General features: G+C 38.1%; 44 protein-coding genes and 1 other RNA gene. 16 read left to right on the top strand and 29 right to left on the bottom strand.

All coding sequences use genetic code 11. The features are described 5' to 3' along the window. Nucleotides 1-562: 562 nt before the first annotated feature. Complete coding sequence (gene xth / locus RM541_RS15780; RefSeq protein ID WP_311501094.1) at nt 563-1333, top strand: exodeoxyribonuclease III; 771 nt, start codon at nt 563-565, stop codon at nt 1331-1333. Between the two features lie 24 nt (nt 1334-1357). Here xth and RM541_RS15775 read toward each other — a convergent pair whose 3' ends face one another. Both RM541_RS15775 and RM541_RS15770 read right to left on the bottom strand, forming a co-directional pair. Next, the gene (locus tag RM541_RS15775; RefSeq protein ID WP_311501093.1) at nt 1358-1786 is read right to left on the bottom strand and encodes a DUF4268 domain-containing protein; all 429 of its coding nucleotides are present in this window, start codon (nt 1784-1786) and stop codon (nt 1358-1360) included. Between the two features lie 41 nt (nt 1787-1827). Then, nucleotides 1828-2496: a ZIP family metal transporter gene (locus tag RM541_RS15770; RefSeq protein ID WP_311501092.1), complete on the bottom strand. Its 669-nt coding sequence runs from the start codon at nt 2494-2496 to the stop codon at nt 1828-1830. Nucleotides 2497-2605: 109 nt separating this feature from the next. On the opposite strand from RM541_RS15770, the gene RM541_RS15765 reads away from it, so the two are divergent. After that, nucleotides 2606-3766, top strand: a complete 1161-nt coding sequence (locus RM541_RS15765) for a THUMP domain-containing class I SAM-dependent RNA methyltransferase (protein WP_311501091.1) — start codon at nt 2606-2608, stop codon at nt 3764-3766. Nucleotides 3767-3932: 166 nt separating this feature from the next. Here the strand turns inward: RM541_RS15765 and RM541_RS15760 are convergent, their stop codons facing one another. Genes RM541_RS15760 through rlmD form a run of 3 tightly spaced genes read right to left on the bottom strand, consistent with a single transcriptional unit; the run spans nt 3933 to nt 6588 of the window. After that, nucleotides 3933-4640, bottom strand: a complete 708-nt coding sequence (locus RM541_RS15760; protein ID WP_311501090.1) for a DUF6048 family protein — start codon at nt 4638-4640, stop codon at nt 3933-3935. After that, entirely contained in the window at nt 4606-5127 is a 522-nt protein-coding gene (locus RM541_RS15755; RefSeq protein ID WP_311501089.1) for a DUF6452 family protein, read from the bottom strand. Before RM541_RS15755 ends, RM541_RS15760 begins: the two co-directional genes overlap by 35 nt. Before the next feature lie 51 nt (nt 5128-5178). After that, entirely contained in the window at nt 5179-6588 is a 1410-nt protein-coding gene (gene rlmD / locus RM541_RS15750; RefSeq protein WP_311501088.1) for a 23S rRNA (uracil(1939)-C(5))-methyltransferase RlmD, read from the bottom strand. A gap of 170 nt (nt 6589-6758) precedes the next feature. Between rlmD and rocD the strand changes: the two genes are divergently transcribed. Continuing rightward, on the top strand, nt 6759-8003 hold the full coding sequence (gene rocD / locus RM541_RS15745; protein WP_311501099.1) for an ornithine--oxo-acid transaminase: 1245 nt from the start codon (nt 6759-6761) through the stop codon (nt 8001-8003). 177 nt (nt 8004-8180) lie between these two features. On the opposite strand, the gene RM541_RS15740 is transcribed toward rocD, so the two are convergent. The 5 genes from RM541_RS15740 to RM541_RS15720 form a co-directional block, all read right to left on the bottom strand. After that, complete coding sequence (locus RM541_RS15740; protein WP_311501087.1) at nt 8181-8426, bottom strand: hypothetical protein; 246 nt, start codon at nt 8424-8426, stop codon at nt 8181-8183. A gap of 328 nt (nt 8427-8754) precedes the next feature. Next, complete coding sequence (locus RM541_RS15735; RefSeq protein WP_311501086.1) at nt 8755-9201, bottom strand: hypothetical protein; 447 nt, start codon at nt 9199-9201, stop codon at nt 8755-8757. A gap of 383 nt (nt 9202-9584) precedes the next feature. Then, the gene (locus RM541_RS15730) at nt 9585-10226 is read right to left on the bottom strand and encodes a DsbA family oxidoreductase (protein ID WP_311501085.1); all 642 of its coding nucleotides are present in this window, start codon (nt 10224-10226) and stop codon (nt 9585-9587) included. A 66-nt stretch (nt 10227-10292) separates the two neighbouring features. Continuing rightward, nucleotides 10293-10685, bottom strand: coding sequence for a response regulator (locus RM541_RS15725; RefSeq protein WP_311501084.1), 393 nt, complete (start codon nt 10683-10685; stop codon nt 10293-10295). After that, entirely contained in the window at nt 10672-13794 is a 3123-nt protein-coding gene (locus RM541_RS15720) for a PAS domain-containing protein (RefSeq protein ID WP_311501083.1), read from the bottom strand. The genes RM541_RS15725 and RM541_RS15720 overlap by 14 nt, the downstream gene beginning before the upstream one ends. A gap of 168 nt (nt 13795-13962) precedes the next feature. Here RM541_RS15720 and pyrR point away from each other — a divergent pair, with 168 nt between their 5' ends. From pyrR to RM541_RS15680, 8 genes are all read left to right on the top strand, one after another. Further along, the gene (pyrR, locus tag RM541_RS15715) at nt 13963-14502 is read left to right on the top strand and encodes a bifunctional pyr operon transcriptional regulator/uracil phosphoribosyltransferase PyrR (protein WP_311501082.1); all 540 of its coding nucleotides are present in this window, start codon (nt 13963-13965) and stop codon (nt 14500-14502) included. A 6-nt stretch (nt 14503-14508) separates the two neighbouring features. Beyond that, nucleotides 14509-15441 carry an aspartate carbamoyltransferase catalytic subunit gene (locus tag RM541_RS15710; RefSeq protein ID WP_311501081.1) on the top strand — a complete coding sequence of 311 codons (933 nt, stop codon included), beginning with the start codon at nt 14509-14511 and terminating at the stop codon, nt 15439-15441. A gap of 40 nt (nt 15442-15481) precedes the next feature. Continuing rightward, nucleotides 15482-15814, top strand: a complete 333-nt coding sequence (locus RM541_RS15705) for a ribonuclease Z (RefSeq protein WP_311501080.1) — start codon at nt 15482-15484, stop codon at nt 15812-15814. Nucleotides 15815-15847: 33 nt separating this feature from the next. Next, complete coding sequence (locus RM541_RS15700; RefSeq protein ID WP_311501098.1) at nt 15848-16756, top strand: ribonuclease Z; 909 nt, start codon at nt 15848-15850, stop codon at nt 16754-16756. A gap of 602 nt (nt 16757-17358) precedes the next feature. Further along, nucleotides 17359-18003: a pyridoxamine 5'-phosphate oxidase gene (pdxH, locus tag RM541_RS15695; protein ID WP_311501079.1), complete on the top strand. Its 645-nt coding sequence runs from the start codon at nt 17359-17361 to the stop codon at nt 18001-18003. 2 nt (nt 18004-18005) lie between these two features. Next, nucleotides 18006-18491: a SixA phosphatase family protein gene (locus tag RM541_RS15690; protein WP_311501078.1), complete on the top strand. Its 486-nt coding sequence runs from the start codon at nt 18006-18008 to the stop codon at nt 18489-18491. A 3-nt stretch (nt 18492-18494) separates the two neighbouring features. Continuing rightward, nucleotides 18495-20597: a polyphosphate kinase 1 gene (ppk1, locus tag RM541_RS15685; protein ID WP_311501077.1), complete on the top strand. Its 2103-nt coding sequence runs from the start codon at nt 18495-18497 to the stop codon at nt 20595-20597. Then, entirely contained in the window at nt 20594-21487 is an 894-nt protein-coding gene (locus tag RM541_RS15680; RefSeq protein ID WP_311501076.1) for a Ppx/GppA phosphatase family protein, read from the top strand. Before ppk1 ends, RM541_RS15680 begins: the two co-directional genes overlap by 4 nt. A gap of 242 nt (nt 21488-21729) precedes the next feature. Here RM541_RS15680 and RM541_RS15675 read toward each other — a convergent pair whose 3' ends face one another. Together RM541_RS15675 and RM541_RS15670 are read right to left on the bottom strand one after the other, a co-directional pair. After that, nucleotides 21730-22311 carry a MiaE family protein gene (locus RM541_RS15675; protein WP_311501075.1) on the bottom strand — a complete coding sequence of 194 codons (582 nt, stop codon included), beginning with the start codon at nt 22309-22311 and terminating at the stop codon, nt 21730-21732. Nucleotides 22312-22313: 2 nt separating this feature from the next. Then, nucleotides 22314-24146, bottom strand: a complete 1833-nt coding sequence (locus tag RM541_RS15670; RefSeq protein ID WP_311501074.1) for a DNA polymerase III subunit gamma/tau — start codon at nt 24144-24146, stop codon at nt 22314-22316. A 126-nt stretch (nt 24147-24272) separates the two neighbouring features. On the opposite strand from RM541_RS15670, the gene rnpB reads away from it, so the two are divergent. Beyond that, nucleotides 24273-24610, top strand: an RNA gene (rnpB, locus tag RM541_RS15665) — RNase P RNA component class A. On the opposite strand, the gene RM541_RS15660 is transcribed toward rnpB, so the two are convergent. The 5 genes from RM541_RS15660 to RM541_RS15640 form a co-directional block, all read right to left on the bottom strand. Then, the gene (locus tag RM541_RS15660; RefSeq protein WP_311501073.1) at nt 24609-25406 is read right to left on the bottom strand and encodes a glycoside hydrolase family 16 protein; all 798 of its coding nucleotides are present in this window, start codon (nt 25404-25406) and stop codon (nt 24609-24611) included. The genes rnpB and RM541_RS15660 overlap by 2 nt on opposite strands. Nucleotides 25407-25485: 79 nt before the next feature. Then, on the bottom strand, nt 25486-25866 hold the full coding sequence (locus RM541_RS15655; protein WP_311501072.1) for a hypothetical protein: 381 nt from the start codon (nt 25864-25866) through the stop codon (nt 25486-25488). 4 nt (nt 25867-25870) lie between these two features. Then, entirely contained in the window at nt 25871-26410 is a 540-nt protein-coding gene (locus RM541_RS15650; protein ID WP_311501071.1) for an RsmD family RNA methyltransferase, read from the bottom strand. Continuing rightward, nucleotides 26407-27228, bottom strand: coding sequence for a DUF3822 family protein (locus tag RM541_RS15645; protein WP_311501070.1), 822 nt, complete (start codon nt 27226-27228; stop codon nt 26407-26409). The genes RM541_RS15650 and RM541_RS15645 overlap by 4 nt, the downstream gene beginning before the upstream one ends. Next, nucleotides 27215-27865 (bottom strand): hypothetical protein, encoded by a 651-nt coding sequence (locus RM541_RS15640; RefSeq protein WP_311501069.1) that lies wholly within the window; start codon nt 27863-27865, stop codon nt 27215-27217. The genes RM541_RS15645 and RM541_RS15640 overlap by 14 nt, the downstream gene beginning before the upstream one ends. A 120-nt stretch (nt 27866-27985) precedes the next feature. On the opposite strand from RM541_RS15640, the gene RM541_RS15635 reads away from it, so the two are divergent. Continuing rightward, nucleotides 27986-29425 (top strand): ATP-dependent DNA helicase, encoded by a 1440-nt coding sequence (locus RM541_RS15635; protein ID WP_311501097.1) that lies wholly within the window; start codon nt 27986-27988, stop codon nt 29423-29425. 387 nt (nt 29426-29812) lie between these two features. After that, nucleotides 29813-30529, top strand: coding sequence for a 3-deoxy-manno-octulosonate cytidylyltransferase (gene kdsB / locus RM541_RS15630; RefSeq protein ID WP_311501096.1), 717 nt, complete (start codon nt 29813-29815; stop codon nt 30527-30529). On the opposite strand, the gene RM541_RS15625 is transcribed toward kdsB, so the two are convergent. The 3 genes from RM541_RS15625 to RM541_RS15615 are packed head-to-tail and all read right to left on the bottom strand — an operon-like array spanning nt 30526 to nt 33064. Beyond that, nucleotides 30526-31833 (bottom strand): cryptochrome/photolyase family protein, encoded by a 1308-nt coding sequence (locus RM541_RS15625; protein WP_311501068.1) that lies wholly within the window; start codon nt 31831-31833, stop codon nt 30526-30528. The two genes, kdsB and RM541_RS15625, sit on opposite strands and share 4 nt — an antisense overlap. After that, nucleotides 31834-32532 carry an SDR family NAD(P)-dependent oxidoreductase gene (locus tag RM541_RS15620; RefSeq protein ID WP_311501067.1) on the bottom strand — a complete coding sequence of 233 codons (699 nt, stop codon included), beginning with the start codon at nt 32530-32532 and terminating at the stop codon, nt 31834-31836. It lies immediately after the preceding gene. A 13-nt stretch (nt 32533-32545) separates the two neighbouring features. After that, entirely contained in the window at nt 32546-33064 is a 519-nt protein-coding gene (locus tag RM541_RS15615) for an SRPBCC family protein (protein ID WP_311501066.1), read from the bottom strand. Nucleotides 33065-33226: 162 nt separating this feature from the next. On the opposite strand from RM541_RS15615, the gene RM541_RS15610 reads away from it, so the two are divergent. Then, on the top strand, nt 33227-34072 hold the full coding sequence (locus tag RM541_RS15610) for a DUF2911 domain-containing protein (RefSeq protein ID WP_311501065.1): 846 nt from the start codon (nt 33227-33229) through the stop codon (nt 34070-34072). A gap of 93 nt (nt 34073-34165) precedes the next feature. Here RM541_RS15610 and RM541_RS15605 read toward each other — a convergent pair whose 3' ends face one another. The 9 genes from RM541_RS15605 to RM541_RS15565 form a co-directional block, all read right to left on the bottom strand. Further along, complete coding sequence (locus tag RM541_RS15605; RefSeq protein WP_311501064.1) at nt 34166-35140, bottom strand: Gfo/Idh/MocA family protein; 975 nt, start codon at nt 35138-35140, stop codon at nt 34166-34168. A gap of 2 nt (nt 35141-35142) precedes the next feature. Beyond that, nucleotides 35143-36831 carry a sodium:solute symporter gene (locus RM541_RS15600; RefSeq protein WP_311501063.1) on the bottom strand — a complete coding sequence of 563 codons (1689 nt, stop codon included), beginning with the start codon at nt 36829-36831 and terminating at the stop codon, nt 35143-35145. A 106-nt stretch (nt 36832-36937) separates the two neighbouring features. Then, complete coding sequence (locus tag RM541_RS15595) at nt 36938-39430, bottom strand: PIG-L family deacetylase (protein ID WP_311501062.1); 2493 nt, start codon at nt 39428-39430, stop codon at nt 36938-36940. Nucleotides 39431-39510: 80 nt separating this feature from the next. Then, a complete protein-coding gene (locus RM541_RS15590) occupies nt 39511-40050 on the bottom strand; it encodes a mechanosensitive ion channel domain-containing protein (RefSeq protein WP_311501061.1) in 540 nt (179 codons plus the stop codon). Nucleotides 40051-40156: 106 nt separating this feature from the next. Then, nucleotides 40157-40744: a Maf-like protein gene (locus RM541_RS15585; RefSeq protein ID WP_311501060.1), complete on the bottom strand. Its 588-nt coding sequence runs from the start codon at nt 40742-40744 to the stop codon at nt 40157-40159. Between the two features lie 3 nt (nt 40745-40747). Next, entirely contained in the window at nt 40748-41659 is a 912-nt protein-coding gene (locus RM541_RS15580) for a geranylgeranylglycerol-phosphate geranylgeranyltransferase (RefSeq protein ID WP_311501059.1), read from the bottom strand. Nucleotides 41660-41667: 8 nt separating this feature from the next. Then, nucleotides 41668-41994, bottom strand: coding sequence for a DMT family transporter (locus RM541_RS15575; protein WP_311501095.1), 327 nt, complete (start codon nt 41992-41994; stop codon nt 41668-41670). Then, entirely contained in the window at nt 41991-42503 is a 513-nt protein-coding gene (locus RM541_RS15570; RefSeq protein WP_311501058.1) for a KdsC family phosphatase, read from the bottom strand. The genes RM541_RS15575 and RM541_RS15570 overlap by 4 nt, the downstream gene beginning before the upstream one ends. Beyond that, nucleotides 42487-43245 carry a Rossmann-like and DUF2520 domain-containing protein gene (locus tag RM541_RS15565; protein ID WP_311501057.1) on the bottom strand — a complete coding sequence of 253 codons (759 nt, stop codon included), beginning with the start codon at nt 43243-43245 and terminating at the stop codon, nt 42487-42489. The genes RM541_RS15570 and RM541_RS15565 overlap by 17 nt, the downstream gene beginning before the upstream one ends. 126 nt (nt 43246-43371) lie before the next feature. Between RM541_RS15565 and RM541_RS15560 the strand changes: the two genes are divergently transcribed. Continuing rightward, nucleotides 43372-46563, top strand: a complete 3192-nt coding sequence (locus RM541_RS15560) for a cytochrome c biogenesis protein CcsA (RefSeq protein WP_311501056.1) — start codon at nt 43372-43374, stop codon at nt 46561-46563. Nucleotides 46564-46733 lie beyond the last annotated feature (170 nt).

Raw genomic sequence — 46733 nt, 5'->3', positions numbered from 1 at the left:
GGAATTCTTCTTTTTTTACATGATGGAGAAGTTCAATAAAGAATAAACTCTGCAATTATCGTTCTCGAAAATACGTGGTAAGGAAATCTACTGTTGAAAATCTGCTTTTATAGAAGATCTGTGATCAGGATTGGAATATCTGCTTGTAATCATGTTTTTCACCCTTCCGTCTTTATCAGCTCTCGCTGATAAAGCCACCTTCCCTTAAAAAAGGGAAGGAACCAATTGTAGAAATCAATCCTGGCTTTGAGAGCCTCTCATAATATTCTAAGAAGTACCTCGAAAATGGCAATTATCAGCACTAGACCCTATATGTATTTAAAATCTCACAGGCGCTATGGGAAGAGGAGTTTGAAGAACGGAAATTATTTTTTTTAAAGTTGAAGTTTTCACTCTTCTGCGTGAGGGATAGGAGCGGCTACCGTGTAGCGCGGATAGCCCGGCCCGAAGGGCACGCCCAAATAAAAAATAGAATTAAATATATTATAAGTTCTTTTTAAAAAGGGAATAATAATTCCATAATCCTTATATTAATTTAAATAAATATGGGAATTATAGCTTTATGAAAATTGCAACCTATAATGTTAATGGAATTAATGCAAGACTGCCGGTCTTGTTGCGCTGGCTGGAATATTCCAAACCTGATATTGTCTGCCTTCAGGAGTTAAAAGCTCCCGATGAAAAAATCCCCAAAAAAGCTATTGAAGATGCTGGTTATAATGCGATTTGGTTTGGGCAAAAGAGGTGGAATGGAGTAGCTATTCTGGCACGTGACCTGGAAATAAACGAAGTGATGCGCGGTCTTCCTGGTGATCCTGATGATGAGCAAAGCAGGTATATTGAAGCTCTTGTTGGCGATATTCTTGTCGCCTGCCTGTATCTGCCAAACGGAAATCCTGCTCCAGGACCAAAATATGACTATAAACTACGTTGGTATGAGCGACTGAGCTCACGTGCTGCGGAACTTCTTGAGATGGAAACTCCGGTAGTTGTTGTAGGTGACTATAATGTAATGCCTACCGATTTGGATGTATATAAACCGGAACGTTGGGAGGATGATGCTTTATTTAGGCCAGAAGTTCGTCTGGCGTTCAAAAATCTTGTGGAGCAGGGATGGACTGATGCAATACGGAAGTTATATCCCGATGAAGTAATTTATACTTTTTATGACTATTTCCGAAATGCATTTGCTCGCGATGCCGGTTTGCGTATAGATCATTTTTTACTGAGTCCGCAACTGGATAAAAACCTTATGGATGGAGGGGTTGATAGAGATGTGCGTGGCTGGGAAAAAACCAGTGATCATGTACCGGTATGGATAGAGCTGAAGTGAGAGATTTACTGAAGAAATCACCTTTCAGCTTTTTATGAAATCTTCAAAGTCTGTAAAGAAGGATTCCATCTTCAGCATATTCTCAGCCAGAAAGTTTTGAACTTTTGGCCAGTCGTCTTTACTATGGACACTTACATTATCAAACTGAACATAAACCCGGGACACTGTTTTACCTTCGGGCAAAGCATAATTTTCTTCAAATTGCGCCTGGGGCAGGTATTCTTCTTTCAGGATTTTCTTCAGTGAAAGAAGTTTTTCATAATAATATTCCTGAATTACCTCGTCTGCAGAGGCAACATCCATAGCAACCTGGGCAAATTTTCTGTTAAAAGTAAATTTCAACTGAACTTCCTTGATTTTTGTGTTGTACAGAATCCATTGTTGCTCATATTTTCTTCCGAAGCTTGTCCAGAATTCTTGAGTCAGTTTTTTCGATTCTTCCCTGCTAAACATTTATAAAAAATTTTTTCCGAAGAAATTATTCACGAATTAAATCAAATAAAATATGCTAGTAATATTCCCAAGATTACAATCGCAAGTTTGGATGCATTAAAAGTGTGATTCTTGGCAGATTCAAATAAAATTGTGGTAGAAACGTGTAAAAAGATACCAATAACCATTGCATTAATATAAACTGAATACTGATTAAGAACTTCAAGGTTTTTCTGCAGCCAGCTTCCAAGTGGTGTCATTAAACCGAAAATTGTCAAAAAAAGAACAACCTTTATTTTGCTAATTTTCGACCTTATAAGAAAAACCGCAAGGATCGCCGCTACGGGAATTTTATGGATGACGACCCCGTGCAAAAGATGCCCGCTGTGATTAATAGGAAAACCTTCCAAAAGTGCGTGCAGGCTCAAACTTACCAGCAAGAGAACAGGAAAAGTACCGGTATTGTCATTGTGGTGCATGTGACCATGCTCTACTCCTTTGGAAACAAATTCCAGAATGATTTGGAGCAAAAGTCCCAACATTATAAATATTCCAATTTCTGAAGAGCCGCTGGAATAGACTTCCGGCAACAATTCAAATACTGTTACAGAAAGCAGATAAGCTCCACTAAAGGAAAGTAATAACTGAAAACCAGTAGAGGAGGAGGGTTTTAAGAATAATGAAATTATGTAACCTGCAAAAACCGAAAGTAAGGGTAATATATAAATCATTTAATTTATTCAAGGTTGGTTGAGTTCCGGGCTTATTACTTTCAGCTTTGAACAGATTATTATAATGGGCAAAATTAACGTATTTTTGCGGTTCTTTAAAAAATGTGATATGGGAAATAATTTTAAGATGATCGCCAAGACAATGTTTGGTTTTGAACCCCTGGTTGCTAAGGAATTGAGGGATCTTGGTGCGATGGATATAAAGGAAGGAACAAGAAATGTAAGTTTTACAGGCGATAACGGCTTTATGTACAAAGCAAATTTATGTCTGCGTACAGCGATCAAGGTTTTAAAGCCTTACAAAAGCTTCAAAATATATTCTGAAGAGGATCTCTATAAAAGTATTTATGCCCTGCCATGGGAAGAATTTATGGATGTAGACGATACGCTTGCCATAGATGCGACCGTACATTCTGAAACTTTTACACATTCAAAGTATATTTCCCTGAAAACCAAGGATGCAATTGTTGACAGGTTTAGAGATAAATTTGGTAAGCGACCAGATGTAGACCTGGATTTTCCAACTTTGCGTCTTAATATCCATATTGAAGGGAACTTTTGTGATGTAAGTTTCGACAGTTCCGGACAGTCTTTGCACAAGCGCGGTTACAAAACAGCGACAAACATCGCTCCTATAAATGAAGTTTTGGCTGCCGGCATGTTATTGCAGTCGGGATGGAACGGCCAAAGCGATTTTCTGGATCCTATGTGTGGTAGTGGAACTCTGCTAATAGAAGCTGCCATGATTGCGTGTAATATTCCTCCAAATCTAAACCGAAAAGAATTTGCGTTTGAAAGGTGGAAGGATTGGGATGCAGATCTTTTCGAGAAGATTGAAGAATCTGTATTAAAGAAAGTTCGGGAATTCCATTTTACTATAAAGGGTTACGATACCTCCCCTTCAGCAGTGCACAAAGCGATCGATAACGTTGAAAACGCAAACCTTTCAGAATTTATTAAGATAGAAAGACAGGATTTCTTTGAAAGTGAAAAGGAAAATGACCGACATCTGCATATGGTCTTTAATCCGCCATATGGAGAGCGTTTGGAGATCGATATGCCTGCATTTTACAAGAGAATTGGTGATACCCTGAAACAAAATTACCCCGGTACGCAGGCGTGGTTTATCACTTCTAACCTGGAAGCAATTAAGCATGTTGGTTTGCGCCCTTCACGAAAAATCAAGATGTACAACGGTGCTTTGGAATCAAAACTTCTGAAATACGAGATATATGAAGGCACAAAGAAGGTACATAAACAGCAGGATTAAAGGTTAGCTGAGTTTAAAATTGAATGCATACCTCAAAGAGAGTGCTTTTTTGAAGGATTAGTTTTTTAGAGGTCGATAATTGGCATTTTAGGGCATCGACCTTTTTCAGGTAAATTTGAGGCTATGGTGCTGCTCAAATATATATCCACAATTTGCGAACTGAATTTTACTTCTTGTAGAATGGTAGTAAGTACGAAATGGAATAACCATAGCCTACACCAAATTGGCTGTCATCATAGGTGCGGTTAAAGCCGGGAATGCTAAGGTTATCGAAACCTGAAGGCGTATTTTGGCCAATCCTGCGCTTAAGCTGCACATTGGCAGAAAGAAAAAGATTATTTAGTACTTCTACCTTTATACCTGCCATTAATTCGATCCAATTGGCTGTTAAACCTGTGGTTTCACCATTTTCCGGAGTTCTGGTATCAGGTTCAAAATAAGGAGTCGTTGTATATATAGTATATTCTTCCAATTCCTGGGAAAAAGTGGCGAAGCCATAGCGGATACCTACAAAAATGCTGTTCTGCATATCCTGCCAATTTTCGTAAGCGTTGTAGTCTGCTCCAATTTTGGCATAACTCCCAGAAGAAGTTGCTCGTATTAAACCTTCATCGAAAGTAATTTGCTCATTGCCAATTTCAGCAGCAGCATAATAATTGTCATAAACACGATAATCCCCTAGCAGCTCGAAGCCACGATAATCCTCCTGAAAGGCCGTACGCAGTAACTTGCTTATGTCCGCACCAACCCTTAAACCGTATTTTTCTTTATACTCAATGCTGTCCTGGGGTTGTTCCGTTTGAGCTGTTACGGGATTAGAATACAACAACAGGATAAGACTAATAGTAAAAAGATATGTGGGCGTTATTTTCATTTTCAACTTCTTCTTGTTCAATGACATAGTCTAAAATCCAGGCACCATCTTCACCAGGATCAATTCTGGCATTCAATCCAGAATAATTTACTTTAAAGGAGCAGGCCCTGTTAAGATAAATCTCTTCCCTGGCGTAGTAAAAATCAATAATGTCAGTATTATTTTGTTCTACCGGACTATCTGGATCTTCTTCTTCAGCATAATTAAAGGTAAACTCGTAAGAAGTAATATCCTGATCTGTTCTTAACGGAATTGCAATACTATCGCGGTTAACGTTCAGCATAAAAACTGAAGTATCTTCTACAGCTTTTATCCTCAGATTTATTGGGGCTTGCGGAGTTTCCCTGTCCTCAATATCATAAAATCTCATAACGAGCAGCGAAGTAGTTTGGGAACTGGCCGCACAAATATCATCCCGTTGGCATCCGGCAAAAACCAGAATTGAAGCCAAAGCGATAAAAATTGTTTCGGAATAAAATGATTTCATCTTTTATTATGTTGTTCATTAGAAAAGAATATAAGTTCTTTTCCGGCCGGTTTATCTCCTTTCCAAACAAACCACATTTTCCACGTGGAAGGTTTGGGGGAACATATCTACCGGCTGCACTTTTGTTACTTTATAATGTTCATCCAACATTTCCAGATCGCGGGCCTGCGTGGCAGAATTACAACTTACATACACGATCCGCTGCGGCAATATACCAATAATTTGGGCTACAACATCTTTGTGCATACCGTCCCTTGGCGGATCGGTAATTATAACGTCCGGATTACCATGTTTATTGATGAAATCTTGGGTAAAAACCTTTCTCATGTCTCCCGCGAAAAACTGTGTATTTTCGATGTTATTGCGTTCGGCATTTTCTTTGGCATCTTTAATTGCTTCAGGCACAGCTTCTACACCAATGACTTTTTTTGCTTTTGCCGCTACAAACTGAGCAATAGTCCCGGTTCCCGTATAAAGATCATATACAATTTCATCTCCCTTTAAATCAGCAAAATCTCTTGTGATTTTATATAATTCGTAAGCCTGTGCGGAATTTGTCTGGTAGAAAGATTTTGCGTTAATCTTGAATTTAAGGCCTTCCATTTCTTCAAAGATATGGTCGCGACCATGGTAACAGATCACCTCCTGATCATAAATTGTATCATTTCCTTTGGAATTTATCACGTACTGAAGGGAAGTGATTTCAGGAAACTCCGCAAGAATATTGTCCAGCAAAAACTCCCTCTTTTCTTTATCTTCTTCAAAAAGCTGAAGCAGCACCATAATTTCTCCGGTGGAAGAGGTGCGAATCATTAATGTGCGCAAAAATCCTGATTGCTCCCGGGCGTTAAAGAATTGCATGTCATTTTCTGTAGCAAAAATCTTTATAAAATTCCGGATAGCATTACTGGGATCTTCCTGAAGATGACATTTTTTGATGTCCAGGATCTTATCCCACATTCCGGGGATATGGAAACCCAATGCATTTTTACTGTCAAAATCTTTCCCGCTCTGGATTTCTTCCATAGTAAGCCATCTGCTGTCACTAAAAGAGAATTCCATTTTATTCCTGTAGAAGTAGATTTCTTTGCTGCCAAGAATAGGAGTCGTTTCCGGAAGTTCTACTTTGCCAATCCGGCGTAAGTTGTTTTCAATTTCCTGCTGTTTATACTCCAGTTGGTATTTATAGTCCATAAATTGCCATTTGCAGCCTCCGCAGGTGCCAAAATGCTGGCAAACAGGCTCGACCCTTTTACTGGAATATTCATGGAAATTAACCGCTGTACCCTGGTAATAGGATTTTCTTTTTTTTATCGTCTGGATATCTGCCACATCGCCGGGAACGGCATTATTAATAAAAATCACCTTCCCGTCTGGCGCTTTACCAATGCTTTTACCTTTTGCACCGGCGTCTATAATTTCAACTGCTTCAAAAAGCTTGTTCTTTTTCTTTCTACCCATGCCGCAAAAATAGGATAAAAGCTAAGATTTATTGGGGCTCATATTGAAAATTTCAGCAAACATTTAGTAATTTGCGAAGATTCAAAATCAGGATGATTTCTCTCCGATTTCCGATAAATTCAGCGGTACAAGAAGGAATTGAAGAAGTAAATGATATAAAAGAATTAGAAATGCCATTAAAGGAAATTAAATCTTCAGAAGAAGCGATTAAATTGGAAGACAAGCATGGAGCGCACAATTATCATCCGTTGCCGGCCGTTTTGAGCAAAGGTGAGGGAGTTCATGTTTGGGATGTTGAAGGAAATAAATATTATGATTTTCTCTCTGCATATTCTGCTGTGAATCAGGGGCATTGCCACCCAAGGATTATCGATGCGCTTTCTCAACAGGCTGCTAAACTAACGCTGACTTCAAGAGCCTTTCATAATGACGTCTTAGGACCTTTTGAAGAATATGCGACTGAGTATTTTGGTTTTGATAAGCTGCTGCCAATGAATACCGGTGCAGAGGCTGTGGAAACAGCTATTAAGCTTGCCAGGAAATGGGCATATGAAACAAAAGGCGTACAGGAAACTGAAGCGCAGATTGTTGTTTGTGAAAATAACTTCCACGGAAGAACAACTACTATTATATCCTTTTCTAATGATGAAGGAGCAAGAAAGAACTTTGGACCTTACACCCCGGGATTTCTTAAAATTCCTTATGATGATGTAGATGCACTTGAAAAGGTGCTTGAAGAAAATGAAAACATTGCCGGGTTCCTGGTTGAACCTATACAGGGTGAAGCTGGGGTATATGTGCCTTCTCAAGGTTATCTGGAAAGAACAAAGGCACTTTGCGAAAAGCATAACGTTCTTTTTATTGCAGATGAAGTACAAACAGGAATTGCCCGTACCGGAAAATTACTTGCAGTAGATCACGAAAATGTAAAACCTGATATACTTATTCTTGGGAAAGCAATTTCCGGCGGAGTGTATCCTGTTTCTGCCGTTCTCGCAGATGATAAGGTGATGAATGTAATAAAACCGGGTCAGCATGGTTCTACTTTTGGAGGAAATCCTCTGGCCTGCGCTGTCGCTCATGCGGCGCTGGAGGTAATCCATGATGAAAAACTTGCTGAAAATGCTGAGAAATTAGGTGGATTATTCAGAAGGTTGTTGGATGATTATATTCGCGATTCTAATATTGTAAACGAAGTGCGTGGTAAAGGTCTTTTAAATGCAATTTTAATTAACGATTCTCCCGAGAGTACTACTGCCTGGGATATTTGTGTTGCTTTAAAGGAAAACGGACTTTTGGCGAAGCCAACTCATGGTAATATTATTCGTTTTGCACCACCATTGGTAATGAACGAAGAGCAGCTAAGGGATTGTGTAGATATTATTACAGATACACTGAAGCAGTTTGAAAAATAATCGGTTGCGAGAATTACAATAAAATTAAGCTGTCTTATTTATTTGAGGCAGCTTTTTATTTTACGGCTGCAGCTGCTTTTTTGTAAGGATTTTGCAATTATTAAGTAGTGTAATTGAGACTTATGAGTCATAAATTCAAAGGAGTATAACCAGCAGCAAAACTGGCATTTACCACCATCATTGAAGAATTGATTCCCGGGGGATCACCCGATTAAAATCATCTGTAGAGTGATTGAACAATTCAACATTCAGCCATTGATCAAAGCTTATAGTAAAGATAGGCCATCCAGCTACTATCCAAAGATGATGTTGAAGGTGATGTTTATACTTATCTTGACAAGATCTATTCCAGCCGGAAGATAGGAAGCCATGCGTGAGATTATTAACTTCATGTGGCTCTCCAATAGGTAAGTGGCCAATCATAAAACCATTGCACATTTTAAGGAAACCGGGAGGAGCTATTTTCAGAAATAGGGGAGTAAAAACTAAAAAATGAACGGCAGATGTAGAGCCGGTATTTGCTCATATAAATACAATCGAAAGTTTTAAAGATTACCCACCGTGGACTGGAGAATTCGGATTATACGCCCTGGCATCCACTATTAGAAAGAAGAGTGCGCAGGAAACACTCATCTTTTAATTTTGTTGGGGAAATTCCTGGTTAATATTAACATGCAGAGAAAAAAATAAAAACAAAAGTCCGTTCCAGTTTGATACATGAGACGGCTTATATTTTTGGATATCTCTTTCACTACTTTACCTGCTCATAAAAAAGTCCGGGACCATCACATGCCCACCAGCTGCTAAGTAAAGTTTCACCATCGCTGCTAAAGTAGAGGTATTCTGTAGGTGCACCATGGCAATTTCCTATTAGTTCATTTTCTTCTGAATAGGACAAATTATAAACCAGTCCATCTTCATTGGTATCGGTTTCAAAACTTCCCGAAGCTTCTACTATTTTGTTATTTCGTTCCCGGTGTTTAGTAAATGTCCCATTGGCATTAAAGAGGTAGTATTCCTGCCATTCCATTTCATCTCCTATAGTTTCTGAACCTGCAAAGCTTCCGGTCATTTTTACCAGTTCCCATTTTTGAGCATCTGTGGCAAATACATCAGCTTTGTCAATTTCTTTTTGTTTTTCATCACAGGAAAATAAAATTGTAGCTGTTACTACTACAAGTAGAGAGATTTTTTTCATGATTATAGTTCTATTGGTACATTAATAAGATGCATTCTAAGAAGAAAGGTTGCGTCAGGAGAAGGATTTAATGCAATTTGGTTAACAGAAAAAAGTGCATGTCGAAATTTGCCAATTTTGGTGCTTCATTCTGAAGAAGGATTCAAAAATATTTCTGTTGAAAATATGCCAGAGTTTCTACCTTCCCGTTTATTCTCTTTAGAAAAAAGAGCACGTCAAAATTTGCCAATTTTCGTCCTTCATTTCGATTTTTGCTATGGAATATTCAGTAAAAAGAAAATTTCAGTTGGCGAGCTTCTTAAAAAGTCAATGCCGAAATTTGCCAATTTTCGGACCTTATTTTGCAGCAGGGTTAAAAAAAGATTTGTTATTCAGAAAAAATTCTATGAAGTTTCCTGCCAAACTTTCTGAAGCACCTCAAGGAAAGATTCTGATGCCTGAGCTCCTGAAACGGCATATTTACTATTGAAAACGAAGAAAGGAACCCCTCGGACTCCGATTTTTTGTGCCTGCATTTCATCTTCTTTTACTGCAGCGACAAAAACTGAAGCATTTAATGCTTCTTTTGCCTCTGTTTCTGCTATTCCGACAGATTTGGCAATTCCAATAAGCACTTCTTCATCATCAATGTTTTTTGCTTCTTTAAAATGTGCTTCAAAAAGGGCTTCTTCTAACTGGTTTGCCAGATCTTTTGTTTTTGCCAGTTGAATTAAAAGATGTGCTTTAAAAGAATTGGCTACTATAGAAGTTTTGAGGTTCATTTCCAGTCCAGTTTCCGTAGCCATTCTACGTGCACCGTCAAACATTTCCCCCGCCTGTTCTTTCGTCACATTTTTTGCTTTTACGAAATAATCGAGTGCGGAAATTTCCGGCTGCGTCTCTATATTGGGATCAAGCTGAAAACTATGCCATACGACATTTACCCGTTGCTTCTCAGGAAACTTTTCCAGAGCACCTTCGAACCGGCGCTTTCCTATATAGCAAAAAGGACACCGCACATCTGACCATATATCTACTTGTATCATAACTTTTATTTTGCTTAAAATGGCATTTTGACCCGATTTTTATCTTGTCTAAAATAGCACGGTAAATTAGCTTTCTTCAAGAATCTTCCGCAGGTCTTCAATGGAAATAGGTTTTACAAGGTAATTGCTAACCCTATTATAGGACTTCGCCCTGTTAATATCCTCAGGATTTATGGAGGAGGTAACGATATATATGGTGATCTCATTTTCAGCAGGAATCTGGGTAAATTCATCTAAAAACTGCCATCCATCCATAATGGGCATATTTAAATCGAGTAGAATAATATCGGGTAATTTTTCTTTAGCAATTATTATGGATTTTAGACCATTAATGGCTTCTTCACCATTATGGTAAACCATAAAGCTATTACAAAAGTCGGAGAACTGCATGATCTTTTTTGCTCCAAACACAAAAATAGGATCATCATCAATTATACAGGCAATATCAATTTTCTTCATATTTTAAATATAGCTTAAATATTGTTCCTTTACCAACTTCACTTTCTACTTCTATTTTTCCTCCAATAGCTTCAATCTGGTTTTTTGTGATAAAAAGCCCGATTCCGCGTGCGTCTTTATGGTGATGAAATGTATTGTACATCCCGAATAATTTACTTTCATACTTTTTAAGATCTATCCCCAGGCCATTATCTTCAATTTTTAGAATTGTAAATTGTTGATTTTTCTTTGCATGAAGTTTAATATAGCTTTTTCTGTCCGGGGATCTGTATTTGATTCCGTTAGTAAGAAAATTAAGCAGAATGCTCTCTACATATGCGGGTATTCCAAGTATTTCAAAATTGGCGTCAACATTATTAATGATTTCAAGGTTTACTTCTTTCGAAAGCGCAGAAACGTTCTTCGTTGCTCTGTTAATAGCATTCTGCAGGTTAATGGGAAGTAAATTTTCAGCTACTTTAGTATTCATTAGAACAACTTCATTAAGGTGGGCGACCGTTTCCTTCAAATTATCTGAAGCCGTACCCAGTAACTGTACTATTTCATTCTCGGCTGCCTCTGGATGGTCCTGTTTATAAAGATCCAGTAACATCCCAAAATTCCCGGAGTGGGAACGCAGGTTGTGCGATACTATATGGGCAAAATTCCGAAGGCGCTGGTTTTGGTCTTTCGTTAATTCCAGTAAAGATTTGACCTCCTGTTCTACTTTTTTTATTTCACTAATATCTGCAGCCACCCCCAGGTAACCAATAATGTCATCATTGTCGCGTATTGCTGTAAAAGTGAGCTGGACCGGAAACTGTGTGCCATCTTTCCTTACATAGGTCCACTCCCTGGTATCGTACTCGCCTCTTTTGGCCAAAGCGGCAAAAATTTCCCAACCCTTAATGTCCCGACCAAAGTGTGCGCTGAGTTCTTTGCTTATTTCCTCTATTTCTTCCGGAAGATGAATAAGGGCAGGGGATCTTTTTCCTTCCATTTCCTCTCTGGGGTAACCTAGTAAGTTTTCGGCTCCACGATTAAAATTTGTAATTATACCATTAGTGCCGGTACTTATTACACTCACCTGGCTACTTGCTTCAAAAATTCCTTTTAATTGTGCGAGTGCATGCTGTAATTTTTGCTCGGCATTTCTTCTTCTGGTAATATCGGTGATATGAGAAACGAAATAAAGTGGTTTGCTTTTTGTATTTCTTACAATTGAAACTGCAAGTATAATATTTATCTGGTATCCTTCTTTATGAATGTACCTCTTCTCCATCTGATAATTATTACCCTTCCCCGAAACCAGGTGCTGTAAATTTTCCAGATCTTTATTTAAGTCTTCTGGATGAGTAATGTCCTGAAATGTTAAATTTATAAGCTCATCCTGCGTGTAACCAACAATATCACACAGGGCTTCATTCACTTCTATCCATTCTCCTTTAAGCCCTACTATGGCCATTCCAATAGCGGCATTCTCAAAATTTCCACGAAAGGTTTGTTCGCTTATTCTTAGTTTATCCTCGGTTTCTTTTCTAGATGTGATATCGTGCATCGCCACAACGGCTCCCCGCACATTTCCGTTAGCATCTTTTAACTGCGATCCATTTACACTTACAAGCTTGGAATCACCACTACGTTTTTTAATAAGTATTTCTTCATTTTCGACCTTTCCGGTCCAGAGGGTTTTTAATAAAGGTATATCCTTTTCTTTTAACATGGTTTTACCATCTGTAGAAAAGAGTCCGTAGTATTCAGAATATTCTGAAGTAGCGATATTTTCAAGAGGGATGCCGTGCAATTTTTTTGTAGCCTTGTTGAAGGAAGTCAGCCTTCCATTTTTGTCACAGGAAATAATACCCACTTCTACATTGTCCAGGATAGTTTGCATTAAGACCTGTTTTTCCAGGTTTTCCTTTTCAGCAGATTTTAAAGGGGTAATATCATTGGTATACACAAGAATACCACCTATCTGGTTGTTATAATTATACCAAGGCCTTACTTCCCAACTCAACCATTTTTCTTTTCCGTTTGCATCTAAATACCAGTCTTCCTCACTTTTTTTTACAGCACCTTGCAGGGCCTGGCTGTGAATCTCACGCCACTCTTCCTTTATGTAAGGACATAATTCGTAATGGCATTTTCCTATTAGTTCTCCAGCTTCAATTTTATTTTCCTCCAGCCACTTTTGGGAAGCTGCGAGATAATTCATATCCTTATCAAACATGGCAATTGCACTGGGCGCCTGGTCAATAAACAATTGGTTTCGCTCAAACTCTTTTTTTCTCTGGGTAATTTCTTCATGAAAACCTGTCATCCATTCAGGTTTTCCATCAGCAGTCCAGCTTACGACTTTTCCTTTGTCCAATACCCAAATCCATTCCCCCGCTTTGTTTTTCATTCGGGCTTCACCTTCATAAAATTCGGTTTCTCCGGCAAAATGCTTTTTGAAAAGGAGGTCACATTTTTCCATATCTTCAGGATGTGCAAATCTCTTCCATGTATCTGCAGAGGTGGGCTGGATTTCATCCAACCTGTAACCAAGGACGTTTGCCCAGCGCTCATTGAACTTGGCTTCTCCGGTTTGAACATTCCATTCCCAGGCGCCAATATTTGTTCCCTCTATAATATGTTCATAACGCTGAAGCTCCTGTATGAGCTGTTGATTTTTATTCTGAAATCTGGTTATATCTATTAAACCTATAAGGAGCAGGGGATTTTTATTTTGCGCACTTATAATGGTGGTGCGACATTTCATCCAGACAGGGTACCCTGCGGTACTCTGGAATTTTATAATTTCGGAATCATTAGTTGAAGTGAAATTTAGCCAATTTTCGACCTTTTGAAGATCTTCAGAAATTATAAAATCCTGCCAGCAAAAATTTTGAGAGTCGTGTTCCTGATTAATTCCAAGTACTTCACGAAACTTTGGATTCATCCAACAAATTACAGGATTTTGAAGATCGATTATCCAGGTGCCATCCCTGGAATTTTCCTGAATAAAATCAAAAACAAACTCATTCTCCCTGACGTTTTGATAAAGGGAATCCTTTAATTTTTTCTGTTGTTTCTCTTGGTTTTTATGTGAAGTGGTTAACTTCTGAGCTTTGGGGAATCTTGCTCTCATGCAATTGAATGTTAGGGCATAAAAGTAAGAATTTTTACTGATAATTAACTTTCTATTAACACTAAATGTACCAGTACTTCTCCTAACGTACAAACTTTTTGAAGCCATCCCGACGCGGAAGAAAAAAAATACTACTTTTGTTTTTCAAATACTTCATCTAAAATAAATATGAGTCAGAAAGTCTTATTAGGTTCCAAAGAAATAGACATCATATTGCATCGATTGGCGTGCCAGTTAGTAGAAAATCATACCACTTTTGAAAATACTGTTTTAGTAGGAATACAACCAAGAGGTGTTTTTTTGGCATCCAGAATAGAAGACATTCTAAACAGTGAATTTAATATTACGGAGATCAAGTCCGGGCAGCTGGATATTACCTTTTATCGGGATGATTTTAGAAGAGGAGAAAAACCACTGGAAGCCAATAAAACGAAAATTGATTTTGTGGTAGAAGATAAAAGAGTGGTTTTTATAGATGATGTTCTCTATACCGGCAGAAGTATAAGAAGTGCTTTAACTGCAATCCAGTCTTTTGGTAGGCCAAGGGAAATAGAGCTACTAACTCTTATCGATCGTAGATTTAGCAGGCATTTACCGATACAGCCAGATTATAATGGCAGACAGGTAGATGCAATAAATGAAGAAAAGGTAAAGGTAAACTGGAAGGAGAATGAAGGCGAGGATGTTGTTTATTTGATTTCAAAATAGAAGAAAATGAGGAGCGAATTAAGTGTGGATCACTTACTTGGAATAAAATATCTCGATAAAGAAGATATAGAATTAATTTTTAAAACTGCAGATCATTTTAAGGAAGTGATCAACAGGCCAATTAAAAAAGTTCCTTCTCTTCGTGATATTACCATTGCCAACCTTTTTTTTGAAAATAGTACCCGTACCCGCTTATCTTTTGAACTTGCCGAAAAACGTTTAAGTGCGGATATAATAAATTTTTCTGCGGCATCGTCTTCTGTTAAAAAGGGAGAAACGCTTATTGATACCGTTAACAATATCCTTTCTATGAAAGTGGATATGGTGGTAATGAGGCATCCTAACCCGGGAGCAGGAATCTTTCTTTCAAAGCACGTTAATGCAAGAATAATTAATGCGGGGGATGGTGCACATGAGCATCCTACTCAGGCTTTGCTTGATTCTTACTCTATCAGGGAAAAACTGGGAACTGTAAAAGGAAAGAAGGTCGTGATAGTTGGGGATATCCTTCATAGCCGCGTAGCTCTTTCAAACATATTTGCTTTAAAACTTCAGGGAGCTGAGGTTAAGGTTTGTGGTCCAAAAACGCTAATTCCGAAGTATATAGAATCTCTGGGTGTTAAAGTGGAGACTAATCTTAAAGCTGCACTGGAATGGTGCGATGTGGCAAACATGTTAAGGGTACAAAACGAGAGAATGGATATAAGCTATTTTCCCAGTACGAGGGAATATATCCAGCAGTACGGTTTAAACAAGAATATTCTTGAAGGACTTTCTAAAGAGATCGTGGTGATGCATCCTGGTCCCATTAACAGGGGAGTGGAAATTACCAGTGATGTTGCAGATTCCAGCCAGGCCATTATTCTGGACCAGGTTCAAAATGGAGTAGCAGTGAGAATGGCTGTAATTTATTTACTTGCTTCAAAAATAAAGCAATAATGTGCCCCGTCTTTTATAACTTTAAGATCAAAGAAGAATTATGAAGACTACAGAAAAAGAAAATCATCTCCTTATTGAGAATGACCAGGATTCCATCACATCTTTTGCATCTTATCTCACAAAGCATCATGATGAATTTGTGGCGTATAATGTTATCATAGATATTCAGAATTACGAAAATCTTCGACTTGATGAATTGCTTGGCTTCTTAGAGTTATCGAATGTTCACAAGAAGCAGAAGAAGTCTTTTGTAATCGTAAATAACGCGCTGCATATGGATAAAGTTCCGGAGGAACTAATGGTAGTACCTACCTTACAGGAAGCTGAAGATGTGGTGCAAATGGAAGAAATTGAAAGGGATTTGGGGTTTTAATACCTCTTCAATTAGATGTGTGGAAATATTATGATGAAACTTACCATTCTTGGTTGCTATGCTGCTACTCCACGAACTTTTACTAATCCTACTTCCCAGGTTTTAGAAATTAAGAACCATATTTTTTTAATTGATTGCGGTGAGGGAACCCAGGTGCAGCTAAGAAGAAATAAAATTAAATTCTCCAAAATTCAACATATTTTTATTTCCCATCTTCATGGGGATCACTGTTTTGGACTTGTCGGACTAATTTCTACTTTTCGGCTTTTGAACCGCGAAATAGATCTTCATGTTTATGGTCCAAAGGGTATTAAAGAAATTATCACCCTGCAGTTAAAACTTTCGAATTCTTGGACAAATTATTCGCTTTATTTCCATGAACTGGAGAGTAAATCTTCAGAAATAATATATGAAGATGCGAAAGTTACAGTAGAGACAATCCCTCTGAATCACAGAATCTATACTAATGGCTTTTTATTCAGAGAGAAGCCGGGAGAAAGGAAGTTGCTTATTCAGAAGGCACAGGAGTTTAATATAGATGTCAGCCTTTATAACAGCTTAAAGAAAGGTAAGAATGTAATTTCTGAAGATGGGGAGCTTATTCCAAACACAGAGGTTACGACAGATCCGGCCCCGGTAAAAAGCTATGCCTACTGTAGCGACACTGCATTTTATCCGGAAATTGTACCCCAGATAAAAGGGGCAACAGTCTTATATCACGAATCCACTTTTTTAGATGACAAGTTTGAACTTGCCGCACCTACCAAACATTCTACTGCGAAGCAAGCTGCTGCAATTGCGAAGGAGGCCGGCGTATCACAACTTCTCTTAGGTCATTATTCTACGCGCTATCCTAATATTGAAGAATTTAAAGAAGAAGCCTCGGAAATATTTCCGAATTGTGAACTTTCCGATGACGGAAAGGTTTTTGTATTTGAATAGATTATAGAGAAGAGAAAGACTTCTTGAAAAAGGCAGCATTTGATTGTGTATTTTTCAATATCTGTAGTGAATATTTAATAATATACGGGGTTCTTCCACTTCAACAAGTGGAAATTTTCGAAATCTATGCCTAAGTTCATTCTTTCTATATGGTTTTAAGAACCATCTTCTGATTTATATACCGAATTTCTTACTTGGCATCATGAAGCCATTTTTTATAATTGGGCACATTCTGACTGTTTTAACTTCGCTTATTTTTATCCAATTCCCTTCCTCCATTTTAGAAACGTTTATGTTGCTAAGATCATAGAGATGCGAGTCTAATGCGTAGAAATGGTTAGCCTTAGTAGATTTTCGGATTTTTCATTACTGTTACAGAAACTGGAAGTCAATCCTGCAGTAATTATTTTTATGAAAAAGTTAAAGAGATAAAATTGTGACCTGAATTCATTTACACACTTTTACTCATTTACTTGTAAGGGTTTTCTTATGATAATTTCTTTAAGCTTGTTCTTTAAAGGTTATTTTTTACTCAAATAAAGTTCCTTATTCCCATTTTTACTTCTCTCTAAAACCCGTAAATTGCAGTAAAGTATTTATAAATGGAAAAAGATCTTCAGAATTATAGAAAATCATATGAGAAATATGAGTTTTCAGAAAAACCTATTCCCGTTTCTCCCCTTGTTTTGTTTGGTGAATGGTTTGTGGAGGCAGAAAATGATGATAGTGTGGGAGAAGTAAACGCCATGAACGTTGCAACTATAGGGCTTGATGGATTTCCCAAAAACCGGATTGTTTTACTGAAGAAATACGACAAAAAAGGATTCACCTTTTATACAAATTATAAGTCTGAGAAAGGTCTGGATATAGAAAAGAACCCTCATATCTGTCTTTCATTTTTCTGGCCCAATATGGAGCGACAGGTAATAATTAAAGGAGTTGCAACAAAAAATACAAAAGAAGAATCTATAAAATATTTTCATTCCAGGCCCAGAGGTAGCCAATTAGGTGCTTTAGCTTCCAACCAGAGTGAACCAATTTCTTCACGGGAAGAGTTGGAGGTGAAAATAGAGCAGCTAACAAAGAAATATGAGGGACAAACAATACCTAAACCAGAAGAATGGGGAGGTTATAATGTTTCTCCTGTGAGTTATGAGTTTTGGCAGGGCAGGCAAAATCGTCTGCACGACCGGATTCTCTTTTCTAAATTAGAAGAGAAATGGAAAGTTGAACGTTTAGCACCTTAACTATGAAAAGATTGATTCTGGTAAGACATGGTAAGTCGTCCTGGAAACACGATCTTCCCGATCATGAGAGGCCTTTAAGGAAAAGGGGTTACAGAGATGGAAGAAAGGTTGCAGGTACTTTTAAAGAATTTTATTCGCCTACGGCTTCGTTATGGAGCAGCCCCGCCACGCGAGCGCTGGAGACCGCAAAAATGTTTAAAGAGGAATTAAAAGTACCAGATAAGATGTTTACGATTCGGCAGGATCTCTATACTTTTGATGCTAACGAGCTGCTGGAAATAATTAAATCGTGCCCAGATTCTATAGATAAGTTAATAATCTTTGGCCATAACCCGGCTATTACTAATGCTGTAAATTCACTGGGAGATAAAAACCTGGATAACCTACCTACCACAGGTCTCTGCGTGATCGATTTTGAAAGTAATAAATGGGAGCGTATTAAAAACGGAAGAACAATTATAACGTTACTTCCTAAGAATTTGAGATAATTTATGCTGAACAAAAAATATATTAACCGGGAACTTAGCTGGTTACAATTTAATTCCAGAGTGCTTCAGGAAGCTGAAGATGAAACTGTCCCTTTAATAGAACGATTGAGGTTTTTAGGAATATTTTCAAATAACCTGGATGAATTTTTTAAAGTAAGATATGCCACGGTAAAACGTATAGATCTGGCAGGTAAAGCAGGGAAAAGTGCTTTGGGAGGAATTAAGGCCAGTAAATTACTGGAAAAAATTACTCAAATAGTAATCCGTCAGCAATCAGAAAGTTTAAAAATTCTCGAGGATATCCAGACAAGGCTCAGGAATCACAACATAAATATCATTAAAGAGACCGAAGTCTCAGAATCACAGGAGGAATTTATCAAGGAATTTTTCCTTGCTAAAGTGAGCCCTGCACTGGTCACCATTATTCTAAATGACCTTCCGGAAATACCCAGCCTTAAAGATAGTGCAGCATATTTGGCTGTGAAAATGGTGATGAAAGAAGATGTTCCCAAACATGGAATCACCCAGCTTATTGATCGATCTGTTAAGGAAAGAAAATATGTCCTTATTGAAATTCCCAGGAGTATTGAGCGTTTTGTGGTTCTGCCTGAGGAGGATGGGAAGCAGTACATCATGTTATTGGATGACCTTATAAGGTATAATCTTCATCGTATTTTCAACATTTTTGAATATGAGAGTATAACAGCTCATATGATTAAAATAACAAGAGATGCAGAGCTGGATATTGATAGTGATCTAAGTAAAAGTTTTATAGAAAAAATATCCAGTAGTGTAAAAGACAGAATTAAAGGCGATCCTGTGCGTTTTGTGTATGATATGAATATTGATGAGGATACCCTATCCTATTTAATGAACAAGATGGGGATTGATTCTACAGACAGTATTATTCCTGGCGGAAGGTATCATAATAGAAGGGACTATATGAACTTTCCCAGTCTTGGCGCCAGCGAATTGTATTATGAAGTGCGTGATCCTTTGCCAATTCCCGGGCTTATTCTGCAAGCCAGTCTCTTATCTGGCATTGCTGCCAAAGATTTCCTGCTTTACACTCCTTATCAAACCTTCGCTTATACTGTTAAGTTTCTGAGGGAAGCAGCTTTGGATCCTAAGGTAAAAACCATTAAAATAACGATTTATAGGCTGGCAAAAATTTCCCATATCGCTAGTTCTTTAATAAATGCGGTGAAAAATGGTAAAAAGGTAACTGTACAAATTGAATTGAGAGCGAGATTCGACGAGGTAGCGAATATCCGTTATGCAGAACAAATGCAGCAGGAAGGAGTGAACCTTATATTTGGGGTGCCCGGGCTTAAAGTCCATTGTAAAGCCTGTGTAATAGAAAGGGAAGAAGAAGGAAGAACACGACGGTACGGATTCTTAAGTACGGGAAACTTTAATGAATCCACCTCCAGAGTGTATACAGATTATACACTGTTCACCGCAGATCCTGAAATCCTAAAAGAAGTGAATAAGGTTTTCGACTTTTTTGAAACAAATTATAAAGTAAACAAGTACAAACATCTTTTAGTTTCTCCTCATTATACCAGAACAGCTTTAATGGGATTGATTCAGAAGGAGATAGACGCAGCTAAAAAAGGTATTCATGCTGAAATCAAATTAAAGCTGAACAGTCTTTCAGATTATAAAATGATTGATAAGCTTTATCAGGCCAGCTCAGCAGGGGTGAAGATTAAACTTATTGTACGTGGCATATGCTGCCTGATTCCCGGAGTTAAAGGGATGAGCGAAAATATTGAAGCTATAAGTATTGTAGATAAATTTTTAGAACATCCCAGGCTTTATATTTTTGAAAATTCAGGAAATCCAAAAGTATATATTTCTTCAGCAGACTGGATGACCAGGAATTTAGATCAAAGAGTGGAGATCTCGTGTCCCATTTACGATAAAGATATTAAGAAAGAAATCCTGGAAACCTTTGAGATAAGCTGGAAAGACAATGTGAAAGCAAGAATTTTTGATACGGAGCAGACAAATAGTCGAAGAACAGACGATAAACCTCCTCTGCGCTCTCAGTTTGCATTATACGATTACTATTTAAAAAAAATTGAAACAACAACAGAGTGATTATACAAAAGAACTACGCAGCTATAGATATAGGTTCCAATGCCGTGAGGTTACTTGTATCTACTATTACCGAGAAAGAAGGACAGGACCCAACCTTCAGAAAAACCTCGCTTGTAAGGGTGCCAATTCGCCTGGGGGCTGATGTTTTTCTGAAAAAAAATATTTCCGAAAGAAATATTTCCAGAATGTTGGATACAATGAGTGCGTTTGACTTATTAATGAAATCCCATGGCGTAGAAAAATACAAAGCTTGTGCAACTTCAGCAATGAGAGAAGCTGAAAATGGGGAAAAAGTAACCCAAATGATCAGGGAAAAATCTGGTGTGGATATCGAAATAATAGACGGGAATCATGAAGCAGCCATCATTGCAGCTACAGATTTGCATGCGCTTATTCAAAATGACTGTAATTATCTTTATGTAGATGTTGGTGGAGGTAGTACCGAATATACGCTCTATAGTAATGGCAAGACCGTGGCTTCAAAATCCTTTAAAGTCGGTACAGTGAGGTTGCTAAACGATCTGGTGAAAAACAGTACCTGGAAAGAAATGCAAAGCTGGGTGAAAGAGACTACTAAAGGATTTAATGATATAGATCTTATTGGCTCCGGCGGTAACATAAATAACATCTTTAAGACCAGTGGAAAGAAAGAAGGTAAACCTTTAAGTCTGGCGTATTTAAAAAAATATGATGAATTGATCAACTCTTACACCTACGAAGAAAGGATTACAGAGCTGGATCTTAAAAGCGATAGGGCAGATGTTATTATTCCTGCATCCAAGATTTATGTAAATTCTATGAGATGGGCTAAAGCAAATCAGATTTATGTTCCCAAAATTGGTCTTTCTGATGGAATCATTAAATCGTTATATAATGAGAATCAAAATTAGTTGTTTTAAGGAATGAAAAATTAAGAGCAGGTACGAATTTGCCAATTTTCGATAAACTGAAGCAGTCGGCAATAAAAACCTTGATATTTACTTGTATTCAGCTATAGTTTAGAATTTTTTTCGGATTTCTGGCAGCGATTATCAGCGGAAAAGACCCTATTAGTGACTATAAATTACCTGGAGATAGAAAATTGCCAATTTTGAAGCTCCTTTATACTTGGGGAATGAAAAGCTTTATAAGATTATCCGTGGATACTCTCTTTTTTTCCAAGATCTTTCATTACTTCAGCTTCAAATTCAAGCAAATCCTGCCATTTTTGGTCTACAACTTCACGATCTCCATACTTTCGCGCAAATTGAAGAAACATCGTGTAGTGGTTAGCCTCACTTACCATTAAGCTACGGTAAAATTCGGCAAGTTCTTTGTCTTCCAGTTTTTCTGAAAGCAACCTAAAACGTTCACAGCTTCTGGCTTCAATTAATCCGGCAATTAATAACCTATGTACTAGCTGGGTTGCTCGGCTACCACCTTTCGGAAAAAAACTGCGCAACTGGATCACATATTCGTCCTTTCTGTCATGACCCATAATGTATCCTCTCTTAAGAATCCTGTCATGAACCATTTTAAAGTGTCCCATTTCTTCCCTTGCCAGAGCAGTCATAGCTGTCACAAGTTCTGAATATTCGGGATAGGTAACAATTAGAGAAATTGCAGTTGATGCTGCTTTTTGTTCACAATAAGCATGGTCAATAAGAATTTCATCTATGTTTTTTTCAGCAATATCGACCCATCTTGGATCTGTTGGTAATTTTAATCCTAACATAGTTATACATCTAAATCAAAAGTTGATCTCAGTTTGTCAATTAAAGGATTTTTTTCCTTCAGTTTATTATATTTTTCCATTGGAGTAAAAGCAAATTTCTTGGCACTGCTTTCGTTCACCAGGATGGTGAGTGATATTTGGGAATTGTGAAGCTTGCTCTTCAAAAATCCCATCAGTTTGTTTTGAGCTCTCTCCAGGTCAATCTTCATGGTTTCGGCAGGAAGTTCTATAACAATTTCTTTTTCCTTAAGTTTTGGGAGATCGGTCTCAAGGATAGAGGCAAGAATTTTTTCTCCGCTTTTCTTCAGTCTTTGCACATATTCATTCCAGGCCATTTGCAGCTGTGTTTCAGAAAACTCACCCGTCATTTCTTTTTCGGTAGGAGTATTCGCCTGCTGTTTGGCTGCAATTTCTTTTTTGGTCCGAATACTCTTCAGGGAAAGACCGGAAACTTTTTCTTTTTTTATGGAAGTATCCTTTATTGGCTCTGTCTTAGGTTTTGTAGCAGCAAGGGACGCTATTACAGCTTTATCCTGCTTTGGTTCTTCTGCGGGACTGTTATTAGAATAATATTCTGGATTCTCCTTAACAGGCGCACAAGCTCCGTTTTCAGTTTTGTTTTGTTCAGAAGGCAGCTGAGATTCTTTGGGAGCTACAGCATCATTTGAAGCATATTCGTTATTCTGAATCAGCTTTCTTTCTTCGGAAGATAGGCGAGAAGGTGCGTTTTCAAAATGAGTTGCAGGAATTATACGCCGCTCAGACTTTTTTTTTTCTCCATCAAAAGTGATAGAGGCGAGTTGCATAAGACATAATTCCACCAGAAGACGCTGATTACGGCTACTTTTATACTTCAGGTCACAGTCGTTTGCCAGATTAATTCCCTCCAGTAAAAACTGATGTGAAGTTTTTTGTGATTGCTCAAAATATTTCGTCTTGGTCTGTTCCCCAACTTCCAGCAGAGAGATCGTTTTTTGATCTTTGCATACCAGCAAATCCCTGAAGTGGGAAGCAAGTCCTGCAATAAAGTGGTGGCCGTCAAACCCACTGGATAAAATCTCGTTATATGCGACCAATAGCCCGGGAATGTTATTTTCCAGGACAAGATCTGTAATCTTCATATAGGTGTCGTAATCCAGAACATTCAGGTTCTCTGTTACGGCCTGGCGGGTAAGTTCATTTCCGCTAAAACTTACTACGCGGTCATAGATAGAAAGTGCATCACGCATTGCTCCATCTGCTTTTTGAGCAATAATCTGTAGAGCGTCTTCATCAGCAGTAACACCTTCCTGTTCTGCAATGTAAGAGAGATAATTTTTAGCGTCGGTTACTCCTATTCTTTTGAAGTCGAAAATCTGACATCTTGAAAGGATAGTGGGAATTATTTTGTGCTTTTCGGTTGTAGCAAGTATGAAAATTGCATGTTTTGGAGGTTCTTCCAGGGTCTTCAAAAAAGCATTGAAAGCCGAAGCCGAAAGCATGTGTACCTCGTCAATAATATAGACTTTATAATTTCCCACCTGCGGCGGAATTCTTACCTGGTCTATTAAATTCCGAATATCGTCTACAGAGTTATTAGAAGCGGCATCTAATTCAAAAATATTAAATGCAAAGTCTTCATCTGGAGCATGATTTTCGTCCTGGTTGATCATTTTTGCCAGGATACGGGCACAGGTCGTCTTACCTACACCACGAGGGCCGGTAAAAAGCAACGCCTGTGCAAGGTGATTGTGCTGTATGGCATTGGCAAGGGTATTGGTAATAGCCTGCTGACCCACAACATCTTTAAATGTTTGGGGCCGGTACTTTCTGGCTGATACTACGAAATGCTCCATTAAATTCTATTGGACAACAAATATAAAAATCACAAGGCTAAGTTCTATGCTAGATTCCTTTATTTTTGAACAAAAGCAATAAGAAATCAACAATTTAATCCAACTAATTTGAAGTATCTTTGCGCCAAAGCAGGTCGCCTTGTCGCTTGATCTATTAATTTCGGTTTATCCGGAAATGCGAGGTTGAGAGGAAAGTCCGGACACCATAGGGCAGCATAGTGGGTAACACCCACCGACCGTGAGGTTAGGACAAGTGCAACAGAAAGAATGTACAGGTAACGCTGTAGTGAAACCAGGTAAACTCTATGCGGTGCAATGCCATGTAAACCGGTACTGCAGACGGCCCGTCTGCTTCCGGAGGGTAGGCAGCTAAAGGCTTTTGGCAACAAAAGTCTCAGATAAATGATAAGGGCTTCCGAATTGCTCGGAAAGTACAGAATCCGGCTTACAGACCTGCTTTTTTTATTCTTTTATTTTCTGATATACCCTTACATAATCTATTAGAAACTGCTGTGGCAATATGGATTCATCGAGTTCTCCTGCCCAGCCACCACCAAGAGCGAGGTTTAAAATTAAGAAATAGGGTTTTCTGAAAATATATGCCATACTGCCTGCTTCTTCTATTTTAAAGGTGTGGTAGATTTCACCGTCTATAAGAAATTCAATTTTATCTTTCGTCCAATTAATGCCATAGACGTGAAAATCTTTATGGAGGTCAGCAACAAACAATTTAGCACCATCTGATGAATACTGTACCTCATTATCTGTGGGATAGTGAACCGTACCATGAATATGGTTATTATCTTTTCCCACAAATTCCATAATATCTATTTCTCCGGAAAAAGGCCATTCTACCTCATTAACATCTGTTCCAAGCATCCATATCGCTGGCCATACGCCCTGTCCCTGCGGAAGTTTTGCACGAACCCGAACTCTTCCATATTGAAAATTAAACTTGCCAAACGTCTTAATGCTGGCTGAAGTATAAGCCGTATATTTCAATTTTGTTCGCCAGTGGGTGCTTCCTTCTTTATAAAAATCGTTTTTTATCTTATCTTTTCGACCTGTAATGATCAAACTTCCATTTTTCACCCTGGTATTTTTCTTCCGCTCCTTGGTATAATATTGTGGTTCCATGTTTCTGACAAAACCTTCTTCATAACTCCATTTTTCAGGATTGGGAAGACCTTTGTAATCAAATTCATCAGAGAAAGTTAATTTAAAGCTGCGGTTTTGTGAAGTCGCATCTAAATTCGTCATTAGCAAAATAAATATTACAGAAATTTTTGAAATCATGGAAGACTCAGTTGAAAGTTATTGAACAATCACAATTGTTAGATTATTCTTCCATAAGTTCTTGAGCCCATTCGATTGCATCATCCAGTTCAGTAAAAATTTCAAATTCGAAAGTAGCAAATAAGCGTTCAAACTTAGCAGATTTTATGGCTGGAGTGTTTGCTGCTACTACAGCTATTCCCCGTAATTGCCCTTCTTTGGGCATATTGGATATATACACAGTAGGATCTACATTACATTTATTTATTCTATGAGAAATATAGACAAAACGCTTAGTCCCATAGTAATCTGTACAGATTTTGCTAAGGGTATTTGCTTCTTCCTTTTCTACGCTTCTATCCTCTTTTAAATTGGAAATAACATATTTACTGAAGAATTCCAGAGTGGTAAAGTCTAATTCTATTTTATGCGCAACCTCGGCCATGACCTTAAGTTACATAAAAAAAACTGAAAACTGAGTTTCCGTATTTCCGGGCTTCCTGAAAATTTATAGTCTTAGAAAGATCGGTGTGTTTAGAATGTTCAATTATAAGTTGCCCTTGCGGATTTAAAAGATCTTTCTCAAAAGTTATTTCTGCAATTTTTTTGAAAGATTTTTCTTCAAAATTATAAGGAGGATCGGCAAAGATTATATCAGCTTTTACAGAAGCTTTTTCGAGATATTTAAAAACATCACTTTTTATAACTGTAATATCAAAATCAAGTTCTAAAGCTGTCTTCTTGATAAATTTTACACATTCAAAGTTGCTGTCCACTGCAGTAATATTTTCTGTGCCACGGGAAGCAAATTCATAAGCAATATTTCCGGTACCGGAAAAGAGATCTAGAACTTTTAAATTGCTAATATGAAAATGGTTGTTCAGGATATTAAAAAGCGCTTCCTTGGACATATCCTGTGTAGGCCTTACCGGAAGTTTTTTTGGAGCACTAATTCTACGGCCTTTATTTGTTCCCGAAATTATTCTCATAACAAAGATTTTAAAAGTATATATTCGTCAGATTGCTTTAGAGGTTTTTCTATCGTTTCACTGTATTCAAATGGATAGAAGATGTCAGGAAAACTAATATTTTTAACATAATCATAAGCAATTTTATAGAACGGAGAATCGCGATCTATATTACCCAGAAAGCGAAGATCCATTTCCAGAGGATCAAGATTTAACTGTTCCGCAGTAAAAAGGATATAATAGAGAAAGTCTTCTCGTGTACTATAAGAGAAAGTATTACAAAGTAAAAGCTCTCCATTTTCAACGATCACCAGATCATATTCGTTATTTCTGTTATAAAGATAAATTTTGGGCTCGTCATCTCCGGGTAATTTTAAAAGCTCTTCAATTAAAACAGTTATAGAATGCCGGTATTCAAACTCACCATACCTGTCGAAAAAGTAATTGATGATATTGGTGTACGGTATGTAAACATTTACAATATCATTTACCTGAAGTTCATCGTAAGCAATAAAATCTGTTCTAAGAATTTTTGTATTGAATTTTAAATAGTTTGAGACATTTTCTTCACTAAAGAGAGAGGCGGGAACAAGGGAGTAGAAACTGTTGCTGAAGATTACAATCACTTCGTCCACTTCCTGTTGTAATCCTGATTCTTTTTGGTAGAGTAGCTTAATTTCTGCTAAAACTTTGGCGGGATTGAGCTGAGCAGTAAAAGTTTCCTTTTTATAAAATACTATAGTTTTATTTTCTGTATTTAGTACACAAAAAGAAAGTCCATTCAGGCTAACCTGAATGGACAGTTTTAAAAAAGTCTTTTTTTTCTTACTCGTCACCATACGACTGTGGCCAGTTCCCGTTGGTATTGACCTCCTGCATAGATCCTACGCTTATAAAACGACCGTTCACGTCATCCACAGACTGGATTTCATTTTCCTGGAGAACAAGGGTTCTATCCTGATCATATAAAATTTCACTCTTTGCAATCTTGGCTTCAAATACAGGAATTTTGTTATCACCTTTTGTAATTGTCCCTGCTTCAAGATCAAATTTTGCATCTGTACCTTCAATAGGTACATTAATCATACTCCTGTAACGTTCCTCATTTCCATTGTATAAAGAATCTTTAACAGAAACAAAAGATAAAGTATCAATAACAATATCTTCTATGTACTGGTCAACCCCATAAGTTCTTCTGTATTCCTCATCAAGGTAAGTGGTGTCTCGACGTTGGGTGATGGCAAATTCAGCAGTATCAATAAAACGTACAAGTTTGTCAAAATCTCCTTCAAATCTTCCGGTCACTTCTCTATGAGCAAGTTCACCAGCTCTTAGATCTTTTAAATTTTCAATTACTTTAGCGTAGCGCTGCTCTTTAACTTTGTTAAACTGGATAGGTCGGTAAACGGCGTCAAATGTAAGATAGGCCAGGAAAATTATCACCAACCAAAGGAGTAACTGAATTACAAGTCTCATGCTTTAATAATTTATTTAAGTAAAATTTATACTGTATAGGACAAATCTACAATTTTTTTTTATTCGTAAAAGTTTCTTCCCTAAAAATCCATTGTATATTTGATAATTTACCCAACTACTATGGAAGTTCCTTCTGCCGCCTCATTCTATAAATTACTTTTAGACGATCTGGGTTTTCCTGCAAAAGCCAAACAGGATATCGCTTTACAACAATTGTCAACCTTTGCAACAGAGGGAGGGAATAACTCTCTTTTTGTTTTAAAGGGTTTCGCGGGAACAGGAAAAACCACCATTATAAGTTCCCTTGTTAAAAACCTGTGGAAGATCAAAAAATCTGGAGTTTTACTGGCTCCAACAGGAAGGGCTGCAAAAGTGATTTCCAATTATTCAAAACAAGAAGCCTTTACAATACATAAGAAAATTTACTTTCCGAAAAAGTCAGGGGGAGGAGGAGTAAGCTTTGTACTTCAGCCAAATAAGCATAAGAACAGTCTGTTTATTGTGGATGAAGCCTCTATGATTTCTGATGAAAATGCCGATTCTAAACTTTTTGAAAATGGATCGCTACTGGATGACCTCATGCAATTTGTTTATTCGGGAAAAAATTGTCAGCTTATTTTAATAGGGGACACCGCGCAGTTGCCGCCGGTTAAAATGGATATGAGTCCTGCCCTGCAAGAGGAAAAACTTCAGTTTAACTATAATAAAGAAGTAAAACACATAGAGCTGGACGAGGTTGTACGGCAAAGTGAAGAAAGTGATATATTGCTTAATGCCACCAGGATAAGGGAATGCCTTCAGGAGGAATTCTATGAGAGCTTTAAATTTGAGCTGACTTCAAAAAAGGATGTGATAAGACTTACGGATGGCTATGATATTATGGAAGCTATTCAGGATTCTTATGACAATCTGGGTAATGAAGAAACCAGTATTATTGTGCGTTCCAACAAACGTGCAAACCAATATAATCAACAGATTAGGAATAGAATTTTATTTCAGGAGGAAGAGATTTCTGCCGGGGATTATTTAATGGTGGTAAAAAATAATTATTTCTGGATAAAACCTGCTTCTGAAGCGGGTTTTATCGCAAATGGTGACATTGTTAAAGTGCTGGAAATCTTCGGAATTAAAGAACTATACGGATTTCGTTTTGCTGAAGTGCAGGTGCAAATGGTAGATTATCCCAAGATGCAGCCCTTTGAAACCGTAGTATTGCTGGACACTTTAACGAGCAACACGCCCTCCCTTTCCTATGAAGAATCTAATAATCTTTACCAGGAAGTAATGAAAGATTATGCTGAAGAAACTTCAAAATATAAGAAGTTCCTGAAGGTTAAAAACAACAAATATTTTAATGCTTTGCAGATTAAGTTCTCTTATGCGATGACCTGTCACAAGTCGCAGGGTGGGCAGTGGAACACCGTATTTATTGAGCAGCCATATTTGCCAAATGGAGTAGGCAAGGAGTATCTGAGATGGCTTTATACTGCAGTTACACGGGCTACCGATAAGCTTTACCTGATAGGTTTTAAAGATGATTTTTTTGTTGAAAATGAATAAAATGTGAGTAGTGAAAAGTGAAGAGAAGTTGAATTTCATAATTTCAAATACTTGTTCTTTGTTAATCATCATTATCTGCGGGAGATTTTTCTTCTGAAGGTCGAAAACTGGCATTTTTGGAGCATGGCTTTAGAAGGAGACGAAAAGAGTGAGTTGTGAAATGTTCAATGACTGCTATACTGCAGGAAAAGAGAGTTTTAAAAGATCAGGCCAGGGTTTTAAGTCGAAATTTGCCATTTAAAAGCTATAATTTAAATTTTTAACAAACAACAACAAACAACGAACTCTTTAAATTAACTTAACCTAAACAAGGCCACCTCTTTAAAATGGCTATTTTTGAACAACTAAAAAACACAACAATTGGATAAACAACTCAGAATAATAGCAATGATCCCTGCAAGATACGATGCAGCAAGATTTCCGGGAAAATTACTTCAGGATCTTAACGGAAAATCGGTTATTAGAAGAACATACGAAGCAGCCAAAGAAACAAACCTCTTTCAGGAAGTTTATGTGGTGACCGATAGTGATAAAATTGCTTCTGAAATATCTGATTTTGGCGGAAAGGTGATAATGAGCAGAAAAGAGCATGAATGCGGGAGTGACCGCCTTGCTGAAGCTGTTGAGGATATGGATGTTGATATTGTTGTTAATGTTCAGGGAGATGAACCTTTTATAGACAGGGAAAGCCTTGCTAAACTTTTGGTGGTCTTCAGGGAAGATGAGAAAGAAGAAATTGATCTTGCTTCATTAAAAACTGCGATGAGTGTAAGTGACGAGATCACTAATGCCAATAATGTAAAAGTAGTTACAGATAAAAATAACCTGGCCCTCTACTTTTCCAGATTCCCTATTCCTTACCCTCGAGATAATGATGCGCCAATGACGTACTTTAGGCATATTGGGATTTACGCCTTTAGAAAGCAGGCATTAATCGATTTCCATAATTTACCAATGTTGCCGCTGGAAGCCACAGAAAAAATTGAAGCTATCCGGTTCCTGGAATACGGAAAAAAGATTAAAATGGTGGAAACCAATATGAGTACGATCGGGATCGATACTCCTGAAGATCTTGAAAAAGCAAGGAAACTAATGCAGGATTAGTTACTTACAGCCTGTTTGTAAGTTCTTAATGCTCTTTCCCGGGCTTCTTTATGGTCTACCATTGGCTCGGGATAATCATCAGTACCAAATTCCGGTACATACTTTTTGATGTACTTTCGTTCCTTATCGAATTTTTCGACCTGGGTAGTAGGATTAAAAATTCTGAAATATGGCGCTGCGTCAACTCCGCTGCCGGCTACCCATTGCCAGTTCCCCACGTTGGAAGACATTTCGTAATCCAACAATTTTTCAGCGAAATAAGCTTCTCCCCAGCGCCAGTCGATTAATAAATGCTTACATAAAAAACTGCCCACCAGCATTCTTACCCGGTTGTGCATAAATCCGACTGCATTCAGTTCACGCATTCCGGCATCAACAAGTGGATATCCGGTTTTTCCTTCTTTCCACAACTTAAATTCCTCTTTATTATTTCGCCAGTTGATGCGATCATATTTAGGTTTAAAAGATTCAGTTACTGTTTGTGGATTATAATCCAGAACCTGCATAAAGAATTCCCGCCAGATTAATTCCTGAAGAAATGTCTTATTTTTTTCAGCGTTAGCTTTTTTTACCATTTTGCGAATACTCACCGTTCCAAACCTGAGATGTGGTCCTAATCTCGATGTGCCATGTTCTGCCGGTATGTCGCGCGTATCCTCATACTCCTGTATAAGCGTGGGGGTAACATCATAATCTGGAAATTCCAATGAAGATTCCTTGAAACCAATATTGCTGAGTTCCAGATTTGGCAATTTTGTATTCTGAATAAGATTGTCAAGATAATTATTTGTATAATGAATCTTAAAATCCAGATTTTTGAACTTTTCCCTCCAGCTTTTCATATAAGGAGTATAAACCACATAAGGGCCGCCATCCTGCTTCGTGATTTCATCTTTCTCAAAAATCACCTGATCTTTAAAAGTTTCGAACTCAATATTTTTCTCTTCCAGGAAATTACCTATTTCTTTATCCCGTTCTTTTGCGTAAGGCTCATAATCATGATTGGTAAAGACCTTTACTATTGAAAACTCTTTAACCAATTTTTTAAAAATCTCAGAAGGTTTTCCATAATACATAGCCATTGAACTGCTATATTCCTCCTTCAAAACCTTTCGCATTTGCTGGAGGGTTTTGTAAATAAATGTTACCCTGGCGTCGTCCTCTGGAAGGCTATCTAAAATTTCAGTATCAAATATAAAAATTGGAAGAACCGGATGATCATCTTTTAAAGCTTCTAAAAAACCAACATTATCGTCAAGGCGTAAATCTCTTCGGAACCAGAAAACGTTTATTTTTTCACTCATTCAGGAAAGATTTAAGGTTGAAAGTCCACCATCTACGCCCATTACCTGTCCGGTAATCCAGCTGCTTTCGTCGCTAAGGAGAAAGGTAGCGAGATTTGCAATATCTGAAGCTTCTCCAACGCGTTTTAAAGGGTGGCGTTCATTCATCTTTTCCTTCTTTTTATCATTGTTCAGCAATTTTTCCGCAAGTCCGGTATCTGTAAGCGAAGGGGCAACAACATTTACACGTAACCCCGGCGCATATTCTGCAGCGAGGGATCGCGCAAAACCCTCAATAGCTCCTTTTGCGGCCGCCACGCTGGTATGAAAAGGCATTCCGACTTTTACGGCCACAGTACTAAAGAAAATAAGGCTGGCATTTTCAGCATTCTGCAATTTAGGCATAACTCCCTGTACTGTTTTCACTAACCCGAAAAAATTTAAATCCATCTCCTTTTTAAAATCTTCTAACCTGTGCATTTTGAAAGGTTTCAGATTAATACTTCCGGGACAGTATACAAGTCCGTCCATCTTTTCAGGTAATTCCAGGTCTTCAATATTGTCTTTAGTAACATCAAATTCCAGATGAGTAATGTCCAGTTCCTCCAGTTTACCGGGATTTCTTGAGGCCACCGTTACATTGTGCTCCTGGCTAAGCTTTTCGGCAATTTTATAACCGATTCCTGTAGAACCGCCTATAAGTAGGATTTCTTTTTTCATAGTTCGTTATTTTTTATTTTGAAGAAGGCTGCTCTTTCTCACTAATTTTTGTCTTAGGTTTGGTAGAATCCTCAAACTCTCCAAATAATTCAATAAGCTTTTTATGACGGTAGTCAAAAATTTCTTTCAGTTTTGGCTGCACCAGGAAAGGATGTGCCATGCTGCCAAGGAAGCCCATCGGGAGTTTGTAATCTACAATATCTTCCATCTCCACACCACCTTCAATTTCTTTTAAAAAATGTTTGTGGTGCCATAGTGCATAGGGGCCAAATCGTTGCTCGTCCACAAAATATTCTTTATCCCTAACATGAGTGATCTCTGTAACCCATTTTGTTTTTATTCCGGCAATGGGTGTTACTATATACTGTATTATCTGACCTTCGAACATGGGACGGTCCGCACCCGATAAAATGTCGAAGCTCATGTAATCTGGAGTGATTACTTTTAAATTGGCAGGGTCTGATAAGAATTCCCAGGCTTTATCTAAAGGAATGGGTAACCGCTGTTTACTTTTTAAGGTGTAAATTTTCATTGCTGAATTTTAACCAAAAATAAAGCTTATTGTGTTCAAAGTTTATTAATTAAAGTTAAACAAATTAAAAAGTTTCAGTTCTTAAGATTCTTTGATAATATTTTAAAAATTCAGAGCTTCTTCTGCTTATCTTTGGAAGACTACTTTACAAACTAAACAATTATGAAAAAAATCTTATTATTAATGGTCGTTTCTGCTATTAGCTTAAGTGGCAGAGCACAAATTCAGACCCCGCAGCCGAGTCCTTCAGCAAGAATTGAACAAAAGGTTGGCCTTACTGATGTTACACTAGAGTATTCCCGCCCCGGCGTTCGTGGACGTGATGTTTTTGGAGATCTTGTTCCTTATGGCAAAGTATGGCGTACCGGTGCGAACAATAACACAACAATTACCTTTAGTGATGATGTTGTAATTGATGCTAAAGCCCTTCCTGCCGGTACTTATGCAATTTACACTATCCCAAAACAGAACGAATGGGATGTTATGTTTTACAAGAATACTGAGAACTGGGGACTTCCTCAGGAATGGGATGAAAACCAGGTAGCACTCAAAACTACTGTTGAAGCTCAGAATATGCCTATTAAAATGGAAACTTTTACCATTATAATTGATGAACTTCAGAACGATTCTGCTACACTGAATTTTATCTGGGATGATACGGTTGCCATGCTTCAGTTTGAAGTTCCTACAGATGAAAAAGCAACTGCGAGTATAGATGAAGTAATGAGCGGTGAACCTGGTCCTAATGATTACTTTGCTGCTGCAACTTATTACCACGACCAGAATAAAGATCTGGACAAAGCTTATGATTGGATACAAAAGGCTACTGAAGGACAAGATCCTGCTTTTTGGGTTTTAAGAAGAAAATCTCTTATTGAGGCCGATATGGGTAAAAAAGATGCTGCTATTGAGTCAGCAAAGAAATCGTTAGCCGCTGCTGAAAAAGCCGGAAATGCCGACTATGCAAAAATGAATAAAGATTCCCTGAAAGAGTGGGGAGCAATGTAAAAGTTGCTTTTATAAAAAAGAAAGGCCATTTCTTAAAAGAATGGCCTTTTTTATTAGATGCGCTTTACAGGATCATAACACGATAATTGCCATTTAATAGACCAGGCTAATTTTCTTCCTCACTTCATCAAGAAGTCCAATAAGTTGAAGGCTTTTTTCAAAAGTCATTTGGTCGCTTTCTATTCTTCCCTGCTTCAGCATTTCCTGAACATGTGCTGCTTCAAAGTTATAGCCGTTTGCTGTGACATTAAAATCCTTAGTTTCTTCCCCTTCCTCTGTAGAAATGGTGACGCTTGTGGGCTCGTGGAACCTGGAATTTATCTTTATTTCAGCCTTTTCGCAGAAGAAAGTGGCTGTGGTGCCGGTTTCTCTACCCACGGTACTGTGTAGCTCAGCTTCAACACCATCTTTGTAGCTAAAAATCATTTCACATTCTTCATCAACCCCGGTAGTGGTCATTTTAGCTTTTGCCGAGATTCTTTCCGGAATTCCCAGTGCGCTTAGAGCAGTGAATATTGGATAAATGCCAATATCAAGAAGGCTTCCGCCGCCAAGACTTTTGTTGTAAAGCCGGTGTTCTTTATTAAAAGGAGAGTGAAAACCAAAATTTGCTTCAATTTTCTTCAGTTTTCCATATCTTTCTTTTTTCACCAGATCCATTACATATTGAAAATGTGGCAGAAACTGCGTCCACAATGCTTCCATTAAAAAGACCTTTTTCTCTCTGGCCATTGCTATCATTTCTTTTACCTGTTCCGTATCCATTGCAAATGGTTTTTCACACAAAACGGCCTTTTTATGTTCAAGGCAAAGGAGCGTATTGTCGAAATGGAAAACATGAGGTGTTGCAATATATACTACATCTACCTGTTCGTCTTTTAGCATTTCCTCGTAACTGGAGTATGCTTTTGTAGCATTAAATTCTTCAGCAAAGGCATCTGCTCTTTCTTTGGAACGGCTCGCAACGGCATAGAGTTCTGCTCCTTTAACATCTTTTAAACCTGTAGCAAATTTCTTAGCGATTTTTCCGGGGCCTAAAATTGCCCATTTCACGGTTTTTTCCTCCATTTTTAATTTTCTTCAGTTTTAATAAATCCTTCAATAATAAATGCCAAAAGCATAACTATAGCACATCCTAATAGATTCAGCCATAAATATGGAATTATGTCCAGCATAAAAATACCTATGATTATAATTTGGGTAAAAATAGCCGCTATAAAAGTGGCATTGCTTTTTACCTTTTTTACAAAAAATGCAAGTAGAAAAACGCCCAGCACATTTCCGTAGAAAATTGATCCAATAATATTTACAAGCTGGATTAGATTATCATAAAGGTCTGCAACAGAGGCAAAGCTTACAGCAATTACTCCCCACATCAACGTGAACCATTTGGAAGCTTTTACAAAATGTCCGTCTTCTTTATCTTTTTTAACGCCTCTCTTATAAATATCTATTGCGGTGGTAGAGGCCAGGGCGTTAAGTTCTGAAGCTGTGGAAGACATGGCTGCACTTAAGATCACCGCCAGGAGGAGTCCCACAAGGCCTCTGGGTAAATTGTTCAGGATAAAATGTATGAAAATGTAATCTTTATCGTTGCTTTCGGCATCTTTATCTGAAGCATCAATAAAAACTTTCGCCTTTTCCCTTAGTTGCTGTTCTTCTGTATTAAATTTCCTTAGTTGCTGATGAAACTGCTGTTTTTCTTCGGAAGTCTGCTCAACAGCCTCTGAGTAACTAAAGGTCAGTTGCTGCTTTTTTTCCTGAATTTCCTGATGTTCCATCATCAGGTCTTCATACTGATTAGAATAATCAGATTCCAAAACAGTTTGTGTAGCTGCCGGATTAAAGTTTAACGGAGTTTCATTAAACTGATAAAAGACAAAAACCATCACGCCCACCAGTAAAATGAAGAATTGCAGCGGCACTTTCAACAGTCCGTTAAAGATCATTCCCATCTGACTTTCCCTCACAGATCGGCCTGTTAAATAGCGCTGTACCTGGCTTTGATCTGTCCCAAAATACGAAAGTGCTAAAAAAGATCCGCCAATCAATCCGCTCCAAAAGGTATATCGATTTTCCAGATCAAAAGAAAAATCCAGGATTTCCATTTTTCCGCTCGATCCCGCAATTTCTATGGCAGAGTTAAAATCTATATTTTCAGGTAGATACGAAAGAATAATAAAAAAAGTAGAAATCATCCCGGTTAGGATCACCGCCATTTGCTGTTTATGAGTAACGTTTACAGCTTTAGTTCCCCCCGAAACGGTATAAACAGTAACCAGAGCTCCTATAAGTAATATTAATCCGTTTAAATTCCAGCCCAGAACAGCCGAAAGTATAATGGCCGGTGCGTAAATGGTAAGTCCGGCGGCGAGTCCCCGCTGAATAAGAAAAAGGATGGCTGTGAGAGTCCTCGTCTTTCTGTCGAAGCGGGATTCGAGATATTCATAAGCCGTATAAACTTTTAATTTGTGGTAAATAGGGATAAATACCATACAAATAATTACCATGGCAATGGGAAGGCCAAAATAAAACTGAACAAAACCCATCCCGTCATGGAAAGCCTGGCCTGGAGTGGAGAGAAAGGTAATGGCACTTGCCTGTGTAGCCATAACCGAAAGCCCAATTGTCCACCACTGCGCATCGTTACCACCTCTTATGTAATCCTGCACATTTTTACTTCCACGGGATTTATAAACGCCGTACCAAACAATAGAAGTGATAGTAATTATGAGGACAAACCAGTCTATTAATTCCATTGACCGAAATAATTCATTATGAAGTAAAAAAGAAGAATATAGATCACGTTTGCCACCAAAACCACCGTGTAGCTTTTCTTCCAGGTATATTTTTCAGGCTTTTCCATTACTTACCTATTGAAATCATATTTGCAAAAAGCTTGTATGCACCGGGAACACCGGCAGGAAATTGTCTAAAAAAGCTAATTCCTGTGTAAATATAATAACCTTCACCATACTTTGCGACCAGTAAACTTCCATCTCTGGGCAATTCTTCTTTGTCGTTCATAGAAAGTACAGGAGTAAATTCCGGAGCCCATTTGTTAGGAAAATAAAGTCCGCGTTCCTGTACCCAGTTCTCAAAATCTGCTTTGGTAATTTTGTTTGGCGAATTAAGTAGGGGATGATCGGCAGCGAGAAATCTTACTTCGGCATTTTCATCGGTAACCCTGTCCCTGGAAAGTTCAAGGTTGTATGGGGCGAGATTATCACTCTTCAAATCTCTATTTGTGTTGTACTGCACAATTAAATTACCACCATTTTTTACATAATTAAGAAGTATTGGCTGCTTGTATTTTAGCTCTTCAACCACGTTGTATGCCCTTATTCCAATAACAACAGCATCAAACCTTTTTAAAGAAGCTTCAGAAATATCGACAGGGGAGATGCGGGTCACTTTATAACCAATTTGCTCCAGGCTTTCAGGCACCACATCTCCGGCTCCTTCAATATAGCCAATTTGCTGTCCTTTTTTATTAATATCCAGCTTTGCTAATTTTAATTCTGAAGGTAAAACTAAAGTTTGGTAAGGGATATGTTGGTATTCTATATGAACATTTTTTACTGAATAAACCTCATTTTTGACTTTCGCCTTCGGAATAATATAAGTCTCACTTTGGTCTGCAGGAGGAGTAATACTGAAGTTTAAAGTAACAGAACCACCCTTTTGAGGAATGCTGAAGTTCCTCGACTCTGGTTTTATCTTCCAGTTTTCTCCGGAATCAAGTACTAATGTTCCCTGAACACTGTCTTTACCTGATGTTATCCTGGCCGATATTTGCCTTTTTTGATCACTATCAAAAATCATTACATTTTCATCAAAAGCAACAGAAACCGGCGGAACAATTTCAAAAGAGCGATAGGTTTCTCCAAAAACGTTATCGTTGTATTTATAAACCACTTCTTTTTGGAAAGGAATCTCGACTCCGTTAAAATCCAGATAAAACACGGCTTTGGTGTGCGCTGGAGTTTCAGGAAGACCTATTAATTCCCTGTTTCCGACCTTGTACATTCCTGTAGTTCCTTCTTCATTTAGCCAATAGGGTGAAGTGACTTCACTGCTTTTGGGAATATGTAAGATTAATTCTTCACTCCAGCCTGTGTTGTTTTTTAGGGTAACATCGGGTTCAATAGAAGAATTGTTTGGTGATATTTCTACTTTTCGAAGATCAATGGCATAATCACTTCTGTTAATAGCTTCAAACCGCACATTAACTTCTTCTGAAGGTGTTGCCGTGGCATTTTCTGCAACAGCTTCAAGATAAAGCCCTGCAGAAGCAGCTATAATATTTTTTATTTCTTTAGATTTTATTTCTCTCCAATATTCGTTGTCCAGTTCTTTGACAAGCTGGTAGGCAGCTACCAATTTGGGAAGACTGGCTGCAGGATTGGTGAAATCAAAATTTTCTTCAACTTCACTTAGAATTTTACCAATTTCAGCACCGCCTTCTATGCGGCTCCAGGAAGTATTAATACCTTCGAAGATATCTTCTTTTCCTTCAGACATTGTGCCTTTAATCAGTTCCAGGTATTCTTCCTGAGTACCACGGCTACCGGTGCTTCCGAATCCCTGCGAACGATGCTGACTGCGGCTTAAAGCTGCAATTTCCGGATTGGAAAGTCCCTTCAGTGGAAAATATACGCCGGTGTCAAACTGTAAAAAATTCTGTTTATTGGCTTCTTCAAAAGCTTCCTCGCTTCCGTAGAACCAGGGAGAAGTATTAAAAAACAACTTTTCTGGTTGATGAGTTTCAGTAAATTCTAATTGATCGGGAAAAGCACTTTTATTATTAGCAAGTTCAAAAGCTTCTACGCTTAAAATTGCTGAAGAGGTATGGTGGCCATGAGTACTGCCGGGAGTGCGGTGATCAAAGCGATTAATGATAACATCTGGCTTAAATTTGCGGATAATCCAAACAACATCGCTAAGTACTTCATCTCTGTTCCAGACTTCCAGGGTCTCATCGGCGGTTTTTGAATAACCAAAATCATTTGCACGGGTGAAAAATTGTTGTCCCCCATCAATCCTTCTGGCGGCAAGTAATTCCTGAGTTCTGATAACACCCAGTTCTTCCCTAATTTGTGGCCCAATTAAATTTTGACCGCCATCGCCCCTTGTAAGGGAAAGGTAAGCCGTCCTGGCGTTCTTTTCATTAGAAAAATAAGAAATCAGACGGGTGTTTTCATCGTCAGGATGCGCAGCCACGTATAAAACAGAACCTAGAAAATTAAGCTTTTCAATCTGATGGTAAATTTCGGAAGCACTAAGTTTTGTTGGTGCCTGTGCCTGAAGAGTTGAATATAGAAAGAATAGTACCAGGAGAGATAAAACTTTACGCATTCCCACATGTTTTTTAAAGGTAGTAGCATCAAATATAACACTTTGAAGACTCTTCTACCGCGTTTCTCCAGGTTTAACTTTTACAGCGCATCTTTACCTTCATCAAGTCGGGCGTTTTTTTCTACCAGTGACACAGCTTTCTGAAGGATGAGGTTATTTGGATAGGTAATTAATTCTCCATCTAAAGTTCTGAGGTGTAAATGGAAAGCCTTTATATCCTCAATAATAGCTTCAATAGGTAAGTCTTTGTCATGGATCTTTATTTTGTCCCCAATTTTATACGGAAAAGAAAAAAACATAATTACTCCAGAGGTAATATTGCTCAGGATGGACCATATTGCAAAAAGGGCAACACCCAGTATTGCGAAAACGGAAGAAAATATTAGCGAAAATTCTGCCCAGCCGACGCCCCAGGCAATTGACAAAAGAAAAACAGCGAGTATAAAGATGAGGATATTAATGTATTTAAACATTAACCTGGTTCGTGTGATATTAATTTCAGCACGTTCGCCGACCCTTTTAGCAGCTTGTTTAAGAAAAAATTGAAGAATTAGCAGCGCCAAAAATATTGCTCCGCTGTAAAAAACTTCTATTGGAATTAAGCTTATTAATCTATCCATTAATGAACGCTGATTTTCTGCAAATATAATTCTTGTGCATTTAAATTCTGGTTAAAAAGAAAAAGCAATTATCATGATTATGCTATTTCAGGATTTCGTTGAAATGCTAAGAATTTCCAAATTCCTTTAATTTTTGGTAAACAAGATGCGTGGGTAATCCAACCACGTTTACGTAACTTCCCTCAATATTAGTGATCCCAATAAGCCCTATCCATTCCTGGATAGCATAACCACCTGCTTTATCAAAAGGTTTATATTGGCGTACGTAATACTCTATTTCCTCGGGAGTTAATGTTTTGAATTGAACCTTTGTGATACAATTTAATGTTTCCTGTTTTTGAGCCGTTGTAAAACATACTGAAGTGATTACCTGGTGCTCTTTTCCAGAAAGGGAAGTTAACATGGCAACGGCTTCTTCAGCATCTGCAGGTTTTCCCATAGCCACACCTTCATTAGATACAATCGTATCGCTGGTGATAAGGATTTGATTTGGTTCTAAATCGCCAAAAGCTTCGGCTTTAAGTTCCGCAAGAAAATCTGTTATCTCTTCATTTTCCAAATGATCTGGGAATACTTCCTTTACCGGTCGCACGTCTACAGTAAACGGAATTTCCATTTCCTTAAAAAATTTTTGCCTTCTCGGAGAGCCCGAAGCAAGAATAATTTCTTTGTTCTTTAAATAATTTTTCAGCATAATCTAAAGTATGAATTTGTGTAGGCCCAGCGAAATCAATCCAAAGAAAAGGATCAATTTCAGAATAATGCTTAATTGAGTAAACTGCTTCTTTTTTTTTGCTTCAGGTATTTTTACCATTACGTAAAGAAGCGGAGCAAGGATAAAAAGTAGTACATAAATCGTAGCGTAGGTGTTCTCAAAAAGGTAGTTGTAGAGATAGTAAACAATTGCGGCCACCGGAATTAATGCTACCCCTAAAATTACTTTATTGGTGCGGGCAGTGCCCAGTTGTATAGGTAAGGTCTTCATCCCGGCATTATAATCTCCTTTTATATCCTCCTGATCTTTTACCATTTCCCTTAACAGGTTAATTAAAAAAGCAAAGAGGGCGTAGTCCAGCAGGATTGAGAAAAGCAAGGCCTGTGTTGGCTGATTTTGATTGTTTATAGCAGGTAAAAGATCATATAGCCCCACAATAACCACCACTCCTGCAATGGTGCAGCTAACAATAATATTTCCAACTACTGTCATTTGTTTAAGATAAGTCGCGTAGAAATACAAAATTGCGGAAGCAAAAATCCACAAGGCGGAAAAAGCCGGCCATCCAACGATATTTGACAGATAAAATCCAATACCCACGCCAATTACATTAAGAATTATAAATAGTGTAGTGCCGGTTGTCTCGGAGATATGAGGGCCGATAATTGTATCCTCTCCTCTGTTGATTTTGTCGGTCTCTACATCATAAACATCATTAATTATGTAACCGCCGGCTGCAAGGGAAACAGTGGCCAGGGCAAGGAGGGAGCAGCCAAAAAGACTCAGAGTGATGTCTGCTCCAAAAGCTTCAAAAAGGCCATATTTGATTAAGAATTGTGTAAAAGCTATAAAAAGCAGGTTTTTATAACGGATTAGCTTTAAATATTTATACATAAATACACCTAGTTGGAAACAAATTTCAGCCCGATAATGGACATAATTAGTGTGCTGAGGAAAAATATTCTCCAGAAATGAGCCGGTTCTTTAAAAATTAATATTCCGAGTAAAGCGGTGCCGGCGGCCCCGATTCCTGTCCATACGGCATAAGCAGTTCCAATGGGTAATGTCTGGGTGGCTTTGTAAAGCAGCAGCATACTTGTTGTAAGGCAAAACAGGAATCCTGCTAACCAGAAAGTGCTGGTACTGCCGGTGCTGAATTTTGCTTTTCCTAAACAAAAAGCAAATCCCACTTCAAAGAGTCCGGCGATAATCAATAGAAGCCAGTTCATTCCCTTTCCATCCATTTGCCCTGGACTTTCAGGACTTGTTCAATAACATCGCGAACGCAACCTTTTCCGCCTTTTTTATGGGAAACATATTTAGATATTTCTTTAACTTCGGCTACAGCGTCCTGCGGGCAGCATGGCAGTCCTACAAGCTTCATGGGGTAATAATCGGGAATATCATCTCCCATGTAGAGAACTTCATCGGGATTAATGTCATAAATGTCGAAGAATTCATCCATTTGCTCCACTTTGTCAGAAATTCCCAGGTAAATATCATTTATTCCCAGATCCCTAAGACGCATCCTGACCCCTTCATTTTTTCCGCCGGAAATAATACACACCGTATAACCTGCATTTTTTGCCAGTTTCAGGGCGTAACCATCTTTAATGTTCATTGTGCGTAACAATTCCCCGGCAGTGCTTACCTGTACAGAGCCATCTGTAAGGACACCGTCCACATCAAAAACAAAAGTAGTAATCTGGTTTAGGTATTCTTTATAATTTTTTTCCATGTAAGTTATAAATCGATGCTGTTAGCAGTTCGTAAATATTTTTCTGGTTTTCGGTAAGCAACTCAAGATGACCTTCAATTGTTCCGCGGTCATTGCGAATTGCCGGTCCTGTTTGAGCCTCTGCAGGAGATAATTCTTCAATTTTTGCAGCGGTTTCTTTTATTAATGGTTTCAGAAGTTCAAAAGAGAGGTCATGTTTTTGGCAAATATCGGCCCCAATGGTGTAAAGGTGGTTGGTAAAATTACAAACAAATACTGCGGAAGCGTGTAAGGCCTTTCTTTGTCCAGAATCGGTCTCAAAAAGTTTTTTTGAAATGCCGGCAGCCAGTTCTTTCGTCTTCTGAAGATTATTATCTGAATTCGCTTCCAAGCACATTGGGATTTGAGTAAAATCTACAGATTTTTTCGCTGAAAATGTTTGCAAAGGATAAAAAACCCCGTGATTCCTGAATTTTGAAAGCGCATCCATTCCTATTCCGCCTGATGTATGCAAATATAGCGCACCAAAGTCAGGTACGATATTTGCCATTTCAAGAATAGCATCATCTTTTAAGGCAAAAATATAAATATGAGCTTCTTTTAATTCTGAAATAGCAGTAGTGGTAGAGGTTTCAGAGAAACTAATTAATCTTTCAGGCTTATGATTGTAAACCTGAATCACTTCAATATTTTCAGATTTTTGAAAGGCCTTGTAGAGATGTGTGGCTACATTTCCGGCGCCTAAAATTACCACTTGAATCATTCGGCTAAATTACCAAAAAAATTACGGTTGTAAAATTAACATTTATGGAAGGAGATTGAAGGTTGGAAGTCTTACAAAACCGTTAAAATTTCTTAAATTTGCACCCGATTTAAAGTACAACTTTTTATGCAGAATAAGATAGCTTCTGTCATTTTTTCTACCCGTATAATGGCAGTTTTATTTATTGTTTTTGCCATTTCCATGGCGTTGGGAACTTTTATTGAGAACTGGTACAGTATTGAAACCGCGAGGGTTCTTATTTACAATGCATGGTGGTTTGAGGGGATAATGGTCTTCTTCGTGATTAATTTTATCGGCAATATTAAGAGATATCAGCTTCTAAAAAAGGAAAAATGGTCAACATTGGTTTTGCACCTTTCCTTTATTCTCATCCTTATTGGAGCCTTTGTTACACGTTATATAAGTTACGAAGGGATAATGCCTATACGTGAGGGGGAGACGACCAATAAATTTCTCACCCAGGAAACCTATTTTACATTTTTTCTTGATGGTGAAATAGACGGTGAACCACGCAGAAGGATACTTCAGGAAGAGGTATTATTAGCCCCTGAAACAGAGAATGATTATGAATTAAATACAGATTACAACGGGCAACCTGTAACTTTTGAAGTCACTAATTTTATTCATGGTGCTGAAGAAACACTGGTACCAACAGAAGATGGAGAGCGATACCTGAAAATTGTAGAATCTGGTGGTGGGCAAAGACACGATCATTACCTTCAGGAAGGGCAGGTGAGCAACATCCACAATACGCTCTTTACGCTGAATAATCCTACGGGAGGAGCTATAAATATTCAGTTAAATGAAGATGGCTCGTACACTATAGATTCTCCATTCGAAGGGGACTACATGAGAATGGCAGACCAGGCGAGGGGAACCTTGGTAGCAGATTCTACACAAAATCTCATGCTGCGTTCGCTTTATAATATAGGAACGATGCAATTTGTAATTCCCGAGCCTGTGGTAAGGGGAGAATATGACATTGTACCAACAGCAGAGAAAACGAGGGATCAGCCAGACGGGGTTACTTTAAAAGTGAGTTCTCAGGGCGAATCACACACGGTAACGCTCCTTGGCGGAAAAGGAATTCCCACCGAGCCTGAAAAAATTGATCTTGCCGGACTCGAAATTTTCCTTAATTACGGCTCTATAGAAAAAGAACTTCCTTTTGCTCTTAAACTGGATGATTTTATTGCTGAAAAATATCCCGGAACAGAAAATAGCTATTCTTCTTTTCAAAGTAATGTTGAAGTAGTCGATGAGGAAGAAGAAAATTTTGATTATCAAATTTATATGAACCATATCCTTGATTACGAAGGTTATCGCTTTTTCCAGTCCAGTTTTGATCCCGATGAAAAAGGGACAGTTCTGTCTGTAAATCACGATTACTGGGGAACCTGGATCACTTATATTGGTTATTTTCTTCTCTATCTTGGCTTAATGTGGATCTTGTTTGATAAAGGCTCCCGTTTTGGACAACTTAAACAAAGACTCGATAAGATAAAACTGAAGAAAGAGAAGCTCACTACTATAGCTATTTTACTTTTTGCGACCAGTTTTAGCGGATTCGCACAAGAAACGCAGACAGATCATGAACATATTGAAAATACGCGCAGGCAAATAGATTCTCTAATTGTTGAAAATGCAGTAAAAGAAGACCATGCTGCTGAATTTGGACGACTGGTGATTCAGGATGCAGGTGGACGTATGAAACCGGCCAATACCTATTCTTCGGAATTGTTAAGAAAACTCAGTAAGAAGGATAGTTATAATGGATTAAGTTCAGATCAGGTTTTGGTTTCCATGACAGAGAACCCAATGGTTTGGTATAATGTGCCGCTTATTTTTGTGGAAAAGAAAAATGACAGCCTTCATAATATCCTGGATGTGGAAGAAGGGAAAAAATACCTTGCCCTTACAGACTTTTTTGACAGCAGCGGGAATTACAAGTTATCGTCATATTTGGAAGGAGCTTACCAGGCGGCAGTTCCGAATAAATTTCAGAAGGATTATATAGAAACAGATAAAAAAGTAAATCTGCTTTATCAGGCTTTGCAGGGAGAAGTACTTAAAATATTTCCGGTTCCAAATCACGAGAATAATAAGTGGGTCTCCTATCCTGAAGTGGAAGAAGCAGCTTTTAAAGGCATGGATTCCGTTTATGCAAAGCAGATTTTGCCGCTATACATGAATGCGCTGCAGGATGCGAGGGAAACCGGAAATTACGAGAGAGCGGACCAGTTCCTTGGTAGCATTAAAAGTTTTCAGAAAAAATTTGGTTCTGAAGTTATGCCTTCAGAAGATAAAGTTGAGGCTGAGATCACCTATAATAAATACGATATTTTCAGAAATCTGTTCTGGATGTATATGGTTGCGGGTTTACTAATGCTCGTTTTTGTTATTGCCCAAATACTTAAAGACAATAAATTTATGCGTGGTCTTATAAAGGGCAGCGTTGTTGTTGTTATAATCTTATTTGCTCTTCATACCCTTGGCCTGGCTGCAAGGTGGTATATATCCGGACATGCGCCCTGGAGTGATGCCTACGAATCGATGATCTATGTTGCCTGGGCAACAATGTTTTTTGGTCTTGCATTCGGAAGAAAAAGTAACCTTACCATTGCATCTACGGCGTTTGTTACTTCTATGATCCTCATGATCGCACATTGGAATTGGATGGATCCTTCTATTGCAAACCTGCAACCGGTGCTTAATTCTTATTGGTTGATGATTCACGTTTCGGTAATTGTAGGGAGCTATGGCCCTTTCACGCTGGGAATGATTCTGGGTGTGGTTTCATTGCTTTTAATGATTCTTACTACTTCTGAAAACAAAAAGAGAATGGAACTGAACATCAGGGAAATTACTATTATAACTGAACTGGCTTTGACCGTAGGTCTTGTAATGTTAACAATAGGAAACTTCTTAGGTGGACAATGGGCTAATGAGAGCTGGGGTCGCTACTGGGGCTGGGATCCAAAAGAAACCTGGGCGCTGATTAGTATTATGGTTTACGCTTTTGTAATTCATATGCGAATGGTACCAGGACTTAGAGGCAGGTGGTTCTTTAATTTGATGGCAATAGTCGCTTTTTCAAGCATAATGATGACTTATTTCGGCGTTAACTTTTACCTTAGCGGGTTGCATTCCTATGCCAGTGGGGATAAGGTAATTACACCAACTTTTATCTATTACACGATTGCGGCGGTCTCCGTTTTGGGAGCAGTTTCTTACTGGAAGTATCAGAAGTACTACGCGAAGAAATCCCCGGCAAAAAAGGAAGAGGACAGAATGTAGAACTCTACTACACTGACACTCCGGAAGGGGTAATATTTAATTTGAGGGTAATCGGATTTGAAACATTCTGATTATCCTCAAAATTGAAGTGAAATGGAAGCGATATTTATAAATACAAAATAGGGTTGGGTTAGATGAGAGCTTAAATTATATGTTCCAACTGGCTTGAG

The organism is Autumnicola psychrophila, from assembly GCF_031846645.1.
In the GTDB taxonomy this organism is placed as follows: Bacteria; Bacteroidota; Bacteroidia; order Flavobacteriales; family Flavobacteriaceae; genus Autumnicola; species Autumnicola psychrophila.
The sequence above is the reverse complement of the archived record's forward strand: the minus strand, read 5'-3'. Positions and strand labels throughout refer to the sequence as shown.

Coding starts and splice junctions, on each gene's coding strand:
- RM541_RS15635 (WP_311501097.1), top strand. CDS start 27,986: ATGGAAGTTCCTTCTGCCGCCTCATTCTATAAATTACTTTTAGACGAT.
- RM541_RS15655 (WP_311501072.1), bottom strand. CDS start 25,866: ATGGCCGAGGTTGCGCATAAAATAGAATTAGACTTTACCACTCTGGAA.
- RM541_RS15710 (WP_311501081.1), top strand. CDS start 14,509: ATGAGGAGCGAATTAAGTGTGGATCACTTACTTGGAATAAAATATCTC.
- RM541_RS15575 (WP_311501095.1), bottom strand. CDS start 41,994: ATGAACTGGCTTCTATTGATTATCGCCGGACTCTTTGAAGTGGGATTT.
- RM541_RS15560 (WP_311501056.1), top strand. CDS start 43,372: ATGCAGAATAAGATAGCTTCTGTCATTTTTTCTACCCGTATAATGGCA.
- RM541_RS15760 (WP_311501090.1), bottom strand. CDS start 4,640: ATGAAAATAACGCCCACATATCTTTTTACTATTAGTCTTATCCTGTTG.
- RM541_RS15625 (WP_311501068.1), bottom strand. CDS start 31,833: ATGAGTGAAAAAATAAACGTTTTCTGGTTCCGAAGAGATTTACGCCTT.
- RM541_RS15645 (WP_311501070.1), bottom strand. CDS start 27,228: ATGGTGACGAGTAAGAAAAAAAAGACTTTTTTAAAACTGTCCATTCAG.
- RM541_RS15570 (WP_311501058.1), bottom strand. CDS start 42,503: ATGGAAAAAAATTATAAAGAATACCTAAACCAGATTACTACTTTTGTT.
- RM541_RS15610 (WP_311501065.1), top strand. CDS start 33,227: ATGAAAAAAATCTTATTATTAATGGTCGTTTCTGCTATTAGCTTAAGT.
- pyrR (WP_311501082.1), top strand. CDS start 13,963: ATGAGTCAGAAAGTCTTATTAGGTTCCAAAGAAATAGACATCATATTG.
- RM541_RS15660 (WP_311501073.1), bottom strand. CDS start 25,406: ATGACGAATTTAGATGCGACTTCACAAAACCGCAGCTTTAAATTAACT.
- kdsB (WP_311501096.1), top strand. CDS start 29,813: ATGATCCCTGCAAGATACGATGCAGCAAGATTTCCGGGAAAATTACTT.
- RM541_RS15600 (WP_311501063.1), bottom strand. CDS start 36,831: ATGGAATTAATAGACTGGTTTGTCCTCATAATTACTATCACTTCTATT.
- RM541_RS15720 (WP_311501083.1), bottom strand. CDS start 13,794: ATGAGAGCAAGATTCCCCAAAGCTCAGAAGTTAACCACTTCACATAAA.
- RM541_RS15735 (WP_311501086.1), bottom strand. CDS start 9,201: ATGAAAAAAATCTCTCTACTTGTAGTAGTAACAGCTACAATTTTATTT.
- ppk1 (WP_311501077.1), top strand. CDS start 18,495: ATGCTGAACAAAAAATATATTAACCGGGAACTTAGCTGGTTACAATTT.
- RM541_RS15730 (WP_311501085.1), bottom strand. CDS start 10,226: ATGATACAAGTAGATATATGGTCAGATGTGCGGTGTCCTTTTTGCTAT.
- RM541_RS15585 (WP_311501060.1), bottom strand. CDS start 40,744: ATGCTGAAAAATTATTTAAAGAACAAAGAAATTATTCTTGCTTCGGGC.
- RM541_RS15705 (WP_311501080.1), top strand. CDS start 15,482: ATGAAGACTACAGAAAAAGAAAATCATCTCCTTATTGAGAATGACCAG.
- RM541_RS15670 (WP_311501074.1), bottom strand. CDS start 24,146: ATGGAGCATTTCGTAGTATCAGCCAGAAAGTACCGGCCCCAAACATTT.
- RM541_RS15675 (WP_311501075.1), bottom strand. CDS start 22,311: ATGTTAGGATTAAAATTACCAACAGATCCAAGATGGGTCGATATTGCT.
- RM541_RS15595 (WP_311501062.1), bottom strand. CDS start 39,430: ATGCGTAAAGTTTTATCTCTCCTGGTACTATTCTTTCTATATTCAACT.
- pdxH (WP_311501079.1), top strand. CDS start 17,359: ATGGAAAAAGATCTTCAGAATTATAGAAAATCATATGAGAAATATGAG.
- RM541_RS15650 (WP_311501071.1), bottom strand. CDS start 26,410: ATGAGAATAATTTCGGGAACAAATAAAGGCCGTAGAATTAGTGCTCCA.
- RM541_RS15605 (WP_311501064.1), bottom strand. CDS start 35,140: ATGGAGGAAAAAACCGTGAAATGGGCAATTTTAGGCCCCGGAAAAATC.
- rocD (WP_311501099.1), top strand. CDS start 6,759: ATGCCATTAAAGGAAATTAAATCTTCAGAAGAAGCGATTAAATTGGAA.
- RM541_RS15615 (WP_311501066.1), bottom strand. CDS start 33,064: ATGAAAATTTACACCTTAAAAAGTAAACAGCGGTTACCCATTCCTTTA.
- RM541_RS15775 (WP_311501093.1), bottom strand. CDS start 1,786: ATGTTTAGCAGGGAAGAATCGAAAAAACTGACTCAAGAATTCTGGACA.
- RM541_RS15740 (WP_311501087.1), bottom strand. CDS start 8,426: ATGATTGGCCACTTACCTATTGGAGAGCCACATGAAGTTAATAATCTC.
- RM541_RS15755 (WP_311501089.1), bottom strand. CDS start 5,127: ATGAAATCATTTTATTCCGAAACAATTTTTATCGCTTTGGCTTCAATT.
- RM541_RS15770 (WP_311501092.1), bottom strand. CDS start 2,496: ATGATTTATATATTACCCTTACTTTCGGTTTTTGCAGGTTACATAATT.
- rlmD (WP_311501088.1), bottom strand. CDS start 6,588: ATGGGTAGAAAGAAAAAGAACAAGCTTTTTGAAGCAGTTGAAATTATA.
- RM541_RS15565 (WP_311501057.1), bottom strand. CDS start 43,245: ATGATTCAAGTGGTAATTTTAGGCGCCGGAAATGTAGCCACACATCTC.
- xth (WP_311501094.1), top strand. CDS start 563: ATGAAAATTGCAACCTATAATGTTAATGGAATTAATGCAAGACTGCCG.
- RM541_RS15700 (WP_311501098.1), top strand. CDS start 15,848: ATGAAACTTACCATTCTTGGTTGCTATGCTGCTACTCCACGAACTTTT.
- RM541_RS15620 (WP_311501067.1), bottom strand. CDS start 32,532: ATGAAAAAAGAAATCCTACTTATAGGCGGTTCTACAGGAATCGGTTAT.
- RM541_RS15590 (WP_311501061.1), bottom strand. CDS start 40,050: ATGGATAGATTAATAAGCTTAATTCCAATAGAAGTTTTTTACAGCGGA.
- RM541_RS15690 (WP_311501078.1), top strand. CDS start 18,006: ATGAAAAGATTGATTCTGGTAAGACATGGTAAGTCGTCCTGGAAACAC.
- RM541_RS15640 (WP_311501069.1), bottom strand. CDS start 27,865: ATGAGACTTGTAATTCAGTTACTCCTTTGGTTGGTGATAATTTTCCTG.
- RM541_RS15765 (WP_311501091.1), top strand. CDS start 2,606: ATGGGAAATAATTTTAAGATGATCGCCAAGACAATGTTTGGTTTTGAA.
- RM541_RS15725 (WP_311501084.1), bottom strand. CDS start 10,685: ATGAAGAAAATTGATATTGCCTGTATAATTGATGATGATCCTATTTTT.
- RM541_RS15580 (WP_311501059.1), bottom strand. CDS start 41,659: ATGTATAAATATTTAAAGCTAATCCGTTATAAAAACCTGCTTTTTATA.